Origin of the sequence: Glycomyces harbinensis (assembly GCF_900101745.1) — a bacterium.
Taxonomy (GTDB): domain Bacteria; phylum Actinomycetota; class Actinomycetes; order Mycobacteriales; family Micromonosporaceae; genus Glycomyces; species Glycomyces harbinensis.
Genome location: NZ_FNAD01000014.1, coordinates 112,277 through 168,488 on the forward strand (window position 1 = coordinate 112,277; position 56,212 = coordinate 168,488).

Sequence of the window (56,212 nt, forward strand, 5' to 3'; positions counted from 1 at the left end):
GGTCCACCACCTCGACCGGCACGTCACGGACCGCGGCGACGGCCTCGGTGAATTCCTGTCCGCCGTCCGGCGGGCCGCGCGCGGCGGCCTGGCGGTCGGCGCCGCCACCGCGCTCGTCGTGGGCCTGCTCGGGCTCAACGTCGCACTCGGCGTGCAGGGCCTGGTGCCCGGGGGCGCGCCGCTGGCGGTCGTCAGCGCGGCCTTCGCGGTGGTCATCGCAGTGGTCGCGGTGCGCGCGGCCTCGCTGTGGGAGCCGTCGGCCCGCTGGCGCGAGCTGCTGCGCGAGGCCGCCCACCTGACCACCGCCGACCCCGCCGGCACGGCGTACATCCTGATCGGACTCGGCGTCGCCGCCGTCGTCTCCTGGATGTTCCTGCCGCTCATCGTCATCGCTCCGGGAATGCTCGCCGTCGCCATGCTCGCCGCGCGGCGGCGCGTCCTCTCCGACCAATAGACCTCCAACGACAGCCGACCGATCCCCGAGCCCATCCCCGCATCGACAGCAAGCGCTTACTCAACGGGAGTCGACAATGACGTCACCACACGGACCCGGCCGGCCGCACCTCTCGCGCCGCGGACTGCTCCAGACGGGAGCCATGACGGCGGGCGCGATCGCGTTCGCCGCGGCCGCATCCCCATGGGCGGCAACGGGAACCGCGCAAGCCCAAGAGGGCGCGGCGGACGACGGGCAGCTGTGGCTGCGCTATCGGCAGGTCACCGATCCGGACCGCCTCGACCGCTACCGCGACGCCTTCCAACGCGTCGCCGTGTTCGGGAGCGACCGGCTCCTCGACAACGCCGAAGCCGAAGCGCGCCGGGCCGTCACCGGCCTCACGGGCGTCGAGCCGGCCGCCGGCTGGTCGGGCGAGACCGGCACGCTCGTGATCGGGACGATCGACGCGTCCCCGCACGTGCGGCAGGCGGTGAGCGCCGCCGACGCCGACGGCCTCGGCACCGAGGGCTTCGCGATCCGGGTGCAGCGCTCGGGCCGGGGCGTCAAGCGCGTCGTCGTGGCCGCGAACGCCCCGGCGGGGGTCCTCTACGGCGTGTTCCACCTGATCCGCCTGCTGCAGAACGGCACCGAACCGGAAGACCTCGACGCCACCGAGGTGCCGAGCACCGAGCTGCGGATGCTGAACCACTGGGACAACCTCGACGGGTCGATCGAGCGCGGCTACGCGGGCCGGTCGATCTTCGCGTGGGACGCGCTGCCCGAGGTCACCGAGCGCATGCGCGACTACGCGCGCACCACCGCCTCGATCGGCGTCAACGCCTCCGTGCTCAACAACGTCAACGCGGACGCGGCGTTCATCGACACCGCGATGCTCCCGAAGCTCGCCGGACTGTGCGACATGCTCGCGTCCTGGGGGATCAGTCCCTGGCTCTCGGTCAACTACGCCAGCCCGATCCTCCTCACCGAGGACTCGGACGACCCGATCACCACCGCCGACCCCGAGGACCCGCGGGTCCAGCAGTGGTGGCAGGGCAAGATCGCCGAGATCAAGGAAGCCCTCCCCGACCTCGGGGGCTTCCTGGTCAAGGCCAACTCCGAGGGCCGGCCCGGCCCGCTCGACTACGGCCGCACGCACGCGGACGGCGCCAACATGCTCGCGCGCGCGATCGCGCCGGACCTGATCGTCTGGCGCTCCTTCGTCCACGAGGACTTCGGCGACTGGGCGGAGTACCAGCACCGGGTCTTCGCGCCGCTCGACGGCGAGTTCGACGACAACGTCATCGTGCAGACCAAGTACGGCCCGATCGACTTCCAAGTGCGCGAACCGGTCCACCCGCTCTTCGGCGCGCTCCAGAACACGAACCAGATGGTCGAACTCCAGATCACCCAGGAGTACACGGGCCAGGCCGGGCACGCCGTGTTCCTCGCTCCCATGTGGCGCGAGGTTCTCGACTTCACCACCGGCGGACCGGGAACCGGGCCCACCGTCGCCGAGATCACGGCCGCCGAGCGCGCCGGCCTCGCCGGCGTCAGCAACTTCGGCGACGCCGACGACTGGACCGGCTACCTGCTCGGCGCCGCGAACAGCTACGCCTTCGGACGGCTCTGCTGGTCGACCGGCGCCGAGCCCGCCGACCTCGCCGCCGAGTGGATCCGGATGACCTTCGGCCTCGGCCCCGACGAGGTCGACACGGTCGCGGGCATCCTGCTGGACTCGTGGCGGACCTATGAGGACTACACCTCCCCGCTCGGCATGGGCTACTTGAGCAATCCCGGCGGATCGCACTTCGACCCCGACCCGGTCGGCACGATCACCCAGTCCCACCACAGCAACGGCTCGGGCACCGGCTTCGACCGCACCACGGCCACCGGCAGCGGCTTCACCGGCCTCTACCCCGAGGCCTGGACGGAGGTCTACGAGCACCTCGACACCGTCCCGGACGAGCTGCTGCTGTTCATGCACTGGGTCCCGTACGACCACCGCCTCACCTCGGGGTCCACCGTGATCCAGCACCTCTACGACACGCACTTCGCAGGCGTGGAACGGGTCCGCGAATTCGCGGAGGCCTGGCAGACCCTCGCGGGAGACGTCGACGAGGAGCGCCACGCCGAAGTCGCCGCGGCCTTCGCCGCTCAGATCGGCCACGCCACGACCTGGCGCGACGCGATCGTCTCGTTCTTCTTCGACCTCGGCCGCGTGCTCGACGACCACCGCTCGTGGACGCAGGTCGCGGTGCCGGGCGAACGGGTCCTCATCGGCGGCTGGGCCAACCGCGTCGCCGTCGACCTCACCAACGCGAGCGCCGAAGACAAGGAGATCACCGCCGGACTCGTTCCCGCCGAAGGCCACTGGGGCGCCGCAGCCACCGTCGCGGTCGCCGCGCGCGAGACCGCGACGGCGCTCATCCCGGTGGAACCGCCCCTGAACGGCTGGGAGGGCCCGGCCGACATCGAACTGGAACCGGACGGGACCGCCCTCGGGAACCGGGGCGTGCGCTTCCTCGTCGCCCCCGCCGGACAGCGCTGCCACCTGGCACTGGACGCCGGCACCGACGGTTCGCCGGTGCAGCCCGGATACCGCCCGCTCACCCCTGGCACGTCCTGGTCGCAGGAACGGGGCTACGGCTGGGTCTCGGGCCCGACCCCCAACGGGCGCGACCGCAACCTCCTCGAACCGCTCACCGCCGACCTGGTCGGCCACGCGAACGCCTGCACCCTGCGCATCGCCGTCCCCGCAGGACGGCACACCGCCCGGCTGCTCGTCGGCGACCGCGGCGCCCGATGCCGGCCGTTCACCATCGCGCTCAACGGCACCGAGGTCGCCCGCACGCCCGAACTCGCCTCCGGGTCCTTCGCCTGGGTCGACGTGGAACTCGACGGCGGCGACGCCTTCGCGGACCTGGAACTGGACGGCATCGACGACTGGTGGAAGCTGGCCGCGCTCGTCATCCCCGACCCGGACGCGCCGATGCCGCCCGTGCGGGTCCACGCGGCGAGCGCCGAACCGGTCTGGTGGACGGGCGGCACGCACGAGGTCGCCCTCACCGTCGCGAACGACGGCGACGCCGCCGACGTCACGGTCGCGGTGACCGTCCCCGAAGGCTGGGAGAGCGACCCGGTGACCGTCACCCTCGCCGCCGGGTCCGAACAGGACGTGGCGGTGCCGGTGACCGCAGGACCGTCGCCGAGCATCGAGCGCCTCGCGGTCGCCGTGCACGCGAACGGCGTCGAGATCGAGACCGGCAGGCTCGTGGAGGTCGTGACCGCGCCCGATCCGGCCCGTGCCGCGCTCGCCCTCGACGCCGGGCCCGACGCGGAGTCCGTGCTCCCCGGATACCGGGCGCTCACCCCGGAGAGCGAGTGGGACGCCGAAGCCGGCTACGGCTGGAGCGGGGAGCGGCCCGGCGCGCGGGACCGGCGCAACACCGACGTGCTGCGCCGCGACCTCGTCGTCGCGACGAGCGAACGCACTCTCGACGTCGCGATTCCGGCAGGCGCGCAACGCGTCTGGATCCTCACCGGCGACCCCCTCACCGACTCGGCGGTCACCGTCGTGTCGGAGGGCGGGACCGAGCTGGGCCGCTCGGGCCCGGCGACGCTGCCGGCGCGGGCGATGACCTGGTTCTCGTTCGCGGTCGACGGCGGCGCTAGCGGCCGCACCGCGTCCCTGTCGCTCACCGGGAGCGGCCTCAACAAGATGTGGCGGATCGCCGCGCTCGCCGTCGTCGATCCGCAGTGAGTTCAGCCGAAGAGAGGAACACCCCCATGCTGAGAAAGAAGCTGGCGGCCGTGACCGCGGCCGTCCTCGGTGTGCTCGCGATCGGACCCCCGGTCGCGGCCGACCCCGGCGACGAGCCGGGCACCTACGCGAACCACATCATGGACGACCTGGCGGACGCCTTCTCGGACCCGTCGATCATCCAGGGCAAGGACGGCTACTGGTACGCGTACGCGACCCAGACCAGCCTGCGCAAGGACAACCGCGGCGGGGAGTGGGACGACCAGTACTTCATGCCGATCATGCGGTCGGCGGACCTGGTCGACTGGGAGTACGTCGGCGAGGTCTTCAGCCGTGACAACCACCCGCATTGGCGCGACTTCGACAAGACCTACTACTGGGCGCCCGACGTGCGGTACATGAACGGCCGGTACTACCTCTACTACGCCGCCGCGGGCGGCGGCGGGCCGCGGAACCAGATCGGGCTCGCGACGGCGCCGACCCCGGCCGGCCCGTGGACCGACATCGGCCAGCCGGTGATCGCCGAGGACGACGGCGCCAACCAGATCGACCCGGCCGTGTTCGTGGACGACGACGGCTCGAAGTACCTGTACTACGGCTCGTTCAAGAACGCGGGCGTGCGCGCGGTCGAGCTGAACGCCGAGGGCACCGCGCCCGTCGGCGAATCCGTGCAGGTCGTCGGCGCCCGCCAGGGCGAGGCGCCCTACGTGGTCGAACGGGAGGGCTGGTACTACCTGTTCTACTCCGGGCTCGGCTGCTGCGAGCGCGAGAAGGGCGGCTACCCCGTCTTCGTCGGCCGCTCCGAGAGCCCGCTGGGCCCGTTCACCGACGCCGAGGGCGACTCACTGACCGGGCTCTACCCCGGCGGCACGATCGTCAACTCCCCGAACGGGAACCGGTGGGTGGCCTCCGGCCACTCCGCGAACGTCGTCGACCACTCGGGCCAGGACTGGATCCTCGTCAACGGCTTCGACCGCTTCGAGGAGGACCTGACCTGGGGCGGGCGGCCCACCCTGATGGACCGCCTCGACTGGGTCGACGGCTGGCCGACGGTCAACGCCGGGGCCTGGTCCAGCGACGGTCCGCAGACGGCGCCGGTCGGGACCTGGGACGCCGGCAGCCGGTTCGAGGACGGGCTGGCCGGGTTCGACACCGCCGGGCCCGGACGCTGGAAGACCGGCGAGGACGACCTGTCCGGAGGCTACGCGCGCAGTGCCGCGAACTCGCCGAACCCGTCGTTCCTGCTCCCCGAAGCGCCGCTTTCGGGCGACGTCCGGCTGGAGTCGGACGTGCGGGTGACCGACGACCGCGGCCGAGCGGGACTCGTACTGGCCTACCAGGACTCACGCAACAACGCGGTCGCCTGGATCGACGCCGACGGGCTGCTCAGCGTGGAGGTGAAACGCCACGGCCGGGTCACCGACCGCGTGCAGGCGCAGGTCCACGACGGCGCCGACCCGTCCACCTGGCACGCGCTGACCGCGGAGATCGCCTCCGGTACCGCGCACGTCGAACTCAGCGCCGCGCTGCTGGGGATGCCGCTCGCCGAGGTCGACGTCGCAGTGCCGGACGACTGGGCCCGCGGGGGCGCGGCGTCCACGCGCGGCGCCGCCGAGATCGACAACCTCGGCGCGACCGCGCTGTACGAGCCGGTCACCGAGCGCGTCGCCGACCCCGAGGTCGGCGACCTCATCGCCGATTACAGCGAGGAGTTCGACGACGCCGAACTCGCCGGCTGGGACTGGTTCGGCGCGGCCGACGGGCAGGTCGAGGACGGCTCCTACGTCTGGCCGACCCAGGACGCGGACCTCAGCGGCAAGGGCACCATGGCGTCGGCGCTCCTGCGCGACGCGCCCGAAGGGACCTACACCGTCGAGACCAAGCTCCACCTGCCGATCTCCGAGGACCCGGCGGTCGACGAATCCCAACGGCCGCAAGCGGGCCTCGTCGCGTTCCAGAGCCCGGAGGACTCGATCCACCTCGCGCCGGTGCGCAACGGCCCCTCCGGCCAGGTCCTGCTGTGGATCGGCCGCGACCGCATCCCGTGGCCCGAGATGCAGGTCGGCACGGCGGCCGACGAGATGTGGCTGCGGCTGCGGCACACCGTTGACCCGGACACCGGCGAGCACCTGTTCCAGGCCGCCACGAGCCGGGACGGCGAGCACTACGTCTGGGGCGGCGTCTGGCAGCTGCCCGAAGGGGTCGACCCGCAGATCGGGCTGGTCTCGATGGCGGGCGAGGGCCTGACGGCCACGTTCGAGTACGTGCGCTTCTACGAGTGAGACGACGTCGGGGGCGGGCGGAGCGCAGGCTCCTCCCGCCCCCGACGCGTCCCCTCCGAAAGTTTCGGCCTCACATTCGGCCTTGCCCGAATTGCGCGCAACCTCCCTGGTCACATCGCCCGCCGTGGGAATCGCATTCAGAGATTTATTGACATCCCCGTCTGGCGTAACTAAGCTCTGGAAATTATCGGTAATGATCCCGAAAGTTTCGACCGGCCGGTCGGTGTGATCGTGCGCCTCAACAACGCCCGATCCGGCCGAACCAGGCCATCTCAAGGAGGAGAACCCATGGCAAGTGTGTTCGAGCGGACGCCCATGCGAGCGACGCGTCGCGGAGTCATCGGCATGTCGATCGCGGCGTCCAGCGCCCTCGCGCTCGCGGCGTGCAGCGACGACGGCGGCGAGGAGGTGGACATCGACGCGCAGTCGAAGGGCGCGATGGAGGACTTCTCGGCCGACATGCAGTTCACCGCGAGCGAGGCGTTCACCCTGCCGGTGCTGTGGACGGAATGGCCCGACCTTCCGATCACCGACTCCTGGCAGTTCTTCACCGAGATCGAGAAGCGCACGAAGGTGAAGATGGAGGTCACCACGATTCCCTTCAGCGACGCGGTGGAGAAGCGCAGCCTCCTGCTCAGCGCGGGCGACGCCCCCACGGTCATCCCGCTGGTCTACACGGGCGAAGAGGACTCGTTCGTCTCCTCGGGCGCGATCCTCCCGATCAGCGACTACGTCGAGCACATGCCGCACTTCCAGAAGTACGTGGAGGAGTGGGACCTCTCGGGCATGATCGACCTCCTGAAGCAGGCCGACGGCAAGTACTACATGCTGCCCGGCCTCCAGGAGGTGTCGGTCCCCGTCTTCACGCTGGTCATCCGCAAGGACGTCTTCGAGACCGTCGGCGGCGGCATCCCCGAGACCTGGGACGAGATGCGCGAAGCCCTCGTCAAGATCAAGGCCGAGTACCCCGACTCCATGCCCCTCGCCGACGGCTTCGAGGCCTGGTCGCTGCTCAACTACGCCGCCCACGCCTTCGGCGCGCAGGCCGGCTGGGGCTTCGGCGACGGCATGATGGACGACGGCTCCGGCAAGCTCCAGTACACCGCGGTGTCCGAGGGCTACAAGCAGATGGTCGAGTACTTCCGCGGCCTCGTGGCCGACGGCCTCCTCGACACCGAGTCCCTCACCGCCGCGAACGACGGCAGCGGCGGCGGCAGCGTCGCGGAGAAGTTCGCCAACGAGCTGGTCTTCGCCGCGTCCGGCTCCAGCGGCACGGCGATCGAGTTCGCGCAGGCCCTGAACGAGACGGTCGGCGAGGGCAACTACGAGGTCCTCCAGATCGCCCCGCCCGGCGGCCCGGCCGGCCAGGTGTGCGAGCCGCGCAACTTCTGGAACGGCTTCATGCTCAACGCCGAGATCGCGGAGTCCGAGAACTTCCTCGCCACCCTCCAGTTCCTCGACTGGCTCTACTACAACCCCGAAGCGCGCGAACTGATCCGCTGGGGCATCCTCGACGAGACCTACACCAAGGACGCCGACGGCAAGATCACCCTCAAGCCGGAGTACTCCCTCAACGCCTACAACATCAACCCCGGCGCGGCGACGGACATCCAGGCGGACCTCGGCTGGTCGAACTCCGTGTTCGCCGACTCCACCGAGTCGCGCGCGCTCAAGGAGTCCTACAACACGCCGACGTTCGTCGAGTACGTCGACTCCGTGCTCGCCTCGCGCACCCCGCGCGACCCCAACCCGCCCGCCCCCCTCGAAGAGATGGAACTCGAGCAGGCCTCGCTCCTTGCCACGCCCATCAAGGACACCGTCGACACGAACACGCTGCGGTTCATCATGGGCGACCGCGACATCGCCGAATGGGACGACTACGTCGCCGAGCTCGAGGCGCAGGGCCTCCAGCAGTACGTCGACCTCATCAACACCGCCCGCGACCGATTCGAGGAGGAGAACTCCTGATCCGCCTGTCGGGGCGGCCGCCCCGACGCGGACGGGAGGAGCACACGATGCCCCTCACACGAAACGAGCGGTCGCCCCGGTCGGTGACCCGCGGAGCGACCGGGGTCGCCGCACCCGGCGGCCTCACCGTGAGCGTCGACGGCGCGACGCCGCCCCCTCGGGGCCGCAAGCGGAAGCAGAGCTGGGGTGAGGCCTTCCGGCGCGACTGGCAGCTGTACAGCCTCGCCCTGCTGCCCCTGATCTTCTTCACGATCTTCAAGTACGGGCCCATGATCGGGAACGTCATCGCGTTCCGGAAGTTCAGGCCCGGCGGGAGCATCTTCGGCGACGAATGGGTCGGCGTCCGCTACATCGAGATGTTCATCAACGACCCGTCGTTCTGGCACGTCTTCGGCAACACCGCGATCCTGGGCGGCCTGACCCTCGTGGTCTGCTTCCCCCTCCCGATCGTGCTCGCGCTGCTGCTGAACGAGGTGCGCAAGAAGCACTTCAAGAAGATCGTGCAGTCGATCTCCTACCTGCCGCACTTCCTCTCCATCGTCATCGTCGTCGGCATGCTCATGCAGCTGTTGTCGCTGCAGGGCACCGTCAACCAGGTCATCGGGGCGTTCGGCGGCGAGGGCATCCCGTTCCTCCAGCGGCCCGAGTGGTTCCGCGCCGTCTACGTCGGCTCCGAAGTGTGGCAGACGGTCGGCTGGGGGACCATCCTCTACCTGGCCGCGCTCACCACCGTCGACGACTCCCTCTACGAGGCGGCGCGGATCGACGGCGCCGGCCGGTGGCGCCAGACCTGGCACGTCACGCTCCCCGGCATCCGCCCGACGATGATGACGCTCCTGGTCCTCAACATCGGGACGTTCCTCAACGTCGGCTTCGAGAAGGTCCTCCTGCTCTACAACCCGCTGACGTACGAGACGGCCGACGTCATCTCGACGTACCTGTACCGGGTCGGCCTGGTGTCGAACAATCTCAGTTATGCGGCGGCGATCGGCCTGTTCCAGGCCGTGATCGGCCTCGTGATGGTGCTTTCCGCGAACCTGATCTCGCGGCGGATGGTGGGGACGAGCCTGTGGTGACCGACGTGATCTCGAAGAACCAGACGAAGCCCGCGAACGGGCGCCCGCCCGGGATGAAGGAGTCCACCGGGACGCGCGTCTTCGGCGCCGCCAACGCGGTCTTCCTCGTCGTCCTGTGCGTCGGGATGCTGTACCCGTTCATCACGGTCCTCGCCCAGTCGTTCAGCTCGCCGGGCGCGATCAACGCGGGCCAGGTCAGCTTCTGGCCCGTCGGCTTCAACGTCGACACCTACGGCGCCGTGATGTCGAACGAGATGTTCTGGCGCAACTACGGCAACTCCGTGCTGTACACCGCGGTCGGAACGACGATCGCCATGGTCCTCACCACGACCTACGCGTACGTGCTGTCCAAGAAGCACCTCAAGGGACGCAAGGCGCTCATCGGGATCGCCGTGTTCACGATGTTCTTCAACGGCGGCCTCGTGCCGAACTACGTGCTCATCTCCTCCCTCGGGATGAAGAACACCATGTGGGCGATCGTGCTCCCCGGCGCGATCTCGGTGTTCAACCTCCTGGTCATGAAGTCGTTCTTCGAGAGCCTGCCCAAGGACCTCGAAGAGGCCGCGCAGATCGACGGGCTCGGCTGGTACGGCATCTTCGGGAGGATCGTGCTGCCCCTGTCGAAGGCGGTCATCGCCACGATGGTCCTCTTCTACTCGGTCGCGTACTGGAACGACTGGTTCGCCGCGTTCCTCTACCTCGACAAGAGCGAGCTGTTCCCCGTCACGCTGTTCCTGCGGAACCTCATCGCCGGGGCCTCCACCACGGCGTCCGAAGGGGCGGCGGCCGCGGGGACGACGACCGCGCTGGTCTCCTCGAACATCCAGGCGGTGACGATGATCCTCACCGTCATCCCGATCCTCTGCGTCTACCCGTTCGTGCAGCGCTACTTCGTGTCGGGCGTGATGCTGGGATCGGTCAAGGGATGAAGCGCCGCAACGTCCAACGCACGGAAACATCCGAATACGAAGAGAGCCGTCCCATCATGAGCACTGACACCGACGCCGCTTCCGCAGGAACGGCGTCCGCCGAGGCGCCTCCGGTGCCCTGGCACGACCACCGGCTCGGCCGATCCGAGCGCGCGGCGGCGCTCGCGGCCGAGATGACGCTCGAGGAGAAGACGGGGCAGCTCGTCGGGCTCTGGGTCGGGGCGGACGCCTCCGGCGGGGACGTCGCCCCCCACCAGAGCGACATGAGCCGGGACGCGCCCTCGTTCGACGACGTGATCGTCGACGGCCTGGGGCAGCTGACGCGGCCCTTCGGCACGCGGCCGGTCCCCCCGGAGCTCGGCGCGCAGTCGCTCGCCCGCGCGCAGCACCGGATCGTCGCGGCCAACCGCTTCGGCATCCCGGCCCAGGTGCACGAGGAGTGCCTGGCCGGTTTCGCCGCATGGGGCGCCACCGCCTACCCGGTGCCGCTCTCGTGGGGCGCGAGCTTCGACCCCGAACTCGTGCAGGAGATGTCCTCGCGCATCGGCCGGTCGATGCGCGCGGTCGGCGTGCACCAGGGGCTCGCGCCAGTGCTCGACGTCGTGCGCGACTACCGCTGGGGACGCGTCGAGGAGTCGATCGGCGAGGACCCGTACCTCGTGGGCACGATCGGCGCCTCGTACGTGAGCGGCCTCGAGAGCGCGGGCATCGTCGCCACGCTCAAGCACTTCGCCGGGTACTCGGGCTCGCGGGCCGGGCGCAACCACGCCCCGGTCTCCGCCGGCCCGCGCGAGATGGCCGAGATCTTCCTGCCGCCGTTCGAGACCGCGCTTCGGCACGGGAAGGCCCGCTCGGTGATGAACTCGTACGCGGAGGTCGACGGGATGCCGGCGGCCGGCGACCGGCGCCTCCTCACCGACCTGCTGCGCGACACGTGGGGCTTCGACGGCGTGGTCGTGGCCGACTACTTCGCCATCGCGTTCCTCCGCACGCTCCAGCGGGTGGCGGAGACCGACGGGGACGCCGCCGCACGCGCCCTTTGGGCCGGCGTCGACGTCGAGCTCCCGTCGGTCGCGGCCTACGGCGCGCCGCTCATCGAAGCGGTCAAGGCCGGCGACGTGGACGAGGCGCTGGTCGACCGCGCCCTCCAGCGCGTGCTGGAGCAGAAGATCGACCTCGGTCTCATCGAAGCCGACTACGATCCGACCCCGTTGCACGACACGGCCTTCGACGACGCCGACTCCCGCGAGATCGCGCTCCGCCTCGCCCGCGAAGCGGTCGTCCTGGTCGACAACGACGGGACGCTGCCGCTCGCGGCGGAGACCCGCGTCGCCGTCGTCGGCCCGCTCGCCGACGACCCGTTCGCGATGCTCGGCTGCTACTCGTTCCCCGCCCACGTCGGCGTGCACCACCCTGAGACGGGCCTCGGGATCGACATCCCCACGGTCCTGGACGAACTGGGCGCCCGCCGCGACGTGGTCGGGGGCGCGCCCGGATGCGACGTTATGGAGCCGGGACGCGACGGCTTCGACGCCGCCCGGGACGCGGCGCGCGACGCCGACGTGGTGGTCGTCGCCCTCGGCGACCGCGCCGGGCTCTTCGGAAGGGGCACCTCGGGAGAGGGCTGCGACGCGGCCGACCTGCGCCTTCCGGGGGAGCAGCAGGCGCTCCTGGAGTCGCTCCTGGACACCGGCACGCCCGTGGTGCTCGTCCTGCTCACCGGCCGCCCCTACGCGCTCGGCGCCGTGGCCGACCGGTGCGCGGCGATCGTGCAGGCGTTCTTCCCGGGCCAGCAGGGCGCGCAGGCGCTCGCCGAGGTGCTCACCGGCGAGGTGAACCCGAGCGGGCACCTTCCCGTCGGGATCCCGCGCGACCCGGGCGGCCAGCCCGCGACGTACCTGGCGCCGCCGCTCGGCCGGGCGAACGACGTGTCGAACCTCGACCCGACCGCGCTCTACCCGTTCGGCCACGGGCTCTCGTACGGCGCCCTCACCTGGCATCCGACGGCGACCGATGAGGAAGACTGGGACGCCGAGGGGACCACCTCGGTCTCGGTGGCCCTCTCGAACGAGACCGCGGCGCGCGTCGACGACGTCGTCCAGGTCTACCTGCACGACCCGGTCGCGCAGGTGACGCGGCCGGTGCAGCGCCTCGTCGCCTACCGGCGCGTGTCGCTCGCGGCGGGGGAGTCCGTCGAGGTCGAGTTCCGGCTCCACGCCGACCTGACCTCGTTCATCGGGGCCCAGGGCGAGCGGATCGTGGAGCCGGGAGCGGTCGAGCTGCGCGTCGCGCGTTCGAGCGCCGACGTGCACGCCGCCGTTCGCCGGCGGATCACCGGACCCGAGCGCCGCCTCGGAGCCGACCGGGTGCTCGTCGCGGACATCGAGACACGCAGAGCCTGAACGGGAGCAGCATGAACACCGCACACGCCGGCGAGGTCGGCCCGGGGACGCTCTCCCGGCTGACCGCCGCGATCTACCGCTACCTCGTCCTCGGGGTGTTCCTCGCGGTCTCCGGCGTCCCGACCCTGCTGCTGTGGACCCTGCTGTCGCCGGACGCCTCGAACGCGGTGCTCTTCGTGGCCGCGCTCCTCCCGGTCGCGCCCGCGCTCTCGGCGGCGCTGTACGCGCAGCGGGCCTGGGCGCGGGAACCGGACCTGAGCCCGGCGCGGCCGCTGCTGCGGGGGCTGCGGCTGAACCTGCGGGACACGCTCTCCTGGTGGGTCCCGGTGCTCGCGTGCGCGACCGTCCTGACGGTGAACGTCCTGTTCACCGACCTGGTCCCCGGGGGTGCGTTCCTGCGGCCGGTGAGCGTCGTGCTCCTGGCGGTGCTCGTCGTGTGGTCGGGGCACCTGCTCGCGGTGACCTCGTTCTTCTCGTTCCGCTTCCGCGACGTGCTGCGCGTGGCGGCCGCGGAGTTCTTCCTCTCCTGGAAGTCCTCCCTCGGCCTCCTCGCGCTCCTCATCGTGGCGACCGCGACGGTGATGATGAGCTCCGAGGCGGTGCTGCTCCTGTTCGGGTGGGCGTTCGCGGCCTCGCTGTGGCTGGTCGTGCGGCCGGTCGTCGCGGACGTCACCGAACGGTTCACGGCCCGGGACTGACCGCCGGTCAGGCGGGATTCTCGGCGCCGGCGATCCAGACCGCACCGGGGAACCGCAGGACGCCGCCGACGAGGCGGCGGCGGAGCTCGGCGCGGACCTCGTCGACGAGGGACTCCCAGCCGTCGACGCCGATCCGGGGCACGAGCTGCTCCCTGGCGAGGCGGCCGAGGCCGCCGCTGAGGACGGTGGTGACCCGCTCCTCGACGCCGTCGGTGCCGTTGAAGCCGTAGTCGCACGTGAAGTCGAACGCGTCGATCCGCACCGAGTCCCAGCCGGCGCCGGTGAGCAGGGCGTCGAGCCGGCCGCGGTCCGCGAACGCGGTCGGGCCGGGCGCTCCGGGCGCGGGGGACTCGGGCTTCGGGTCGAGCCGGTCGGCGAGGACCGTCGAACCGAGGCTGAACATCGGGTTCTCCTCCAGGCTTCGCCAGCAGGCGAACACGAGCCGTGCGCCGGGCGCCGCGGCCCGGCGGAGGTTCGCGAACGCGGCCTGCGGGTCCTCGAAGAACATGACGCCGAACCGGGAGACGACCAGGTCGAACGGCGCCCCGGGCGCCTGGCCGAGCAGGTCGGCCGTCTGCGCGTCGGCGACGAGCACGGTCGCCTCGGGGACGCGTCCGCGCGCGGCGGCGGCCATGCCTTCGGAGATGTCCACGCCGACGACCTGGGCTCCCGCCGCCGCGCTCTTCGCGAGGAGCGTGCCGGTCCCGCAGCCGACGTCGAGCACGCGCCGCCCGGGCGCCGGGCGGGCCGCGTCGAGGAGCGCCGCCGTCACGGGCGCGAACACGGCGTCGAAGACCGCCTCGTTCGCGACCCATCCGGCCGCGCCGTCGGTCCAGTTCTGCCGCATCGATTCATTCGCCACAGCGCCACCCTACTGAAACGCCCCGACGTCCCGTGCGTGCCACGTGGGACCATGGCCGCGTGGAGGCATCGAACGGGTTGCGGGAGCGTCTGCGGCACGTCCGCTGGATCGCCGGGGGCAGCGGCGCGGGCAAGTCGACCGTCGCCGTCCGGCTCGCCGCCGAGCACGGCATGAGGCTGTACGCGACCGACGACGTGATGGCCGATCACGCCCGCCGCGCCACCGCCGACCAGGCGCCGTTCCTGCACCGGTTCATGGCCATGGACATGGACGAGCGCTGGGTCCTTCGCTCCCCGCAGGCGATGCTGGAGACGTTCCACTGGTTCCGCGGGGAGGGCTTCGGCCTGATCGTCGAGGACCTGCTGGCCTTGCCGGCCGACCGCGGCGTCATCGCCGAGGGATTCCGCCTGCTGCCCTCGCTCGTCAAGCCGCTCTTGGCCTCACGCGACCAGGCCGTGTGGCTGCTGCCGACACCGGACTTCCGTGACGCGGCGATCCACGGCCGGGAAGCCGGGGGACCGGGCTTCCTGCGGCGGACAAGCGATCCGGAGCGGGCCGCGCGCAACCTCGCCGAACGCGAACGCCGGTTCACCGAACGACTCCGCGAGGAGACCCGACGCCTCGGGCTGCACGCCATCGAGGTCGACGCGACCATGACCGAAGACGACACCGCCCGTCGCGTGAGCGGCATCGTCAGGTTCAGCACTCCTTGAGCGCCGAGCCTTGCCGATCCGACGCGCGTCGAGGCGAACCCTCGCGGGTCCGCCTCGACACGGTTCAGGCCCCCGGACGCGCTATCGCCCGCGCCCGGAGAGCATTGGCGCTACGGGGTGTGGATGTCGGGCCAGGGGTAACTGGTCACGTCCGAGCCGATGTAGAAGCTCGGGTGCGGCGGCTGGTTGTAGGCCGTGTTCTGCCACGCGATCGCGACCCGGTACTGGATGTCGTGCATGAGCGTCGCGATGCGCAGGTTCGTCTGGTGCGGCGTCGCGTAGATCCGCAGCGCGGAGCTGTTGCTGGTGCGCCAGACGACCTCTTCGCGCCAGTCCCCGAACAGGTCCGCCGACAGCGCCGGCGTCGACTTCGTGCCGTTGCCGGAGGACACCCCCGAACCGTTCAGCAGCGTGCCGGACGGGTAGTTGGTGATCTGGGTGCCGTTCAGGAGCTCGCGCTCGCCGTCGCCGTCCCACCAGGACAGGAAGTTCGCCGAGGCGGGTTGCGCCCCGATGTTGGAACCGGCGGCGTTGCGCAGGCCGCTGGGAGCCAGCGACCAGTACTCGGCGCCGGGGTTGCTCGCCAGAATGTTCGCGGCGACGCCGCGTCCGTTGTCACCGTTCGGACTGGTCTGGAACAGGATCGATCCGTTGGAGCCGTTCAGGTGCGAGGACGGCTGGCTGCCGCTTTCATGGACCATAAACACTTCCTGGCCCGCGCGGCCGGGCACGAAGTCGGAGACATGGAGCGCGTCGCCGTGCCCGAACCTGGTGTTGTACAGCGCCTGGCCGTTCGAGCCGACCGCCATCGCCCCGTACACGACATCCTGACGGCCGTCGCCGTCCATGTCCGCGATCGAGAGGCTGTGCGCGCCCTGCCCGGTGTACTGGCTGCCCGCACTGTTGGAGTCGAACGTCCACCGAGTCGTCAGGTCGGTGCCGTTCCAGTCGACGGCCCAGATTACCGAGCGCGTGTAGTAGCCGCGCGCGAAGATCATCGAAGGCGTCTCACCGTCCAGATAGGCTGTTCCGGCGAGGAACCGGTCGACCCGGTTGCCGTAGCTGTCGCCCCACGAGGCGACGTTGCCGCGCGGTGGGTTGTAGTTGACGGTGTCCATCGCCGCGCCGGTCTGTCCGTTGAAGACCGTCAAGAACTCCGGGCCTGACAGGACGTAACCGTCGCCGTTGCGGTGGTCGGCGCTGGAGGAGCCGATGACCGTGCCGGCGCCGTCGCGGGTGCCGTCGGCGGTCTTCATCGCGACTTCGGCCTTGCCGTCGCCGTCGTAGTCGAAGACCTGGAACTGCGTGTAGTGCGCGCCCGAGCGGATGTTGCGCCCCAGGTCGATGCGCCACAGGCGCGTGCCGTCGAGCCGGTAGGCGTCGATCAGCGTGTTGCCGGTGACCCCGGCCTGCGAATTGTCCTTGGCGTTGGTCGGGTACCACATGACGATGTACTCGTAGTCCCCGTCGCCGTCCAAGTCGCCGACACTGGTGTCGTTGGCGTCGTACGTGAAGCCGCTGCCTCCCGCGGGCCGCTGGAGCGGGATGTCGAGATAGCCGCTGGAGTTGAAGACCGCCTCGGCCCCGGACGCGGGTCCTTCGGTGCCCCCGGTGACCGCCCGGACGGTGTACTGCGAACTGGAGGATCCGCCGGTGTCGAGGTAGTTGGTGGCTCCGGTCAGCGGTGAAGCGGTGATCTTGGTGCCGTCGCGGTAGACGTTGAACGCCGCGTTCTCCGCATCCGTGCCCAGCAGCCGCCAGGACACGAGTCGACCGTTACCCGAAGGCACCACGGTGACCCCGCGGGTCAGGTCCTCCACTTCATAGCGGCCGTCCCCGCCCTGACCGGGGTCGTCGCCGTCAGTGAGTTCGATGTAGTCGATGTTCGCCAGACCGGCACTGCCGGTGGCGACCAGGCGGATGGTGTTGCTCCCGGCATTGACCGGGACCGTGACGGTCTTGGTCGACCAGGTGGTCCACGCACCGGTCGCGCCGAACGCGCTCGCCGACTGCACGGTCGCGCCGTTGACGACGATGTCCGCCGAACGGGTGTCGGTGCCGCCGTGGGCGTACCGGATCGCCAAGGTGGCGCTGCCGGCGCTGGCGGCGTTCACGGTGAACTGGCTCGACGCGCCAGTGGCGTTGTTGGAGTTGCAGAACCCGCTGCCGGAAAAACCGGAATGATTCGATTCAATCGCGCCGGCGCAGGTCGCAGGGGAGGACTCCGCCTCGTAGCGGACCGTGGCGGCTTGGGCGGTGAGGTTCACGGCCGTCGGGATGGCGACGGCCGCGAGACTGGCCACCGCGAGGATCGACAGGCCTCGCAGCCGTCGCTTACTGGATATACGCATGATTGCTCCGCGTGTGCTGATGTGAGGGTGGATCCGCCGGAGTCGGCGGAGGAGCGAGCGTCACCGTGGGCATGCCGGGGCTTCACGGTGCGCCGCATCGAAACTGAGAAATGAATCGATTCAATTATAGACCAAAGTATAGACACTCTTCAATTGCAATGCAAGGCCATGGGAGCGTTCGTCAATTGTTTCTCAACCTTGCATAATTGGGTTGACCGATAACTCCGCTGATGGGAATGAATTGAAGCACCCCAGATCAATTCTTCGCAACGGTGCGGTGGCGAGGGCGGTCATGGTCGCGAGTGGAGTGGGTCGAGGTGTGACGCGGTGCATGAGCGGTGATTCGTTGGGGGTCAGAGAGGGCGGCGAAGAAGGGGTGGGGTGCGGGTGCGGGGTGCGTTGCTGGTCCGGGCGGCGTTTCGCTGGGGCTTCGAGCGGGCGGCGACGGGGAGGTGGGGTGTGGGTTGGGGTCGGTGGCGGGTCAGGGGCGGCCGGGGCATGGCGTCCGGACCGGCGATGCCGGTGAGGTCGAGTCTGGTTGCGGTGCAAGGGGAGTGGCGGGTGAATGCGAGTGGTCTCTACCCGTGTGGGTGTTGCGGGTGGTACCTGTGTGGGGGAGAATTGAGGTACGCACAAGGGTAAGGGATTCATACAGGCGGCGGCCGGTGAATGCAGACTACGCCAAGCCTCTGGCCGAGAGCCGTTCCTCTGTAGGAGTCCCCGACACTGCTACTCCATTGAACTGGGGTTGGGGGGTGTCGCCCTCGGAGTGCTATCGGGACCCCGCAGCTATCCGGTCAAGGCGGCCGGACTGGGTGGGGGTGTCCTCTCCGGCCGGGATCACCTCGAGCGCCGGGAGGCTGGTGTTTTTAACGAGGCACATACCGTAGGCAAAGGCCTCCTGAAGCGCCACCTGCGATGATCACGACCGGTTGGCATCTGCGCCCGATCCACGCGCACCCCGACCAGTCCCGACTACCACCGCAAGCAGCACCACCCGGCACCACCATTCAGCACCACCACCACCACTCAGCGCTACCCGCACACCGGGTGCGGTTCCCGCACGTCTGAGCACGGGCGCCGGGCATCGCTGCCCCGGTACCGTGCCCGCGCCCTGGGGGGCTGGCGGCCTGGTGCGACCGCGCACACTGCCAGCATGAACCCCAAGGGGACCAGCGCCCCGTGCCCCGCACACCGGTACCCGCCCAACCTGCAAGCACCAGAGCAGGAGCGGGGAACCAGCACAGCAGAGCAGCAACGGGAGCAGGAGTGGGAACGGGCGCAGAGGAGCCGAAGCCGAGGCCGAGGCCAGTGCGGTGGTGCTCACCGCCAGGGGCCGACCGCAGGACGCCGACGACTGGAGCAGGAAGGAGGAGACCCGACATGACCACCACCGGTACACCCACCACCACCACCAACACGCCCACCGATACCGACACCGCTGTGCGCCTTGCGGGCGCGACCGTGCACCGCAACCACACCCACCACCACCACCAACACGCCCACCGATACCGACACCGCTGTGCGCCTTGCGGGCGCGACCGTGCACCGCAACCACACCCACCACCACACCACCATCGGGCGGGCCGCCGCCGCGCCACCATCGGGCAGGCACCGGCAACACCCGCCCCGCCCGCTACTAGCCTCATCGTCGCCGCTTGCTCGAACCGCATCCGAGACGGCGCCCAGGGGCGGCAACACACGCCCGCCCACCACCCACCCCTCAGTCGCTGCCCGCTCGAACCGCGACCGAGACGGCGCTCAGGGGCCGCAACACAGGCCCGGCCCACCACTCACCGCTTCGTCGTTGCCTGTTCGAACCGTGACCGAGACGGCGCCCAGGGTCGGCACGGCAGGCCCGGCCCGCCGGTCCGTTGGTACCCGCTCGAACCGTAAGCCGCAGCGTCGCTTCGGGATCAGCGAAGTACCCCGCCACTCAGCTCCGCATTGGCGCGCTCGAGCCGCAGCCGAGACGGCGCCCAAGGCCGCGACCCGCTCGGCCCACCACCCGCCGCTTCGTCGCTGCTCGTTCTGACCCCGCCCGAGACGGCACTCAAGGCCGCCACCCGCCCGGCTCCACCACCCGCCTCATCATCGCCGCCCGTCCGAACCGCACCCGAGACGGCGCCCAGAGCCGACAACCCACCCCGGCCCGCCGCTCCGTCCGTGCCCGCCCGAACTGCAATCCGAAGCGACGCTTCGGGATCCGCAAACTGCCCCGCCCCGCCACGCACCCCTTCGTTGCCGCTCGCTCGAAGCCGCAGCCGAGACGGCGCCCAGGGTCGGCAACGCAGGCCCGGCCCGCCGCTCACCGCTTCATCACTGCCTGCTCGAACCGCGAACAAGATGCGGCTCGGGCCTAGCGATGCACGCTCGAACCACCACCCACCTCATCATCGCCGCCCGCTCGAACCGCAGCCGAGACGGCGCCCAGAGCCGACAACCCACCCCGGCACGCCGCACACAACGCACCGTCGGTGCCCGCCCGAGCCGCAACCCGAAGCGTCGTTTCGGGATCAGCGAAGTGCCCCGCCCCGCCGCACACGCCTTCGTCGCTGCCTGTTTGAGCCGCTATTGCGACGGCGCTCTGGGTCGGCAACGCGCCCCGGAGCCTCCTGCGTCGATCGCATGCATCTCGCATGTGGACCTGGCCGAAGGGGCGCCACGCGCCATACCGACAAGGGCAGTGCACCGGCCGCACCGCTGGCTGCGTGAGGAGTCAGGAGAGAAAGGGATGAGAGGAGGTAACGACATGAGTGCCACGGTCCTGCCGCCAAGTGCCCTAGCCGACCACACCACACCACACCGGCCCGCTACACGGCGCGGCCCTATGCGGACCCGGCTGCAGGAGCCATCGGCACCATCACCAGCTCGGCGCCCGCCGTGCAGCGCAAGGGCATTCCCGCCGCACTCCCGGGTCGCCGCGACCACTCGGCAACGCCGACCCCAGCAACGCCGACCCCAGCAATGCACCCCTGCCCCACGCCCACCGTTCCTTCGCCGCTTACTCGAACCGGCACCGAATCACCGCCCGGAGTGGCAGTGCACCCGGCCGTAGGATCCACCCGCGCCAGCACCGGGCCAAGTCCCTTCCGATAGGGGCGAACGGGATTCGGGGCTGGAGTCCACTGTCCGCCGGGTCGGCGGTATGGTGTGGCGCATCGAGAAGTGGATCATTCGTCACCGTTGCGGCGGTATGCACTTCGCGCCTGGACGTCCCCCAAGCCGCCGGCCAGTTTCAAGGAGACCCCTCTTGCAGCGCACCACGCGAATGCTCGGCGTTCTGAACGCACTCATGGAAGGCCAGCGCCGTTCCGAGTCCGGCAGCGACCATAAGGTCGATGCGGTGTTCGATCGCATGAACGCCAAGGCCCGCAAGGAGACCGACACCCTCGGCATGGAGCTCACCGCCCCCGACGCCGAGATCATGGAGAGCCTGCGCTTCCTCCTGCACTGCTGGGCGGCGACGCCCGGCCTGTCCGGAGTCGGCTGGCGTTCGGCCAAGGACATGGTGGCCGCGCGGGTCGCGAACCTGCTGACCGTGCGCCGCCTCCAGGCGCAGCACCCGCAGGTGCGCAACGAGGCCATCGAGCGGCCGATCTTCGTGCTCGGCCTGCCGCGCACGGCGACCACTCTGACGCAGCACATCATCGCCGGCTCGAAGGCCGCCCGCGCGCCGCACCTGTGGGAGATGTACTACCTGGGCCTGGAGTCCACTCCGGAGGAGCGCGCGAACCACATCCGGAACACGCAGAAGCGTCTGGACATGACGCTGCTGCTGTCGAAGTCGTGGAAGACCATCCACCCCACGAACGCCGAGTGGCCCGAAGAGGACTACTGGCTGAAGTTCCACGCCACGTTCCACTGCACGGTGGCGCCGCTGCCCGGCTACCTCGACTGGTACCGCAACGAGTACGACCGGGACACCGACTTCCGGTTCGTTCGGGACGCGCTCCAGATCCTCCAGTCGGGCCGTCCGAAGCAGCGCTGGGTGCTCAAGCACCCCGGGAACATCTTCAACCTCGACTCGATCCTGCGGGTGTTCCCGGACGCGCAGATCGTGCTGACGCACCGCGACCCGAACACCGTGATGTCCTCGCTGTGCTCGATGGTCGAGAGCCTGTACAGCATCCACCTCAAGCGCAGCGCGGTCGACCCGAAGGAGATCGGGCGCGAGTGGCTGCACCAGCTCGCCGCCGGCATGGAGGACTGCCGGAAGGTCCGGGCCGCGGCGACGCGGCCGGGCCGGTTCATCGACGTGAAGTACCACAGCCTCACCAGTTCGCCGCACACGTACGTGCCCGAGCTGTTCCACCAGCTCGATCTGCCTTGGGGCCCTGAGGACGAGTCGCGGCTGGACGAGCAGCTGACGCGCACGGGCCAGGGCGGCGGCCGGGACGGGGTGCGCCGCCACGAGCACTCGCTGCTGGGCTACGGCATCGACCCCGCGGAGGTCGACCACGCGTTCGGCAGCGACTACATGCGCATCGCGGCGGGCTGACGCCCCGGGCGTTCCCCGTCTTGGTACGGTGCCTTGCGCCGCTTGGACAATGCGGCAGGAAGAAGGCCGGACCATGGACGCGCCAGAGGTCGCCCGCGCGACGACCGCCGCCGGGTCGATCGCCTCGTCGCTCGGCCTCGCGGCCGAGGACGCGGTGGTCGTGCACAACTCGAACAAGCTCACGCTGCGCCTGCTGCCCTGCGACGTCATCGCCCGGGTCGCCCCCGAGTCGGATCAGGTCGCGCACTTCGAGGTCGACCTCGCCGGGCGGCTCGCCGCGGCGGGGTGCCCGGTGGCGGCGCTCGATCCCCGCGCGGCGCCGCGCGTCCACGAGCGCGACGGCTTCAATGTGACACTGTGGACCCACTACGAGTCCGCGGCCGATGCGGTCCCGCCGTCCGACTACGCGGGCGCGCTCGCGCGCCTGCACGCCGGCATGAAGGGACTCGACGTCCCGACGCCGCATTTCACCGACCGCGTCGAGGAGGCGCAGCAGCTCATCCGCGACCGCGACCGCACCCCGGACCTCGTCGAAGAGGACCGGGAACTGCTGGGCGACACGCTGCGGAACCTGCGCCGGTCGATCACCGGCCGCGGCGCCGCCGAGCAGCTGCTGCACGGCGAGCCGCACCCGGGCAACCTGCTCGCCACCAAGGACGGACTGCTGTTCATCGATCTGGAGACGTGCTGCCGCGGGCCCGTGGAGTTCGACCTCGCCCATGCGCCCGACGAGGTCGCCGACCACTACCCGGGCGTCGACCACGACCTGCTGCGCGAGTGCCGGATCCTCATGCTGGCGATGGTCACCATGTGGCGCTGGGACCGGGGCGACCAGCTCCCGAACGGGCGTGCGCTCGCCGCCGAGTGGCTCGGCCAGATCCGGGCGGCGCTCGGACACGCCGCCTGAGGCACCGCCGCCGCGGCGGACCGGGTTCCGGTGCGCCGCGGCCGGGCGTTCGCCTCATTCGGCGACGATGACGCGCACCCCCTGCCCGAGGAACGGCTCGACCTGCTCGTCGGTCGCGCCGCCGTCGGTGATGAGGGTCCAGTCGCCGCCGAGGCGCGTCCAGGCGTGGAACGGGGCGACGCCGAGCTTGGAGCTGTCGGCGAGGACCACGACTTCGCCCGAGGAGCGGACCATGAGCTCCTTGAGGCGGGCCTGCTCGCGGTCGGCCTCGCAGATGCCGCGCTGAGCGTCCACGCCGTCGGCGCCGAGGAAGACCTTGTCGAAGGTCATGCGCTCCAGCGCGGCCTCGGTGATGGGCCCGACCATGCTGTCGCTCGTAGTGCGCAGGCGGCCGCCGAGGCATTCGACCACCACGTCGGGCGCGGAGGAGAGCGCCTGCATCGTGTGGAGCGCCGCGGTGACCACGGTGAGCGGGCCGCGGTCATGGACGGCGTGCGCGAGCTGGAGCACGGTGGACCCGCCGTCGAACAGCAGCACCTCGCCGTCGCCGATGAGCTCGGCCGCCTTCGCGCTGATCGCGCCCTTCTGGGCCGTCGACTCCTGGAGCCGTTCGCGCAGTGACGATTCCGGGTGCGCGACCGCGGGGATCGCGCCCCCGTAGGTGCGGGCGAGGCGGCCGTCCGCGTGGAGGCGCGCGAGGTCCCGGCGGATGGTCGAGGGGGAGATGTCGAACCGCTCAGCGAGGGCCTCCACGGACGCCAGGCCCGTCCGGGAGGCGAGTTCGACGATCAGCTCGCGGCGACCCGCGGCCGACAGTGGCTTTTCCATGCGTTCAGCGTACTCAACCGCCGACCACCAGAGTGCGCGAATCGCGCACCTGCTTGCGCGATTCGCGCAACATGGCGTAAGGTGTTGCGGACCGGGAGCATCCCGGCCCCTCACGCCGCGTCAAAGGAGACTGCCTTGGCATCCCGTACCGCCACACCGCCCCAACCCTTCGACCCCTACGCCCTCGACGCCGCGAACGTCCTGGAGCCCCCGCGCACCCTCCGCGGGCGCTTCCGCTACCTCGGCCCCGGACTCATCCTCTCGGCCGCCGTGGTCGGCTCCGGCGAGCTCATCACCACCACCGCCCTCGGCTCCCAGGCCGGCTTCGTCCTGTTCTGGCTCGTGATCGTCTCCACCGCCATCAAGGTCTGGGTCCAGGTCGAACTCGCCACGTGGTCGATCCTCACCGGCAAGACCGCCCTCCAGGGCTACGCCGAAGTGCGGCCGCGCACCTCCCGCGGCAGCTGGGTCACGGTGCTGTGGATCGTCATGGACTTCGCGAAGATCCTCCAGCGCGGCGGCATCATCGGCGGCGCCGCGGCCTGCCTGTCGATCATGTTCCCCGTGCTCGGCGAACCGCTGGGCCTGCCGTCCCTCGCGTTCTGGACCGGCGTCGTCCTCGTCGCGACCGTGACGCTCCTGGTCACCGGCAAGTACTCGATGATCGAGCGGCTGTCGGTCGTCTCGGTCGTGCTGTTCACGCTCATCACCGTCGCGCTGGCCCTCGGCCTGCCGCTCACGCCGTTCTCGTACTCCGCCGCCGACGTCCTCGACGGCCTGTCGTTCGCACTCCCGGTGGCCGCCATCGGCTTCGCGGTCGCGATGTTCGGCCTCACCGGCGTCGGCGCCGACGAGATGACCACCTACACCTACTGGGTCCTCGAGAAGGGCTACGGGCGCTGGACCGGACCCGACGACGGCTCCGAGGCGCGCGCCGAGCGGGCCGAGGGCTGGATCAGGGTCATGCGGCTCGACGCGCTCGTCTCCTGGCTCACCTGCACCGCCTGCACGCTGTCGTTCTACGTCATCGGCGCGGCCGTCCTGCACCCGCAGGGCCTGGTCCCGCAGGGCAACGAGATGATCTCCACCCTCTCGCGCATGTACACCGACCTGCTCGGCTCCTGGGCGCAGTGGCTGTTCCTCATCGGCGCGTTCTTCGTGCTGTGGTCGACCTTCGTCGCCTCCACCGCCTCGGTCCCGCGGCTGTGGACGAACACGCTGGGCATCCTGGGCTTCTTCGACTGGACGAACGTGCGCCTGCGCGAGCGCATCATCCGCGTGCTCACCGTCGGCTACCCCGTCATCTGGGCCGCGAGCTTCCTCATCGTGCAGTCGCCCGTCGTCATGGTCATGATCGGCGGCGTCGCCTCCGGCCTGTTCCTCATCGCCGTGGTCATCGCGGTCTGGGTCCTGCGCCGCGACGTGGACCGGCGCTACCGCCGCAGCCCCGTCTGGACCGTCATGCTGACGGTGTCGAGCATCGCGATCGCCCTCCTGGGGAGCTACACCGTCGCGACCATCTTCGGATTCACGGTCGGCTGAGAGGGAGCACATGCGAGTACTGGTCACCACACCGAGCTTCGGCGCGCAGTCGCCCGACCCGTGGACGGTCCTGGCCGACGCCGGGATCGAGGCGGTGCGCCCCGCCGCACCCCACCCGCTCGACGCCGCGACGCTCGCCCGCGAGGCCGAAGGCTGCGACGCGCTCATCGTCGGCCTGGACGACGTGCGCGGTGCCGTCCTCGCCTCGCCGACGCTCAAAGCGGTCGCCAAGCACGGCGTCGGCACCGACAACATCGACCTGGACGCCGCGGCGGCACAAGGGATCACGGTCCTCAACGCGCCCGGCGCCAACAGCGGCGGCGTCGCGGACCTGACCCTCGCGCTCATCCTCGCGGTCGCCCGGCGCCTGCCCGAAGCCGACGCCTCCTGCCGCGCCGGCGAATGGCGCCGATTCCCCGGCCTCGAACTCGCCGGCAAGACCCTCGCGATCCTCGGCTACGGCCGCATCGGCCGGGCCGTCGCCTCCCGCGCGAAGGCCTTCGGCCTCCAGGTCGTCGCCTACGACCCCTACCTGCCGCCCGAATCCTTCGGCGAGCACGTACGACGGGCCGACCTGGCCGAAGCCCTCGCCGCCGCCGACATCGTCTCGCTCCACCTGCCCGGCGGCGGGGCCCCGATCCTCGACCGCGCCGCCCTGGAGTCGCTGCGCGACGGCGCCATCGTCGTCAACGCCGCCCGCGGCGACCTCGTCGACGAGACCGCACTCGCCGCCATGCTCCACTCCGGACACATCGGCGGCGCGGCGCTCGACGCCACCGCCGTCGAACCGCTGCCCGCGGACAGCCCGCTGCTCACCGCCCCGAACCTCGTCCTGACCCCGCACATCGGCGCCCAGACCGACCTCGCCAACCGCGCCATGGGCACGGCCGTCGCCGAAGACGTGGTCCGCGTCCTGCGCGGTGAGAAGCCCCGAAACCCAGTGCCGCCCAAGGAAGGAACCACCGCATGACGACCGCACGGGCGATCGGCCCGGCCGTACTCGGCTCGATGACGTTCGCCGACACCGTGGACGAAGGCGCCGCGGCCGACATCCTCGACCTCGCCGCCGACGCGGGCGTCCGGATGATCGACACCGCCAACGCCTACGCCGGCGGCGAGACCGAACGGATGCTCGGCCGCCTCCTCGCCGCCGACCCCGACCGCTTCCTCATCGCCACCAAAGCCGGCATGCCGCACCCCGACGCCGACGACCGGCCCCTGCTCTCTCCCGGCGCACTCCGTTCGAGCCTGAAAGGCAGCCTCGAACGGCTCGGCCGCGACCGCGTCGACCTGTTCTACCTCCACCAGCCCGACCGCGACACCCCGCTCGAGCAGACCCTGACGACGATCGGCGAACTCCTCGCCGAGGGCGCCATCGGCGCCTACGGCGTCTCCAACTACGCCGCATGGCAGATCTCCCAGATCCAGGCGACCGCCGACCGCCTCGGCATCGCCCGCCCCGCCGTCGCTCAGCAGCTCTACAACCTCGTCGCCCGCGGCCTCGAATCCGAGTACGCCGAGTTCGCGCAGACCACCGGTCTGTCCACGATGGTCTACAACCCGCTCGGCGGCGGCCTGCTCGCCGGCCGCCACCGGTTCGAGCAGCGACCCGAGACGGGCCGCTTCGCCACCTCGCGGCTCGCCCCGATGTACACCGACCGGTACTGGAACGAGCAACTGTTCACCGCGATCGACGCCCTCGCGCGGATCGCCGCCGACGCCGACATGCCCCTGACCGAACTGTCGCTGCGCTGGCTGATCGGCAAGCCCGCCACCGCCGCAGTCCTGGTCGGCGGCTCCGCACCCGACCAGATCGCCGCCAACCTCGCCGCCCTCGCCAAGGGCCCGCTGCCCGCCGACGCGACCACCGCCTGCGACGAGGTGGGCCGGGCCCTGCGCGGCCCGATGCCCGCCTACAACCGATGAGGAGCAACCACATGCACCATTCGTCCTTTGTCGACACTCTCCGCGACGGCGGCACCGCCGTCGGCTACTGGACCGTGCTCGACGCACCCGTGGCGACCGAACGGGTCTCGATGACCGGCTACGACTACATCGGCATCGACGCGCAGCACGGCCTCATGGGCTACGACGGCGTCCTGCGCAACCTCATGGCCGTCGACGCCGGGCACCGCGCCGCGGGCGTCGTCCGCGTGGCGGCCAACGACCCCGTCGGCATCGGCCAGGCCCTCGACGCCGGCGCCCTCGGCGTGATCGTCCCGCTCGTCGACACCGCCGACGACGCGGCCGCGGCCGTCCGCGCCGCACGCTACTCCGGACGCCGCTCCTACGGCCCCATGCGATCCGGCCTGCGCGTCGGACCGCGCCCGGTCGAATCCGACCGCCAGGTCCTCGTCCTCGCCATGATCGAGACCGAGCAGGGCCTCGCCAACGTCGAGGACATCGCCCGGGTCGACGGCCTCGACGGCCTCTACATCGGACCCTCCGACCTCATGCTGGCCGTCGGCGGCGCCTACCCCGCCGACCCCGAGCACACCGACGCACTCGAAGCCGCCGTCGAACGCACCCGCGCCGCCGCCGAAGCGGCCGGAATCGTGCCCGCGATCCACACCCTCGACGGCGCGACCGCCCGCAAGCGCCTCCAGGCCGGGTTCCGCATGGTCACCATCGCCTCGGACCTGACCCACCTCGAAGCGGCGGCCCGGAGCCACCTCGCCGAAGCGAAGGCGTGAGGGCGATGCCGCACGTGGCGGTCGTCGCCGACGACATGACCGGGGCCGCCGACTGCGCGCTGGCCTTCGGCGAGGCCGGCTGGCGCGCGCACCTCGAACTCGGCGACGGCTGGACGCCGTTCCCCGGCGACGACGCCCATGCGGCGGCGGCGTTCTCGACCGACGCGCGAGCCTCCGCCGACGCGCGGGCCGCCACCGAACGCGCCGTGCGCGCCGCCCGCGCCGCCGGAGCGGACCGGATCTACCTCAAGGTCGACAGCACCGGCCGCGGCACGCTCGCGGACCAGATCGCCGGTGCGCGTGCGGCCCTTGACGATCCGCTCACCGTGATCTGCCCGGCCTTCCCGGCGGTCGGCAGGACGGTCGAGGCCGGACGCCTCCGCGTGGACGGCCGCGAGGCGACCGAAGGCGTGGCCGGGGCCGACCCGATCACGCCGCTGCGCTCGAGCGACCTCACGGTGCTGGTCCCCGGGGCACGGACCGCTCTTGCCGGCGCCACCGGAGCGCGGACCGCGGATCGGCTTCCCGCCGAACCGTCCGACTCGCCGATCGCGGACCGCCTTCTCGCGGATGACTCCGCCGCGCGAGAGGAGGACCGGTCGACCGACGGCGCCTCCGGGCCGCACGCCGACCGGCTCGTCGCCGGCGCCTCCGGGCCGCTGATTCTCGACGCGACGACCGAAGGGGACTTGGACCGGCTCGCCGTTCGGATCGCCGACCTCGAAGAGCGGCAACCGGTGCTGGCCGTCGGCTCGGCGGGACTGGCCCGCGCGCTCGCCCGCGTCTGGCACTCCGCGCCGCACGACGTGACCGTCCCGGCTCCCGGGACCGACCTGGTGGTCGTCTCCTCTCTCAACCCGGCGACCCGGGCCCAAGTGGCCCATGCCGAAGCCCATGGCGCCGTCCACGGCGAACTCGACGTCGAGCGCATGAGCGACGCCGAACTCGAAGCCGCCGTCGGCGACCTCCTACGGTCCGGCCGACCCGCCATCGCCTCGACCAGCGCCCCGGTCGCGGAGAAAACGAGCCTCGGCGGCAACGGCCCCGACCTCGCCACCGTCCCGCGAGGTAGCGCTGAACCCACCGAAGGCGTTGGGGCCCAACGGATCGCCCAGCGGCTCGGCGCCGCGGCCGCGCGGGCCGTCCTCGCCGAGCGTCCGGGCGTCGTCGGCTTCGTCGGCGGCGACGGCGCGAGCGCGGCGCTCACCGCGCTCGGCGAACCGCGCGCCCTCGTCGCCGGGCGGATCGCCCCGGGCGTCCCGCTTCTGCGCCTGCCCGTCACGGGCCTCGCCGCCTGGACGAAAGCGGGCGGATTCGGCCCGCCCACGCTGCTGACCGACCTCATCTTCCCCGTCCGCTGACCATCCACACAGGGAGACCAACACCATGGACCGCCTTCCCCGCCTTGCCATCACCCAGGGCGACGTCGCCGGCATCGGCCCCGAGATCATCGCCCGCACGCTCCTTGAGCACCCCGAGCTGCGCACGCGCTGCGTGCCGGTGGTCGTGGGCGACGCCGACGCCATGCGCCGTGGCGCGCGCCTGGCCGGACTCGACCCCGCCGCGGTGGCCGTGATCGACGACCCGGCCGACGCGGCGAACGACCCCGGTCTCATCGAGATCGTGCAGACCGGCCCGTCCCTCGGCGACATCCCCCTCGGCGAGCTGTCCCCGGCGGCCGGCGACGGCGCGTACCGCTTCGTCGTGCGCGCCTGCGACCTCGCGAAGCAGGACAAGGTCGACGGCATCGTCACGCCCCCGCTCAACAAGGCGGCCATGCACCTCGGCGGCCACCCGTACCCCGGCCACACCGAACTGCTCGCCCACGAGTTCGGGGTCGAGAACTTCTCCCTGGTCCTCGGCGCGGGCGACCTCTACCTGTTCCACCTCACCACGCACGTCTCGCTGCGCCGGGCCATCGACGACGTCACGGCCGAGCGCACCGACGACGTCATCGGCCTCGCCGCGGCCTTCGGCCGCGCCCTCGGCCGCGAGCACCCCCGGATCGGCCTCGCCGGACTCAACCCGCACGCGGGGGAGAACCGCCTCTTCGGCGACGAGGACGCCGACGTCCTCGCGCCCGCCGTGGCCCGCGCGCAGGCCCGCGGGATCGACGCCCACGGCCCGATCGCCGCCGACGCGCTGATCCCGCAGGCCGTGCGCGGCAAGTGGAACCTCGTCATCGCCTGCTACCACGACCAGGGCCACGCCCCGTTCAAGGCGGTCTACGGCGACGACGGCGTGAACATCACCGTCGGCCTGCCGGTCGTGCGGGTCTCCGTCGACCACGGGACGGCCTTCGACATCGCCGGCCAGGGCATCGCCCGCGAAGGCTCCCTCGTGCTCGCGATCGAGCGCGCCGCCGAACTCGCCCCGGGCTGGCACCACGTCTGGGCCGAGGCCCGGCGCGAGCAGGGCCGCACCCCCGCATAGCGGCCGGCATCCGGGACGGGACCGAACCCCGTGAGCCCCACCCGTTCGGCCCGTTCCGGAGCTGATGTGGCCGTTGGATACTTGACCGGTGACCGCACCCTCCCCGCCGCAGACCTCCAAAGCCGGCCTCGGCATGCTGCTGCTCGCCCTGCCCTGCGGCCTCGCCGCGTGGTACCTCCTCAAGCAGGGCAACGCCGAAGCCCACCTCATCGCCTGGGAGTGCTGGGGCGGCGAGTGCAGCACCGACGACCCCCGCGTCTTCCTGTTCATCGGCGGCATCGCGGCGAACATCGCCTGCTCGGTGCTCGCGATGCCGGTGCTGCGGATGATCGCCTTCGGCGGTGCCGTGGCCCTCGGCCCGCTCGCCGCGATCCGGGGCTGGCGGGAGGCCGTCGCCGGCGGCCTGCCCGCCGCGGAGGTCGCCGCCGAGATCAGGATCTGGAGCGTCGTGGCCGGCGTCGGCATCGTCATCGCCCTGCTCGGGCTGGTGCACGAACTGCGCGTGACCGCGGCCTTCTCCGCGCTGCTCGGCCGCGAGCGCGTCGAGGCCGCGCTGGAGGACTACCGGGACGCCGAGCCCGGCGGCGGCCTCGGCTCCGGGACCCTCGTCTTCCGCGACCGGACCGGCCACCGGCACCGCGTCGAGATCCGCGCCCGGCGGAGCTGGATGCGGACGCCGCTCACGGCGGTCTACCCTCCGCGCGATCCCGCCCGCGCCAGGGTCGCCCTGCCGTGGCTGCGCAAGATGCTCTCGGCGGAGTCCGCCGAGACGACGGCCGAGACCCGGACGCCCGCGGCCGCGTCATCGCTCGTGGTGGAACTCGAGCGCCTCACCGCCCTCCGCCGAGAAGGCCACCTCACCGAGGAGGAGTTCCGCCTCGCCAAGCGCCGCCTGCTCGAACCCTGAGGGACACCGCCCGTGGCGTCGCTCGCTTACCATGCAGGAGCGCACTGTTCGTTTCGGCTGATGTGGACCCCCGATGACCGGCGAAGGCCAGAGCTCGACTCCTCCCCGTCGAGGGAGCCGTCTGCCGCTCATCTTCGCCGTGACGATGGGACTGCTCCTGACAGTGCCGGTGGGCATCTGGATCTTCAGCGCGGTCGGCCCCGGAGTCGACACGACCGTCACCGAGTCGCCGTCCGGTGAGCCGGTGCCGCTGCGGGCGACGCTGCTGGACATCGATGCGAACTCGGAGTGCCCGGCCGTCATCTTCGCGGCCGAGTCGGCCGCGGTCGCGGACGCTCTGATCGAGGAGCACCCCTACGCCGCCGACCCGAGCGGCCTCTGGACCGAGGCGGTCGGGGCCGGAGCCTACGCCGCATGGGGCCTCATCGCCGAGTTCAGCCTCCAGAGCGACCTGCCGCAGCAGGTCACGGTCTTCGACGTTCGCGCCGAGGTGGCCGCCGAGAGCCCGCCGGTCGAAGGCGGCACGCTGATGACGCTGAGCGACTGCGCCGGTGAGGGCCACGAGCAGATGGGCCTCGTCCTCAACGCCCCCGAGCAGGGGCCGTTCCTGTACGAGGACGAACCCGGCAAGGTCTTGTCCGATGCGGAGTTCTTCGACCGGGAGTCGATCCCCGTCGCGGCGGGGGACAAGGCCACCGTCCGGCTCGAGGTGCTGCTCGACGGCGCCTACCCGGCGGGGGCGTACGAGTTCGACCTGGTGGTCGACTACGAAGTCGACGGCGAGGCCGCCTCCGTCGTGGTGGACGCCGGCGGCGAGCCGTTCCGGATCGCGACCGCGGGATGCTCCGCGCAGGTCGTCGAGCCGGTCGAGACCGTCGATCGGCCGCTGCCCTATCAAGTCCTCGACGGCGCCTGCTGAACGCCGCGCCGTGCCCCGCCGCCGAAGGATCGAGAAGCCATGATGTGGTTCGGCCGTAGCAGACAGGTCAGCGACCTCCGACGTGAAGTGCTGGTGCTCGTGAAGGAGCAGCAGCGGACCAACGACCTCCTGGCCGAGATCCTCGAGCACCAGCGCGAGTCCGAGGCCGACCGGGACATCGAGCCCTCCCTGCTGCGATCCAACTTCCACCTGGCGCACGGCGCCGTCATGCTCGCCGGAGCGAGCGTGGCGGTGGCGATCGTCGCCCTGGTCGCCGGGTTGCCCTTCTCGTGGCTGAAACTCGTCGCCGTCCTCTGTGCGGGCATCGCCACGCTGGTGCTGCTCGTGGGCGCGGCGTCCCAGTACCTTCAGGGCGGGGCGGCGCTGCGACGCGGCCGCGGTGCGGAAGGCAAGCGGCGCTGAGAAATCCGCCTATTCCTCCCACACGACTTCGGCGAGTTGGAGATGGAACTCCGTCTTGGACAGGTCCGCCTCCGCCGGAATGTTCCGCCCCAGCATCACGGCCGTGCGATCCGATTCGCCCGGCGGCAGCACCTCGGTCTCCAGCGTTACGAAGTCCTCGGCGCCCACCACGGCGCCGTCCGCGTCGCGGAGCACGGCGATGAGGACGGCGTCGATCGCGAAGTCGGCCGGCGAGTCGAAGCGGATCATCGCCGTGATGTCCTCCAGGTCGACGCCCGGCCGCCGGTCGATCGCGATGACCTCGATCTCGGTGAGCCCCGGGTCCCCGCCCTCGGCGTATGCGGCGCGCCGATGATCGGATTCGGGCGTGTACCAGCGGACCTCGGTCACGACGAACTCCACGCCGGGGTCGGTCTCGCAACCGTCGCAGGCGTCGGCGAGCCACCACTGGGCGAAGGCGCTCGATCCGGGGCTGACGAACGCGCCCCTCGTGAGCATGGCGGGCTCGACGCCGGACGGCCCGTCGACTCGAGCCTCAGCGGTGACCAGGGCGAAATGGTCGGGGTTCGCATTGACGAACTCCGCCGCCGCCCTCACCACCCTCGCCGGGCCGTCGAATCCGTCCTCCAGAACGGTGTTGAAACCGTGGTCGCCGAGCGACACCGACTCGGCACCGGGCATCGAGCCGTCGAAGCCGTCCCATCGGTCCAGGGGGATGAAGCCCTCCGGAGGGAGCATGTTGAGCCCGGGTTCGAGCTCGGCGGCCTCCGCCGAGTCCGCGGCGGGACCGGGAATCGCGTCGACCCCGTCGGTGAAGAGCCGTGAATCGATCGGCGCGACCGAGACGAGGACGGCGGCGCCGACGGCGATGACCGTGCCCGCCAGATACACCAGTGGCCAATGGGGTCTGATCGTCACCGCTCACCTCGCGCGCTGGAGAACTCTCTCGACGACCAGCATATTCGCGGCACCCCGATGCGCTGTCACCAAGCGGTAACATGGCATGGCGGCCGCATCGACCTCCCCCGAACGAAGGTGGCGCTTGAACACCATTGTGACGCAAGGTGAAAGAATGGTGCGCGGGTCGCTTGAGGCCTTGCGCCGCCCGCGAGTCGGCCGCCTGCTGGCCATCGCCTTCGTCCTCGCGACCGCGGCCGCCACCACCGTCACGGCCGTTCGCACGGCCGACGCCTGGTCGCAGGCCGAAGCGCCGCAACGCGCCGTCCGCGACTTCCTGCAAGCCTCGCTCGACGGCGACGTCGAGGCCGCCCTCGCGCTCGTCACCGACCCGGACCAGAACCGGAGCCTGCTCGTTCCCGAGGCGCTGGACGCCGACTGGGAGATCGACGGCCTCAGCCTGATCGAACCCGTTCGCAGCCTCGGCCCGGGCTCGAACGCCGAGTCGGCGACGGTCCGGGCGACCGTTCGCGGGCCGGAGGACACCGTGCTCTCCGCCGACTTCGCGCTGGTGGGCGGGGGCGGAGACTGGAAGGTCCTCGATCCGTTCGGCCGGGTCCGCGCCAGCCGCGCGCTCGTGCCGTACTTCGAGGTGAACGGGCACCGCCTCGAACTCTCCGAGTTCGATGACGAGGCCCTCGTGCTGCCGGTGCTGCCCGGCCTGTACACGTTCTTCTCCGAGGAGATCAGCGTCCTCGAACCGGCGCACGGCCCGCTGCTGCTCCTGGGGGACCAGGCCGTGGAGATCGGCTCGCAGACCCAGGGGGCCTACGGCGGCACCGCCCCGTTCGAACCGGCCTTCAAGCTGCGCGACGACATCGAAGAGCCGGTGCAGGAACACGTGGAGGCGTACCTCGAGGACTGCGCGGCGCGCGCGGGCGTCGAATGGCCGCCCGAGTGCCCGTTCGGCCTCGCCGCCTCCAGCCTCGACGAGAGGGTCGCCTACAGCGTCCTCGGCACCGTCACCTACGCCGATGCGGCCTGGACCGTCGCGGAGCACCCCGAAGCCGTGCTCACCGCCCCCGCGCCGCGTTTCGATCAGGGGCCGCTGCGGCTCACGTTCCGCAGCGAGGGAAGCCTGGAGACCGTCGTCCACGTCGTCTCCACCCACGGGTGGGACTACTACGGAATGCCCGAGACCGTCGAGTACGACCCGCCCGCCGAGTACGTCTTCAGCTGTCCGCTGTGGATTCTCGATCTCCAGGTCCAGATCACCGGGGACGGCGGCTTCGCGATCGCGCCCGTCCCCGAACCTCCGGAGGACGAGTGGTCGATCCACACCGCCGATCCCGGTACTAAGTGCTGGTGACCTCGTCGACCGCCTCGGCCGCGCGCATGAACCGCGAGCGGCGCACGATCGAGGTGAGGATCGCGCCGACGGCCATGGCGACCATGATCGAGCCGATCATCACCTCGAAGTTCGGGCCCGCGATCCACGCCGCGAGCATGCCCAGCCCTACCGCGTACACCGACCACAGGACCGCCCCGAGGGCTGCCATCCGCACGTACGGGACCCCGGTCGAGCCGGCCGCCAGCCAGGCCAGGCCCGTGCGGCCGGCGGGCAGGAACCGCGCCACCACCGTCGCGCGGTAGGGATGCGCGACCATCGCCTGCTGTGCCGCGCCTTCGACCCGGACCGCCGTCCGGGCGATCAGGCTCTTGAGCACGCGCGGCCCGCGCCTGCGCCGCCCGGTGCGCAGGGCCTTGAACGCCTGGTACCCCAGGAACTCGCTGAGCCACGACGCGCCCGCCGCTCCGGCCAGCACCAGCGCGATCAGCACCGGATCGCCGAAGACGAGGCCCACGGCGGTGGTCACGAAGGCCGAACTCGGCATCATCGGTATGAAGAAGTCCGCGAGCACCACGCCGATGATGGCGAGCATCGCCCAGAAGAAGACCATGACGTCCCTAGTTCTCGGAGGTTCTCCGGGAGCGCAGACCGGCTCCCGTTCAGGTGTGGCATCACTGGACGTCTCAGTGGATCCGCACCCGCATCGGGCGCGTCCCCGACGCACCCCTGGAGCCTCTCATCCCCGCCGCCGCGCGCGGCGGCGGGCTAGGCGTCACCCGTTGCCGAAGCGCTCCGCGCTGCGCGCCTTCGCCTTGGCCGCCTCGACCTCCCGGTCGCGCGGCGGCGCCGCGGTCACCAGGGAGTCCAGGAGCTCCTGGGTGGCGGCGGCGACCGCCGCGACCGCCTTGTCGAAGGCCGCCTGGTTCGCCTGGGAGGGCTTCGTTGAGCCGCCGACCTTGCGGACGTACTGGAGCGCCGCCGCGGCGACCTCCTCGCTGGTGGCGGGCGGTTCGAGGTTGTTCAGGTTCTGAATGCTTCGGCACATGCCTCCAGGGTCGCACAGCGGTGCGACAACCGGGACATTCCCCGATCCCGGCGGACCGCTCAGACGTCCGGCAGGTGCCTGGCGACGATCGCGGCGGCGGCCGGGGTCGGCACCGCGCCGAAGCCCAGGCCTCGGTCGGGGCCGAGCCGCGAGGCGCAGAACGCGTCGGCGACGTCGGCGGGCGCGTGCCGGACGAGCAGCGACGCCTGCAGCGCGAGGCCGAGGTCCTCGGTGAGGCGCCGCGCCCCCGCGGGTTCGACGCCCGCGGCGAGGGTCCGCTCGATCCGCCCCAGGTGCGCGGCGAGACGGGCGTCCGCGGCGGCCGCCGGTGCGATCTCGGCCAGGAACGCCTCGGCCGCTTCGGGGGCGGTAGCGAGCGCGCGCAGCACGTCGAGGCAGATGACGTTCCCCGAACCCTCCCAAATGGACAACAGCGGCTGCTCGCGGTAGCGCCGCGCCAGCGGCGCCTCCTCGATGTAGCCGTTGCCGCCCAGGCACTCCAGGGCTTCGGCGGCGTGCGCGGGACCCCGCTTGCACACCCAGTACTTGGCGACGGCGGTCGCCAGGCGCCGGAACGGGGCGTCGGCGGGCGTGTCGTAGGCCGCGGCCAGGCGCATCATGGTCGCGCTGGCCGCCTCGGACTCCACGCACAGGTCGGCGAGTACCTGCGTCATGAGCGGCTGGTCGACCAGGCGCGCGCCGAACGCGCTGCGGTGCGCGGCGTGCCAGGCGGCCTCGGCGCTGCTCTGGCGCATCCCGCCCGCGGTGGCGATGACGCAGTCGAGCCGGGTGTGGTTGACCATCTCGATGATGGTGGCGACGCCGCGGCCCTCGTCGCCCACGCGGTGCGCGAGGGCGTCGTGCAGTTCGATCTCGGCCGAGGCGTTCGAGCGGTTCCCGAGCTTGTCCTTCAAGCGCTGCAACCGGATCGCGTTGCGCGTGCCGTCGGGGAGGACCCGCGGCAGCAGGAAGCAGGTGAGGCCGCCGGGCGCCTGTGCGAGCACCAGGAACGCGTCGTTCATCGGCGCCGAGCAGAACCACTTGTGGCCGCGCAGCGCGTACATGCCGTCGGCCGTGGGCGTCGCGGCGGTGGTGTTGGCGCGCACGTCCGACCCGCCCTGCTTCTCGGTCATCGCCATGCCGACGAGCACGCCCGCCTTCGTCTGCGGCGGCCGCAGCCCCGGGTCGTACTCGGCGGCGGTGATGCGCGGCTCCCACTCGGCCGCCAGCTCGGGCGCCTTGCGCAGCGCGGGGACGGCGGCGTAGGTCATCGAGATCGGGCAGCAGTGCCCCGGCTCGATCTGGGCGAGCATCGACATCAGCACCGCCCTCGCCGCGTGGGCCCCCGGTCTCGGCTCGGCCCAAGGCGTCGCGTGGGCGCCGTACTCGACGGCCAGGCCCATGAAGCGGTGCCACGACGGGTGGAAGTCGACCTCGTCAACGCGGTTCCCGTACCGGTCGTGGGTGCGCAGCACCGGCGGGTACCGGTGGGCCTCCTCGGCCGCGCGCGCCGACTCCGCGGTCGCGAGGACGCCCCCGAGCCGCCGGGCCCGGTCGCCGATCCATCCGGCGCCCGACCGCTCGGCGGCCTCCCGCAGCGGCGCGTTCGCGTCGAACAGGTTCCGGTCCACCAGCGGCGGCTGGTTGAGGACGGCGTGGGTGTCGGCGGCTGCGGTCATCGCGCACTCCCTGGATCGGCGGATCCCACATCGTAGTGCCGCAGGGGCCCGAAAGGCCAACGCCCGCCCGAACCGCCGTGCGCCGCAATCGGTCTAGCGCCGCCGGGCCCGCAGGACCGTGTCGTGGGTGTGGTGCGTGCCCTCGGGCGGCGGCGTGACGCGCGGGCGGGTCTCGTTGACGACGATCGCCCATTCGCGGCCGAGGAACCGGGCGATGTCGGCGGGGTGGAGGTAGTCGTCGAAGTCGAAGCCGTGGTTCTCGCCGGAGTCCGGCGGCGCGGCGTGCCCGACGACCAGCAGGGTGCCTCCGGGCGCTACGGCGTCGAGCAGGCCGCGGACGGTGCACGAGCCGCCCGAGCGCAGGATCGGGTAGTACTGGGCCGAGACCAGGTCGAACGAGCCGACCGGGGGAGGAGCGGCCGCGAGGTCGCCCTGCGACCAGCTGACGCGGTCGGCGAGGTGCGCTCCGGCCGCGGCGGCCCGGTCGAGGGCGACGCGGGACAGGTCCACCGCGGTGACGTTCCAGCCCTGTTCGGCGAGCCAGATCGCGTCGCCGCCCTCACCGCAGCCGATGTCGAGCGCCTGCCCCGGCGTCAGGCCGCTCACCTCGGCCACGAGCACGCCGTTGGGCCTGCCGCTGAACAGTTGATCGCGGCTCTCGTACCGCTCGTCCCAGAATCGCGCGTCCATGGCGTCCCGCCTTCCCTCGTCGACTCGACAATGCCGCAAACCGAGGCGATCTGGCAAGTTTTCTTGCCGGAACGGCAATTCGACACTCGTTCGGGCCGCGCGAAGGCCGTCGAGCCGAGAGCGGTCGCTAACGTGCTTCGAACGGGGCTTCCGTGGATCGGTAGAGCAGGTGCTGCTCGATCACGCCGTAGACCACGAGTGCGGCGAGCGCGATGCCGGTCACCACCATCGCGCCCGGGACGGTGATGGCGGGGGCGAGGATCGCCGCGCCGACGGCGATCGCGGCGGTGACGAACTTGGCCGCCACATGGCCGGCGGCGATCCCGCGTTCGCTCACCGACTCGATCAGCAACGTCGTGACGAGGAAGACCGCGACGGCGACCGCGGGAACGAGGGCGACCGTGCGGTCGCTGAGGTGGACGTGCGCGGGATCGGTGATCCGCGCGACCGCCAGTGCGATGCCGGCCCCGAGCGCGGCGACCGACGCGAACACCGCGTAGTGCGCGTACGCCCACACAAAGACGGTGACCGGTCCGCGGTCGAAGGCGTGGCCGCCGCTGAAGTCGAAGTAGATCCACCACATCGAGAACACGACGACGAGCCCGGCGGCGGCGAGGGTGAGCAGCGGCGCGGTGTCGAAGTCGAGCCCGGAGTCGACGGCGCCGGAGACCGCGATCGTCGCCGCGGCGACGGCCTCGCCGAGGACGATGATCGTGAACAGGCCGTAGCGCTCCTTGAGGTGGCCCCAGTGCCCGCCCAGCCGCGGGTTCCAGCGGGCGATGAGCGGAATCGCGAGATCGACGGCGAACCAGGCGATCCACGCCTCGACGCGCCATTCCATGGGGACGAGGAGGAACGCGACCCAGCCCACCTGGACGAGCGTGGTGAGCACGATGATCCGGCCCGCGAGCGGGCGCATCACCGGATCGCCGGCGCGGTAGACCCTGGCCCACTGGACGACGTACGCCAACCGCATGACCACATAGGAGACGACGAAGATGCGGAAGTCAAGGTGCGCGGCCTGCGGGACGCCGGCCGCGAGGCCGAGCGACCCGGCGATCATGACCATCATGAGCAGGCGGTAGGGCACGTCGTCGGTGTCGAAGAAGTTCGCGAACCACGTGAACGAGACCCAGATCCACCAGATCGCGGCGAACGCGAAGACGTAACCGAGGAGGCCTTCTCCCAAGTGGCCCTCGGCGGCCGCGTGCTCGAACTGGGAGGCGGTCTGCGCGACGGCGACGACGAATGAGAGGTCGAAGAACAGCTCGAGCCAGGTGGCCTGCCGATGGCCCTCGGTGTGGTCGCGGGTCGCGATCGGCACCCGCCAGCGTTTCGCCTCCACCATGACGCTTCCTCCCTTGAGGCCACGAGGTCAGCGCACAGTATCGCCCTCGCCGACCGGGCCCGCCGCCGGATCGGCTCACCAGGCGGCGTTCGCGTCGTTCTGGGCCTCGCCGATCGCCTCGCGGATCTCGGCTTCGAGGCCGCGTCGCCCTTCGTCGCCGAACAGGGAGGTGCGCATGAACGTGAGGGTCCGCAACCGCCCGTACCGGTCCACCGTGGCGCGGCACAGGCCGCTGTCGGAGTAGGCCTCGCACCGGTACGAACCGCCCGCGTTCGCGCCCGTGCCGATCTGGGGGAACGAGTCGTGCAGGCCCAGTTCCTTCGCGCGGGCCCACCGCTGTTTCTCGGCGGCCACCCAGGCGCGCACGACGGCGGTCCCGATCGACTTGCCGCCCATGCGCTCCACGCCGCGCATCAGTTCGAGCGCGCGCAGCGTGCCGTCGAGCCGGAGCGTCACCGCCGCCGCCGACTCCGCGTCGCGGGCGGTGAACTCGGGCTGCGGCGCCGGGCGCTCCTGCTCGGCCGCACCGGCGCCGACCAGCGTCCTGGACGCCTTCTCGACGGTCCGCTCGGCTCGCGCGCGAAAGCCCGGGTGCATCTTGGCGATCTCGCGGATGACGAGGTGCTGCGCGGTGAGGATCTGCCGCGGTTTGATCCCGCCGGGCGGCCCCCCTTGCGCGGACGAGCGGAGCACCCGGCTCACCCCTCCCGCGTACTGCGGGTGCCGGGCGGCGACCTGCTCGATGAGGTCCTCCAGCTCGTCGTCGGAGGGGTGCCTGCCGAGATGGTGGGCCAGCGCGAGGTCGTACACGCGGTTCACGGTGTCGCGGTAGGCGAGGCGTTCGTCGTCGGGCAGTCTCCGGTACGCGACGCGGGCATCGCGGTCGCCGGTCTGGATGTACGAGGCGAGCGCCGCCGGGCCGGGCACGGGTCGGGGCATCGGCGTCCTTGTTCTGGGCGGGTCACCGCTGGGGCGACGGTCGAACGGTCGGGCGAGTGTGGTCGCTCGGAATCCCGATGAGTGTACGAGACGGCGGCCAGCCGGCCGGGGGACCGAATCACGGGTCCCCTTGCCGGACAGGGCCTCAGCGAGGAGTGCCGATGCGAACGGCGGCGGTCCAGTCGTGCAGCCACTGCGGGATCACGAGCGAGTCGGGGAAGCCGCCGGCGAGCCGTTCGAGCTCGTCGTGGTCGACCGATCCGCCGCCGCGCTTGAGGAACCGGGTCCGCACATGGGCCTGGGCGTACACGGTCTCGCCGGACCGGAACGTCTGCTCGATGAAGCCCCAGCGGTCGTCGAAGCCGATGACCCGCGTGTGGACCTCGAACCGCTGCCACGGCTGGAGCGACTTGCGGTAGGTGATCGTCTGCCCGGCCACGACCGGGTACCAGCCCTGGCTGCGGATCTTCGCCCAGAACCCCGAGCGGAGCAGCAGGTCCAGGCGGCCGACGTCCATGATCGTCAGGTACTTGCCGTTGGTCATGTGCCCCAGCGGATCGAGGTCGGTGGGGACCACCCGGAACGGGGTCACGGCCGTGTCCCAGATTTCGATCGGGTCCCGGCGCCGCGACCTGAGCCAGAGCCCCAGCAGGCGGAAGTAGAGGTTCATCGGCGCACCACCGAACATCGGAGACAACAAGTTACTTGAGAGTAGCAAACGGTCCCGGCCGCGGACCGCCCGGCGGCCGGACCGGGACGCCCGATCAGGCCTCCTCGGCCAGGTGGGCGCGGATGCCCTCGACGACGAGGGCGTGGTCGTCCATCGACGACAGGCCGGAGGCGGTCGCCGCCGCGACCACGCCGACGCCGCGCACGCGGATCGGGAAGGAGCCGCCGGTGACCGCGTACTCGGGACCGAGCCAGCCGGTGGCCATGGGATCGACGCCCTTGGCGGTCATCCGCTCCTTCGCCAGCGCGCTGCTGGACTCCAGGCGCAGGACGACCGCGGACTTGCGGGCGATCCACGACTCCTGGTCGGGCGCGCTCCCCGGCAGGGCCGCGCGGAACAGGATCAGGCCGGGGCGGCGGATGTCGATGCCGACCTCGTGCCCGGCCTCCTTGGCGATCGCGGTGATGCGCGAGCCCAGCCGCCACGCGGCGTCGTGGTCGAACGAGGGGAAGACCAGCTCCGCCTCCTGGCGTTCGAGCTCGGTGATCAGGTCGGTCATCGGTGCACGTCCTTCGCGTCGGGGCGGCCGGCGCGCTCGACGCGTCGGCCGCCTCAAAGATACGGAGTCGCGCCGCGGCGGGCACCGCGAACGCGTGGGCGACCCTACACCGGGACCTGCTCGCGGGTCTCGGCCTCGTCGACCGTGGCGCGGTAGCGCGCGCTGAGCCGGCGGTACTGCGGGGAGAGCATCGCGACGACGCCGAGCGCGATGCATCCGAGCCCCGCCAGGAGCAGCAGCAGCGCGATGCCGCGCGCGTCGCCGGTGCCCAGCAGCCACTCCCATTGCCGCTGACCGGCATCGGTCCGCATGTACGGGATGACCACCAGCTCGGCGAGCGGCGCGATCATCAGTGCGGTGATCGGCGCGGCGGCGGCCTCGAACGTCATCGCGAAGCCGAACACGCGGCCCTGCTTCTCGTAGGGCACGACGCGCTGGATGACCGTCTGCTCGGCGGCCTCGGCCGCGGGCATCAGCGCCATGAACAGCCAGACGCCGACGATGTACAGCCAGCCCAGTTCGCGGATCGTCGAGATCGCGCCCGCGAAGCCGAGGGCGACGACCACGATCAGGATGGTGCGGATCGGGTTCTTCCCGACCCCCTTCTTGGCGACGACGGCGCCGCCGACGATGAAGCCCGTCGAGGCCAGCGCGAACACGAAGCCCCAGCCCTCCACGCCGTACATGTCGATGCCGTACGGGTCCATGACCGCCATGGCGACGCCGCTGAACAGGTTGTTGAGCATCGTGAACAGGACCAGCGCGAGCAGGCCCGGTACCGCCCGCACCGCGAGCCACCCGCCGCGGACGTCCACCAGGGCGGTCGTCGTCTCCGACCCGGCGGCCCGCTCTTCGGGGATGCGCAGCGGCACGAGGTGCACGAGGGTCAGCGCGAGCGCGACGATGCCGATCAGGAGCGTCCACCCCATGCCCAGGAAGCCGACCGACAGGCCGCTGAAGACGCTCGTCACCAGCATCGCGACCCCTTGGACGGCGCCGACCATGCCGTTCGCGTTCCCGTGCCGCTCTTCGGGCACCAGCAGCGTGACGGTGGTCGACAGGGCGATGCCCCGCAGCTGCTCCACCACCGACCCGGCGAGCAGGACCACGGCGAAGATCCAGAACCAGGGCAGTCCGAGGTCCGCGATCCGTTCCTCGCCGACGGCGATGAAGAACAGCGCGTCGAGGACGAAGACCGCGAGGGCGGCGAGGGTCGCCCACACCATGACGGCCTTCTTGCGGAACCGGTCGACCAGCGTCCCGAAGAGCATGCTGAACAGCGAAATGAAGATCATGTACGACGCGCCGATGACGCCGGTGGCGATCACGTTGCGCGTCTCGACGTAGATCCAGAACGTCAGCGCGAACCACAGGAAGCTCGTCGTGACGTTGGCGACCGCGGTGTTCACCAGCACGTGGAGGAAGGTCCGGAAGCCGTCCCGGGGGACCGTCCTGCTGGGTCCGGCGGCACCGTCCGGGGGCGTCTGGGTCATCACGGTCGTCCTTTCAAGGGGTTCGGCTCCCGGTCCCGCCGCGGGCCCGGTTCCTCAAGATCGTCTTTCCCGATATGACCGCGCGGGGGCGCGGAACTCATCGGTCGCGGCGCCGGTAACCCCGGCTGGCCGCGGCGCCGCGTCAGATAGGCGGTCTCGGCGGTGTTGCCCGCCAGTTCGATCGCCCGGTCGTAGGCCGCGCGCGAGAGCGCGCTGCGGCCCAGTCGGCGCAGCAGGTCGGCGCGGGTCGCGTGGTAGGCGTGGTAGCCGTCGAGCGGCAGGCGGTCCACGATCGCGAGCGCCGCCTCCGGGCCGTCGACCTCGGCGACCGCGACGGCCCGGTTGAGGGCGACGATCGGGGAGGGGTCGAGGCGCACGAGCAGGTCGTAGAGGGCCAGGATCTGCGACCAGTCGGTGTCGCGCATGTCGAGCGCGGAGGTGTGGACGGCGTTGACCGCCGCGAGGATCTGGTACCGGCCCGGGGCTGCTCCGGAGGCCAGGCGCTCGCGAACCAGCCGGTGCCCTTCGGCGATGAGCGCCGCGTCCCAGGCCCCGCGGTCCTGCTCGCCGAGGGGGACCAGTTCGCCGCTCGCCGAGACGCGGGCGGTGCGGCGGGCCTCGGTGAGGAGCATCAGCGCGAGCAGCCCGGCCGCCTCGCCGTCCGCCGGCATGAGGTCGCGGATCAGGCGGGCGAGCCGGATCGCCTCGGCGGTCAGATCGCGGCGCACCGGATCGGCGTCGGGCCCGGTCGCCAGGTAGCCCTCGTTGAAGACGAGGAAGAGGACGGCGAGCACGCCGGAGACGCGGGCGGGGAGGTCCGTCGCGGACGGCACCCGGTACGGGATGCGGGCCGCTTTGATCTTGGCCTTCGCGCGGGTGATCCGCTGCCCCATGGCGCTCTCCTGCACCAGGAACGCACGGGCGATCTCGGGCACGGTCAGTCCGCCGACCATGCGCAGCGTCAGCGCCACGCGGGTCTCCGTCGCGAGCGCGGGGTGGCAGCAGGTGAAGATCAGCCGGAGCCGCTCGTCCTCGATGGCGCCGTGCGGTTCGGGCGTGTCGCCGTACATCGCCTGCGCCTCCTCCTGCTTGCCGCCGCGTTTGCGCTCGCGCCGGATCCGGTCGACGGCCTTGCGGTTGGCGGTGGTCGTGAGCCAGGCGCCGGGGGCGGGCGGCACGCCGTCGCCCGGCCACCGCTCGACGGCGGTCGCGAACGCCTCGGCGGCCGCCTCTTCGGCGATGTCGAGGTCGCCGAACCGCTTGGTGAGGGAGGCGACGATCCGGGCCCACTCCTCGCGGTGGACCCGGGCGATCGCCTCTCGGATGTCGGCCGCGTTCACAGGAAGGGCCGCACTTCGACCCTCCGGTTGCACGCCTTCGACCCCTCGGCGGCGAGTTCGAGCGCGACGTCGAGGTCGGGGGCCTCGATGACCCAGAACCCCGCGAGGAACTCCTTCGACTCCAGGAAGGGCCCGTCGGTGAACACGGCGTCGGCGCCCCGGCCGTCGATGACGGTGGCCGAGTCCGGCGACGCGAGGCCGCCGGCGAAGACCCAGTGGCCCTCGGCCTTGAGGACGTCGTTGTACGCGTTGATGTCGGCCATCTCGGCCTCGGTGGCGGAGTTGGTCCTGTGGTCGATCACGGAGACCAGGTACTGCATCGCTGCTCCTGCGGTGTGAAGGCGCCCTTGGCGTCGGCGCGGCGGATCGGCGGTCATGCTCCGGCGTATTCGGGGCGCCCGCCGGGCCGGTAGACCCCGATCGCGATCCCCTCCGGTGTGGACCGCGACGCGACGAGGTCGAGCGCGGCGTCCGGGCCGGCGTCGGGGAACAGCCGCACGCCCTGGCCGACGACCACAGGATAGGTGAACAGGGTGATCTCGTCGACCAGGCCTTGGGCGAGGAGCCAGCGGACCAGGACGCCGCTGCCGTGCACCTGGAGCTCGCCCTCCGACCCGGCTTTCAGCGCGCGGACGGCGTCGGCGGTGTCGCCGGTGAGGACCGTCGTGTTCGCCCAGGGCGGTTCGGTGAGCGTGGTCGAGGCGACGTACTTGGGCCGCCGGTGCAGCGGGCCGGCGATGGGGTTGTCCTCGAAATCGGGCATGGCGCCCCACGAGCCGGCGAAGATCTCGTAGGTCCGCCGTCCGAACAGGAACGCGTCGGCGCGCCCGAAGACCTCGCCGAGGTACGACTCGGCCTCGCCGCCGAACAGCGGCAGGGCCCATCCGCCGCGTTCGAACCCGCCCCTGCGGTCCTCCTCGGACCCGCCGAGGCCCTGCATCACGCCGTCGACGGAGACGTGGGTAATGGTCGTGAGTTTCATGGTCGCGGTTCCCTTCTGGGGGAGGGCGCCCGTTGACGCCCTCTCACCACTACCACGAACCGCTCGGCCCGGATCCGACAGATTCCGGGACCGGATTTCAGATTTCTTTTCGCGCCCGCTCGACGGCGGCCGGCCGCAGCTGCGCCTCGCGGACCCGCGCGACGTCCAGTTTCACGGACCGGTCGAAGGAGTAGACGCCGTTCTGCTCCTGGAAGACGTCGGTCAGCTGCGTGTAGCAGTAGCCGAACATCAGCGGGTCGTCCAGCAGCACGCCGGTGAGTCCCGCGAACCGCCGGTGGAACTCCTCCTCGGACTCGGGGGCCTTGCCGTAGCCCCACGAGCTGTCGCCGCCGCGGTCGTCGAAGGACTCGTTGGCCGTGGCGTCGGGGCGCCACCAGATGCCGCCGAACTCGCTGCAGAACCACGGCTGCCCGGAGTAGCGCACCGAGATCGGGGCGTCGCCGTCGTGCTGCACGTTGGTGTGCGGCCGGTCCTCTGCGAGCCCGGCCATCTCGGCGGCGAACTCGCCGGGGTCCTGCGTGTAGTTGTGCGAGTCCCAGACGTCCGACTCGAGGACGCGGTGCGAGTAGCCCGAGGCGTCCAGTACGGGCCTGGACGTGTCCATCGCCTTGGCGGCCAGGAACATCGCCCGCGTGACGTCGTCGAGGACCTGCGTCCGGTCGGTGAGCGGCTGGTGGGTCTCGTTGAGCCCGCACCAGCCGATGATCGACGGGTGGGAGTAGTCGCGTTCGAGCGCTTCGAGCCACTGGCCGATGAAGCCGGGCGTCGGACGCTGGTACTCGCCGCGCACGGCGCCCTGCTCGACGGCGCCCCAGTCGCCGAACTCGCCCCAGCACAGGTAGCCGAGGCGGTCGGCGTGGAAGAGGAAGCGCTCCTCGAACACCTTCTGGTGCAGGCGGGCCCCGTTGAACCCGGCCGCGATCGACAGTTCGATGTCGCGCGCCAGGGCCTCGTCGCTCGGCGCGGTCATGAGGCCGTCGGGGTAGTAGCCCTGGTCGAGGACGAGCCGCTGGAAGACCGGGCGGCCGTTGACGAGGACGGCCTTGCCGTCGATGCTCACCGAGCGCAGCCCGGCGTACGTCTCGACCGCGTCGACGACCTCGCCTGAGCCGTCGCGCAGCACGACGGCGACGTCGTACAGGTGCGGGTCCCCGGTGTCCCACAGCCGCACGCGGTCCGCGGGCAGCGTCAGGGTGAGCCGGGGCGACAGGTCGAGGTCGGCGCGGATGCTCGCCTCCACGACCACCCCCGCGCCGTCCCGCACGGTCGCGGCGAGCGTCCATCCGGCCCGGTCGCCGACCCGGCCGGTGTTCGCGCGCCGCAGCGGCTGCTCCAGGTGGAACGCCGAGCCGGCCACGTCGGGCGTGAGGCGCGGTCGGGCGAGCGACACGTCGGCGACCGGCTCGGCCCAGACGGTCTGCCAGATCCCGGTGGTCCGGGTGTAGAGGCACTCGTAGTTGTCGTAGCGCGTGGACTGCTTGCCCCTGGCCTGGGGCTCGTCGCGGCTGTCGCGCGCCCGCACCACGACCGCGGCGGTGCCGCTCAGGTGCCCGAGGTCGACGGTGAACGGGGTGAACCCGCCGCTGTGGCGCCCGACCTCCCGGCCGTCGACCCAGACGGTGGCGTCGTGGTCGACGGCGCCGAAGTGCAGCAGGGTGCGCCGCCCCGCCCACGACTCGGGGACGGTGAACTCGCGCCGGTACCACACGGCGTGCAGGAAGTCGGTGTCCTCCACACCGGACAGTGCCGACTCGGGGCAGAAGGGGACGGTGATCGTCCCCTCCAGCCGCCGTTCGCGCAGGCCGCGTTCGAGGCCGGTGTCCGCCCGGTCGATCTCGAACTCCCACGGGCCGTTCAGGTTCAGCCAGTCGGGGCGGACCATCGAGGGGCGCGGGTATTCGGGGCGCGGGACCTCGCCCGGCGCGGTGGTGCCTCGCTGCGTCACTGGGCGGTCTCCTCTGTCGCTCGATCGCGTCGCGGTCCGCGGCCTCGGCTCGGCAAGGGCTTTCTCCGCGGTCCGACGGTCAACATAGTGAACGTTCATCCCTGTGTCAAGATGGACGTCAGTCGAGAAGGGAGGCGAGCCGATGACGGAGCGTCCGAGCGGCCCGCGGCGGCCGACGATCCGAGAGGTCGCGCGCCTCGCGGGCGTGTCGCACCAGACCGTCTCGCGCTACCTCCGGTCCAGGGAGGGGCTCAAGCCCGCCACCCTCGAACGCATCGACGCGGCCGTCCTCGAACTCGACTACCGCCCGAACCTGCTCGCGAGGTCCATGCGCACCAAGCGGACCGGGCGTATCGCGGTGCTCATGCCGAACATGGTGAACAATCCCGCGCGCATGATCCACGGCGCGGCCGGCGCGGCCCACGAGGCCGGGTTCACCGTCGAGGTCGTCGCCCCCGAGGGCGGCGCCGAGGAGCGCACGGCGCGCCTGCTCGAACTCGCCGACTCCGGGCAGGTCGAGGGCATCCTGGCACTGGCCCCGATCCTGCCCTCGGTCGAGGCGCGGCTGCCCGCGGACGCCGCGGTCGTCGTCTCCGCCGACTTCGACGACAAGATGCGCGGCCTGGGCGAGCTGTCCCAGGCCGAGCCGGTGTACGAGCTGGTGGCGGGCCTGGCCGAACTCGGCCACCGGCGCCTGTTCCACGTCTCGGGGAACCTCGAGTTCGCCTCGGCCCGGGCCCGCAAGGCCGCCTACCTCGACGCCGTCGAGCGCCTCGGCCTCGAATCGGCCGGCGTCCACGACGGCGACTACAGCGGCGAGGCCGGCGTCGAGGCCATGCGCGCGCTCCCGGCCGGGCGCCTGCCGACCGCCGTGGTCGCCGCCAGCGACGGCATCGCCGCCGGGGTCGTCCGCGGCGCGAGGGACCGCGGCCTGGAGGTGCCGCGCGACCTCAGCGTCACCGGCTGGGACGACCTCGAGATCGGCCGGTACATGCCGCCCTCGCTCACCACGGTCCACGTCGACCTCCAGGGCCTGGGCCGCCGCGCGATGGCGCGCCTGGTCAAGGAGCTCTCCGGCGTCGAGCTCGCGCCGCCGACGCGGCCGCTCAACCAGGTGATCTGGCGCGAGTCGACCAGCGTGGCGCGCCGGACCTGACGCCCGTTCCGGATTTCGGACGACGTATTGACATATGGGTGGATGTTCACTAGCTTCGACGGCACGCAATAGTGAACGATCACTAAATGTCGATCCGAAGGAGTGTCGATGTCTGATCGCCCTCGTACCCGTACCCTCCGGCGAAGGCCGTCGCCATGACCGCGACCGACGAACTGCGCGGCCTCCGCGATTCCCGCGCCAAGTCCAAGCCGCAGAACAAGGCCGCGTTCTGGTTCCTGCTCCCGTGGTTCCTCGGCCTGTTCGCCGTCACCCTCGGGCCCATGGCCGCCTCGCTCTACCTGAGCTTCACGAAGTACAACCTGCTGCAACCGCCCGAGTTCATCGGCTTCGCCAACTTCGAGCGGATGCTCACCGACGAGCGCCTGCACAGCTCGCTCGCCGTCACCTTCACCTACGTGCTGGTCTCCGTCCCGATCCAGCTCGCCCTCGCCCTGGGACTGGCGATCCTGCTCGACCGCGGCATCCGCGGACTCGCCTTCTACCGCTCGGTGTTCTACCTGCCCTCGCTCCTCGGCGCGAGCGTCGCCATCGCGGTCCTGTGGCGCACCGTCTTCGGCACCGACGGCCTGTTCAACGAGGGCCTGGGGTTCCTCGGCATCGAAGGGCGCGGCTGGATCTCCGATCCCGAGACCGCGCTGTCGACCCTCATCACCCTCAACGTGTGGACCTTCGGCTCACCTATGGTCATCTTCCTCGCCGGGCTGCGGCAGATCCCCGCGATGTACTACGAGGCCGCCGCCGTCGACGGCGCGAGCCCCCTGCGCCGCTTCACGAGCGTGACGCTGCCCCTGCTCACCCCGATCATCTTCTTCAACCTCGTCCTCCAGATCATCCACGCCTTCCAGTCGTTCACCCAGGCGTTCATCGTCTCGAGCGGCACCGGCGGACCCGTCGACTCCACCCTGTTCATCTCGCTGTACCTCTACCAGCGCGGGTTCGGGAACTTCGACATGGGATACGCCTCGGCGCTGGCCTGGCTGCTGCTGGTCATCATCGCCGCCTTCACCGCGATCAACTTCTGGGCCTCGAAGTATTGGGTTTACTACGATGACTGACACGCTCACCAGGACCGCCGCGCCGCAGCGCGCGGCCGCCGACCGCCGCACCCGCCGCAGCCCCGGCCGCGTCCGCGCGTTCTTCAAGCACCTCTTGCTGATCGCCTGCGTCGTCGTCATGCTCTACCCCGCACTGTGGATGGTCGTCAGCTCGCTGCGGCCCAACGACGAGATCTTCCGCAGCCCCGGCCTCGTCCTGACCGACTTGGAGACCGGCAACTACGAGGCGGGCTGGAACGCCTTCGAGCACCCCTTCGGCTTCTTCATGGTGAACTCCGCGATCGTGGTGCTGGGGGCGATCGTCGGCAACCTCATCGCCTGCTCCATGGCCGCCTACGGCTTCGCCCGCCTGGAGTTCACCGGCCGCCGCTGGTGGTTCGCGATCATGCTCCTGACGCTCATGCTGCCGGTCCACGTCATCATCGTGCCGCAGTACGTGCTGTTCTCCGAGTTCGGCTGGGTGAACACGTTCCTGCCGCTCATCGTCCCCAAGTTCCTCGCCACGGACGCGTTCTTCGTGTTCTTGATGGTGCAGTTCATCCGGGGCATCCCCAAGGAGCTCGACGAGGCCGCCCGCATCGACGGCGCCGGCCACCCGCGCATCTACTTCCGGATCGTGCTGCCGCTCATGGTCCCCGCCCTGGCGACCACCGCGATCTTCACGTTCATCTGGACGTGGAACGACTTCTTCTCCCAGCTCATCTACCTCATCGACCCCGACATGCACACCGTGCCGCTGGCGTTGCGCGCCTTCGTGGACCAGCAGGCGGGCACCAACTGGGGCGCGACCTTCGCGATGAGCGTGGTCTCCCTCCTGCCGGTGTTCCTGGTCTTCCTGTTCGGCCAGCGCTACCTCCTGCGCGGCATCGCCACCACCGGAGGCAAATGATGCGACCGAGACGAGAAAGGACCCGATCGATGCGACCGAGCGACCGCCTCTCGCGCCGCGCCCTCGCCAAGGCCGGACTGCTCGGCGCCGCCGGGGCCCCGCTCCTGACCTCCTGCGGCATCGGGGGCGGCGGCGAGATGGTGCTCAGCGACGAACCCGTGGAGCTGCGGCTCTCGTGGTGGGGCTCGGACCTGCGCGCGCAGCAGACGAACGAGGCCATCGCGGCCTTCCAGGCCGAGCACCCGAACATCACCGTCCGCGGCGAGTACAAGGAGTTCGGCGCCTACTGGGACGGCCTGGCGACCACGTTCGCCGCCAACGACTCCCCGGACGTGGTGCAGATGGACGAGCAGTACTTCAAGTCCTACAGCGACCGCGGCGCCCTGGTGGACCTCAACGAGGCCGCCGAGTTCCTCGACCTCTCCAAGATCGACGCCAACCTCCTGCCGACCGGGCAGGTCGACGGCGCGCAGTTCGCGCTGCCGATCGGCTCGGGCGTGCTGGCGTTCGCCGTCAACGCGGACCTGTTCGCGCAGTACGAACTCGACCTCCCCGACGACACGACCTGGACCTGGGACGACTACGCCGCGATCTCGCTGGAGCTGACCGAGCGCAGCGGCGGCGAGATCACCGGTTCGGGCATCACCGGCGGCGTCGACGTCGGCTCCATCCGCTACTGGACCCGGCAGCGCGGCAACGAGCTGTTCGCCGAGAACGGCGACGTCACGGTCGAACCGGAGCTGCTGGTGGAGCTGTGGGAGTACTACCTGGGCCTGATCGACTCCGGCGCGTGCGTCACCGCCGAGCAGATGGTCGAGGACACCGGCGCCGGCGTCGAGGGCGGGATGCTCGCCACCGGCAGGACCGCCTTCGGCCAGGTCCACAACACCCAGATCACCGCCCTGCGCAAGGGCAGCGGCGCCGACATGCGCCTGTTGCAGCTGCCGCAGCACGACGGGACGCCGGCGAACTTCGTCAAGCCCGGCATGTACTGGGCGGTCTCGGCGGGCAGCGAGCACCCGGCGGAGGCCTCGCTGCTCGTGGACTTCCTGGTCAACACCAAGGCCGCCGCGGACATCATCGGCACCGAGCGCGGCGTCCCGGCCAACACCGAGATCCTCGAATACCTCATTCCCCAACTGGACGAGAGCGACCGGATGGCCGTCGACTACCTCGAGGCCACCGTCCCCGGAGACCCGCTGGTCGTCGTCCCCAACGGCGCCAGCAACGTCAACCCGCTCATGACGCGCCTGGGCCAGGAGGTCTATTTCGAGGAGACGTCCCCCGAGGACGCCGCCGAGGCCTTCATCACCGAACTCCAAGGCGAGGTAGACGCCGCGAAATGACACAGCGAACAGGAGCGCACCACCGCATGGAACGACCGAAGCACCGCGCCGCCATCATCGGGACCGGCGGGATCGCCCACCGGCACGCGCAGGCGCTCGCCGACCTCGGCGACCGGGCCGAACTGGTCGCCGTGGCCGAAATCGACCCGGACCGGGCCGCCGCGTTCGCCGAGGAGCACTCGGTGGCGAACGTCTACGGCAGCGCCGAGGAGCTGCTCGCGAACGAGCGGCTCGACCTGGTCCACGTGTGCACGCCGCCCAAGACCCATGCGCCGCTGGCGATCGCGGCCATGAAGGCGGGCGTGCCGGTCCTGGTCGAGAAGCCCACGGCCCTCAGCCTGTCCGAAATGGACGCGATGGCCGCGGTACAGGAGGAGACCGGCGTCCCGACCCTCACCGTCTTCCAGCACCGCTACGGGTCCGCCGCCGTCCGACTGCGCCGCCTCATCCAGGCGGGCGTGCTCGGCCGCCCGCTCGTGGCGGTCTGCGAGACGCTCTGGTACCGCGACGACGCCTACTTCGCCGTCCCCTGGCGCGGCAGCTGGGAGGCCGAGGGCGGCGGCCCCACGATGGGCCACGGCATCCACCAGTTCGACCTGCTGCTCTCGGTCCTCGGACCCTGGGCCGAGATCCGGGCCGCCGCCGGGCGGCTCTCGCGGCCCACCGACACCGAGGACGTCTCGATGGCCTTGGCCCGCTTCGCGGACGGCACGCTCGCCACCGTCGTCAACTCGGTGGTCTCGCCCCGCGAGACCTCCCGGCTCCGCTTCGACTTCGAGCACGCCACCGTGGAGGTCGAGCACCTCTACGGCTACAGCGACGAGCACTGGCGCTTCACCCCGGCGCCCGGCCACGAGCGCCTGGCCGACCTGTGGGTGAACGACGCCGACGCGCCGCCCAGCGGCCACCGCCTCCAGATCGAGGCGATCCTCGACGCGTTCGACGCCGGGACCGAACCGGGCGTCTCGCTCGCCGACGCCCGCCGCACCCTCGAATTCGCCGCCGCCACGTATGCCTCGGCGTTCCGCGGCCGCCCCGTCCTGGCCGGCGAGATCGCCGGCCAGGACCCGTTCACCCGCGGCATGGACGGCGGCGCCGTCCCGTGGGCCCCTTCACTGAAGACCCTGCTTGAGAAAGACGTGAACGCATGACGCTCCAAGCCCGACACGACATCGGCTCCTCCCTGACCGTCCTCGACGGCGAGACGCCGCTGCTGCGCTACGTCTACCGCCCCGACACTCCGCAACTGGAGTCCCCGAAGCCGTACCTGAGCCCGCTCCACGCCCGCTCCGGGCGCCAGGTGAGCCTGTTCCGGCCCTGGGACCACGTGTGGCACAAGGGCATCGCCTGGTCCCTGCCGGTGGTGGAGGACGAGAACTTCTGGGGCGGACCCACCTACGTCCACGGGAAGCACTACGTGCAGCTCGACAACAACGGCACCCAGCTGCACCAGGGGATCGCCGAACTCGAGGCCGACGGCGACCGGGTGGCCTTCGCGCACGACCTCGAATGGATCACCCAGGGCGGCGAGCGCTGGTTCACCGAGCGCCGCGCCATCGGCGCGAGCCTGATCTCGCCCGAGGCCTGGGCCCTGACCTTCGACACCGCGATGACCAACGTGTCCGGGCACGACATCGCGATCGGCTCGCCGACCACGAGGGGCCGCGAGAACGCCGGCTACGGCGGCCTGTTCTGGCGCGGCCCGCGCTCGTTCACCGACGGCACCCTGGTCACCGCCGACGGCTCCGGCCCCGGCAGCGAAATGCGCGGGCAGCACCACGAGTGGATGGCCTTCGCCGGACGCTTCGACGAGGACGACGCGAACGCCCTGGTGCTCATGGTCGACCACCACGAGAACCCGCAGCACCCGCCGCAGTGGTTCGCCCGCAGCGAGGAGTTCGCCGCCCTCAACCCCGCGCCGTTCTTCAGCGAGGAGGTCACCGTGCCCGCCGGGGCCACGGTCCGCTTCCGCTATGGCGTGGGCGTCGCCGACGCGGACGCCGGGGCCGCGCCCGACCTCGCCAAGGCGGTGCGCGGCGCCCTCAACGCCTGACAGTCCAAGACCGGAACCCGCACGCCCCCAAGGCTTGCGGGTTCCGGCCGCTTCGAACTACGCCGATCCGCCGCGCCTGGTCAGCACCGCGAACCCGACCGCCGACACCGCCGCGAGCACCGCGCAGATCCACAGCGCGTCGTCCGTGCCGACCGTGTCCACCAGGCTTGCCACGATCGGGATGCCCGCGGCAGTCCCGATGTAGCGCATGGTGTTGTTCACGCCCGAGCCCATCCCGCCCCGGTCGGGCGGGACGCTGTCGATGCTGAGCCGCGTCAGCGCCGGATTGGCCGCGCCGTAACCCGCGCCCGCGACGATGAGCGCCGGCACCGCGTGCCACCAGGACCAGCCGCCGGCCAGCCCGACCAGCATCACCGACCCGGCCCCGGCGACGACCAGCGCCACCGCCAGCAGCGCACCCGAGGAGATCGCGAACCGCTTGACCTGCAACGAGACCGCGAACGCCGCGGTCGACCAGATCGCGACCACCGCGGCCGTCGTCACCGGCCCCAGCCCCGTCTCGGCCTGGAGCACCGTCGGCAGGTAGCTCATCATGCTGATGACCGCGATGCCCGTGACCAGGGCCCCGAGCGAGGCGACGAGGAAGGCCGGGCGGGCGAACAGGCCGGGGTCGAGCATCGGCTCGCGGCCGCGCAGCTCGACGGCGACGAACGCGGCCGTGAACACCGCCGCGGCGACGAGCAGGACCACGACCACCGGGTCCGACCAGCCCTGGCGCCCGAGCGTCAGCCCCGACATGAGCGCGGCCACGCCGAGCCCGAGGGTCACCGTCCCGGCGATGTCGGCCCGGCGCGGATGCTCGGCCCGCGACTCGGGCAGGACGGCGCGTCCGACCAGGGCCAGGGCCGCCGCGGCCGCCGCGTACAGCCAGTAGGGGCCGTTCCAACCCAGCGCCGCGTCCATCAGAGCGGCGAGGATCGCCCCGGCGCCGACGCCCAGACCCATCATCGCCCCGTAGGCGGCGGTGGCCCGCCGCCGGTCCTCGGCCTCGGTGAAGACCGCGCCCATGATGCCCAGGCTCGAGGTCAGCAGCGCGGCGCTGGCGGCGCCCTGGGCGACGCGGGCGGCGGCGAAGACGACCGTGTTCGGGGCGAGGGCCGCGAGCAGGACCGCGGCGGCGAGGGACCACGCGCCGACTACGAGGACCTTGCGTCGGCCGTGGTTGTCGGCGAGGCTGCCGGAGGTGAGCAGCGGGACGGCCAGCCCGAGGGAGATGGCGTTGATGATCCAGGTCTGGCCGGTGGAGCCGGCGTCGAGGTGGGCCGCGGTCTGCGGGGCGAGGATCAGCGGGGTCGAGTAGTTGAGGATGACCAGCAGCGGGGCCGCGCACAGGACGGCCAGGACGAGGCCGGTCCTGGTGGGCGCCTCGGCCGCGGCGGGTGTCGTCAAGGTGGGACTCGTCAACGGGAACTCCTAGGTTCGTTCAATGAACTCAAAAGAGCCTAGCAGTGTTGGTTCATTCAATGAACTCGACTAGGATGTGGTCATGGCACTCGGCAAGGACTACCTGGGGCAGGACTGCTCGCTGTCCCGCGCGCTCGAACTGCTCGGCGAGCGCTGGACCCTGCTGGTGGTGCAGAACGCGCTCTACGGCGTGCGGCGCTTCAGCGACTTCCAGGTCCGCCTCGACATCCCCAGGGCGGTCCTGTCGGACCGCCTGAGCCGCCTGACCGGGGCCGGGGTCCTGGAGAAGCGGCTGTACCAGCCCTCGCCGCCGCGCCACGAGTACCTGCTCACCGACTCGGGGGTGGAGCTGTGGCCGGTGATCTTCTCCCTCGGGATGTGGGGCAGGCGCCACATCGGCGGCGAGTCCGCGCGGCTGTTCCGCCACGCCGACTGCGGCGCCAAGCTGCTGCCCTCCACCGACTGCTCCGAATGCGGTCCGATCGCGCCGGGCGACGTCGAGATGTACCCCGGCCCCGGCCCCAAGCGCGACGACCCGGTCAGCCGCGCCATGAACCGCCCGCGCCGACTCCTCGAACCGGTCGTCCCCGAACCCTCCTAGCTTGATTTTTAACCTTTGGTGCTGGTCAGGTGCTGTTCTCGCTCTCTCATGGTTTTTTCGCGTTTGGCTTTCTTGCCCGG

General features: G+C 71.3%; 46 protein-coding genes (1 of these 46 only partly in view). 28 read left to right on the forward strand and 18 right to left on the reverse strand.

Annotated features, from left to right (window positions below; all coding sequences use genetic code 11):
• From BLQ63_RS20435 to BLQ63_RS20470, 8 genes are all read left to right on the forward strand, one after another.
• Positions 1-454, forward strand: partial view of a hypothetical protein gene (locus tag BLQ63_RS20435; RefSeq protein WP_091039378.1) — the 3' portion only. It extends 182 nt beyond the left edge of the window; 454 of the gene's 636 nt are visible here — the last part of the coding sequence; the start codon falls outside the window, past its left edge; its stop codon occupies positions 452-454.
• A gap of 76 nt (positions 455-530) precedes the next feature.
• Positions 531-4,193, forward strand: a complete 3,663-nt coding sequence (locus BLQ63_RS20440) for an alpha-glucuronidase family glycosyl hydrolase (protein WP_091039379.1) — start codon at positions 531-533, stop codon at positions 4,191-4,193.
• A gap of 26 nt (positions 4,194-4,219) precedes the next feature.
• Complete coding sequence (locus BLQ63_RS20445) at positions 4,220-6,475, forward strand: glycoside hydrolase family 43 protein (RefSeq protein ID WP_091039380.1); 2,256 nt, start codon at positions 4,220-4,222, stop codon at positions 6,473-6,475.
• A gap of 288 nt (positions 6,476-6,763) precedes the next feature.
• Positions 6,764-8,443, forward strand: coding sequence for an ABC transporter substrate-binding protein (locus BLQ63_RS20450; protein ID WP_218125380.1), 1,680 nt, complete (start codon positions 6,764-6,766; stop codon positions 8,441-8,443).
• Between the two features lie 47 nt (positions 8,444-8,490).
• Entirely contained in the window at positions 8,491-9,519 is a 1,029-nt protein-coding gene (locus BLQ63_RS20455) for an ABC transporter permease (protein WP_091039381.1), read from the forward strand.
• Between the two features lie 53 nt (positions 9,520-9,572).
• A complete protein-coding gene (locus BLQ63_RS20460; RefSeq protein ID WP_091039430.1) occupies positions 9,573-10,448 on the forward strand; it encodes an ABC transporter permease subunit in 876 nt (291 codons plus the stop codon).
• 56 nt (positions 10,449-10,504) lie between these two features.
• Positions 10,505-12,850 carry a beta-xylosidase/alpha-l-arabinosidase gene (locus tag BLQ63_RS20465; RefSeq protein ID WP_091039382.1) on the forward strand — a complete coding sequence of 782 codons (2,346 nt, stop codon included), beginning with the start codon at positions 10,505-10,507 and terminating at the stop codon, positions 12,848-12,850.
• An 11-nt stretch (positions 12,851-12,861) separates the two neighbouring features.
• Positions 12,862-13,548: a DUF624 domain-containing protein gene (locus BLQ63_RS20470; RefSeq protein ID WP_091039383.1), complete on the forward strand. Its 687-nt coding sequence runs from the start codon at positions 12,862-12,864 to the stop codon at positions 13,546-13,548.
• Between the two features lie 7 nt (positions 13,549-13,555).
• On the opposite strand, the gene BLQ63_RS20475 is transcribed toward BLQ63_RS20470, so the two are convergent.
• Positions 13,556-14,410, reverse strand: a complete 855-nt coding sequence (locus BLQ63_RS20475; RefSeq protein ID WP_218125382.1) for a class I SAM-dependent methyltransferase — start codon at positions 14,408-14,410, stop codon at positions 13,556-13,558.
• A gap of 59 nt (positions 14,411-14,469) precedes the next feature.
• Here BLQ63_RS20475 and BLQ63_RS20480 point away from each other — a divergent pair, with 59 nt between their 5' ends.
• Entirely contained in the window at positions 14,470-15,123 is a 654-nt protein-coding gene (locus BLQ63_RS20480) for a hypothetical protein (protein WP_091039385.1), read from the forward strand.
• A 110-nt stretch (positions 15,124-15,233) separates the two neighbouring features.
• Here BLQ63_RS20480 and BLQ63_RS20485 read toward each other — a convergent pair whose 3' ends face one another.
• Positions 15,234-17,474 (reverse strand): rhamnogalacturonan lyase family protein, encoded by a 2,241-nt coding sequence (locus BLQ63_RS20485; RefSeq protein WP_091039386.1) that lies wholly within the window; start codon positions 17,472-17,474, stop codon positions 15,234-15,236.
• 3,253 nt (positions 17,475-20,727) lie between these two features.
• On the opposite strand from BLQ63_RS20485, the gene BLQ63_RS20490 reads away from it, so the two are divergent.
• Both BLQ63_RS20490 and BLQ63_RS20495 read left to right on the forward strand, forming a co-directional pair.
• Positions 20,728-21,975 carry a sulfotransferase family protein gene (locus BLQ63_RS20490; RefSeq protein ID WP_177155030.1) on the forward strand — a complete coding sequence of 416 codons (1,248 nt, stop codon included), beginning with the start codon at positions 20,728-20,730 and terminating at the stop codon, positions 21,973-21,975.
• Positions 21,976-22,048: 73 nt separating this feature from the next.
• Positions 22,049-22,882, forward strand: a complete 834-nt coding sequence (locus BLQ63_RS20495) for a phosphotransferase (protein WP_091039388.1) — start codon at positions 22,049-22,051, stop codon at positions 22,880-22,882.
• Positions 22,883-22,936: 54 nt separating this feature from the next.
• Here BLQ63_RS20495 and BLQ63_RS20500 read toward each other — a convergent pair whose 3' ends face one another.
• Entirely contained in the window at positions 22,937-23,710 is a 774-nt protein-coding gene (locus BLQ63_RS20500; RefSeq protein ID WP_091039389.1) for a DeoR/GlpR family DNA-binding transcription regulator, read from the reverse strand.
• A 135-nt stretch (positions 23,711-23,845) separates the two neighbouring features.
• Between BLQ63_RS20500 and BLQ63_RS20505 the strand changes: the two genes are divergently transcribed.
• From BLQ63_RS20505 to BLQ63_RS20545, 9 genes are all read left to right on the forward strand, one after another.
• Entirely contained in the window at positions 23,846-25,252 is a 1,407-nt protein-coding gene (locus BLQ63_RS20505; protein ID WP_091039390.1) for an Nramp family divalent metal transporter, read from the forward strand.
• 10 nt (positions 25,253-25,262) lie between these two features.
• Entirely contained in the window at positions 25,263-26,222 is a 960-nt protein-coding gene (locus BLQ63_RS20510; protein WP_091039391.1) for a phosphoglycerate dehydrogenase, read from the forward strand.
• Positions 26,219-27,178 carry an aldo/keto reductase gene (locus BLQ63_RS20515; protein ID WP_091039392.1) on the forward strand — a complete coding sequence of 320 codons (960 nt, stop codon included), beginning with the start codon at positions 26,219-26,221 and terminating at the stop codon, positions 27,176-27,178. Before BLQ63_RS20510 ends, BLQ63_RS20515 begins: the two co-directional genes overlap by 4 nt.
• A gap of 11 nt (positions 27,179-27,189) precedes the next feature.
• Positions 27,190-27,945, forward strand: a complete 756-nt coding sequence (locus BLQ63_RS20520; protein WP_091039393.1) for an HpcH/HpaI aldolase family protein — start codon at positions 27,190-27,192, stop codon at positions 27,943-27,945.
• A gap of 5 nt (positions 27,946-27,950) precedes the next feature.
• Entirely contained in the window at positions 27,951-29,306 is a 1,356-nt protein-coding gene (locus BLQ63_RS20525) for a four-carbon acid sugar kinase family protein (protein ID WP_091039394.1), read from the forward strand.
• A gap of 25 nt (positions 29,307-29,331) precedes the next feature.
• Positions 29,332-30,378 (forward strand): 4-hydroxythreonine-4-phosphate dehydrogenase PdxA, encoded by a 1,047-nt coding sequence (gene pdxA / locus BLQ63_RS20530; RefSeq protein ID WP_091039395.1) that lies wholly within the window; start codon positions 29,332-29,334, stop codon positions 30,376-30,378.
• 88 nt (positions 30,379-30,466) lie between these two features.
• Complete coding sequence (locus tag BLQ63_RS20535) at positions 30,467-31,285, forward strand: SHOCT domain-containing protein (RefSeq protein ID WP_091039396.1); 819 nt, start codon at positions 30,467-30,469, stop codon at positions 31,283-31,285.
• Between the two features lie 139 nt (positions 31,286-31,424).
• Positions 31,425-32,204, forward strand: a complete 780-nt coding sequence (locus BLQ63_RS20540; RefSeq protein WP_143015010.1) for a hypothetical protein — start codon at positions 31,425-31,427, stop codon at positions 32,202-32,204.
• 39 nt (positions 32,205-32,243) lie between these two features.
• Positions 32,244-32,627 (forward strand): hypothetical protein, encoded by a 384-nt coding sequence (locus BLQ63_RS20545; protein WP_091039398.1) that lies wholly within the window; start codon positions 32,244-32,246, stop codon positions 32,625-32,627.
• A gap of 9 nt (positions 32,628-32,636) precedes the next feature.
• On the opposite strand, the gene BLQ63_RS20550 is transcribed toward BLQ63_RS20545, so the two are convergent.
• Positions 32,637-33,545 carry a hypothetical protein gene (locus tag BLQ63_RS20550; RefSeq protein ID WP_143015011.1) on the reverse strand — a complete coding sequence of 303 codons (909 nt, stop codon included), beginning with the start codon at positions 33,543-33,545 and terminating at the stop codon, positions 32,637-32,639.
• A 178-nt stretch (positions 33,546-33,723) separates the two neighbouring features.
• On the opposite strand from BLQ63_RS20550, the gene BLQ63_RS20555 reads away from it, so the two are divergent.
• Complete coding sequence (locus BLQ63_RS20555; RefSeq protein ID WP_143015012.1) at positions 33,724-34,893, forward strand: hypothetical protein; 1,170 nt, start codon at positions 33,724-33,726, stop codon at positions 34,891-34,893.
• Here BLQ63_RS20555 and BLQ63_RS20560 read toward each other — a convergent pair.
• The 13 genes from BLQ63_RS20560 to BLQ63_RS20620 form a co-directional block, all read right to left on the reverse strand.
• Entirely contained in the window at positions 34,880-35,485 is a 606-nt protein-coding gene (locus BLQ63_RS20560; RefSeq protein ID WP_091039401.1) for a hypothetical protein, read from the reverse strand. The two genes, BLQ63_RS20555 and BLQ63_RS20560, sit on opposite strands and share 14 nt — an antisense overlap.
• 162 nt (positions 35,486-35,647) lie before the next feature.
• Positions 35,648-35,920 (reverse strand): DUF2277 domain-containing protein, encoded by a 273-nt coding sequence (locus BLQ63_RS20565; protein WP_091039402.1) that lies wholly within the window; start codon positions 35,918-35,920, stop codon positions 35,648-35,650.
• A 59-nt stretch (positions 35,921-35,979) separates the two neighbouring features.
• Positions 35,980-37,599, reverse strand: coding sequence for an acyl-CoA dehydrogenase family protein (locus tag BLQ63_RS20570; RefSeq protein ID WP_091039403.1), 1,620 nt, complete (start codon positions 37,597-37,599; stop codon positions 35,980-35,982).
• Positions 37,600-37,692: 93 nt separating this feature from the next.
• Complete coding sequence (locus tag BLQ63_RS20575) at positions 37,693-38,289, reverse strand: class I SAM-dependent methyltransferase (protein ID WP_091039404.1); 597 nt, start codon at positions 38,287-38,289, stop codon at positions 37,693-37,695.
• Between the two features lie 127 nt (positions 38,290-38,416).
• The gene (locus BLQ63_RS20580) at positions 38,417-39,637 is read right to left on the reverse strand and encodes a low temperature requirement protein A (protein ID WP_091039405.1); all 1,221 of its coding nucleotides are present in this window, start codon (positions 39,635-39,637) and stop codon (positions 38,417-38,419) included.
• Positions 39,638-39,712: 75 nt separating this feature from the next.
• Positions 39,713-40,576 carry a hypothetical protein gene (locus tag BLQ63_RS20585; RefSeq protein WP_091039406.1) on the reverse strand — a complete coding sequence of 288 codons (864 nt, stop codon included), beginning with the start codon at positions 40,574-40,576 and terminating at the stop codon, positions 39,713-39,715.
• A gap of 145 nt (positions 40,577-40,721) precedes the next feature.
• Positions 40,722-41,246 (reverse strand): acyl-CoA thioesterase, encoded by a 525-nt coding sequence (locus BLQ63_RS20590; RefSeq protein ID WP_091039407.1) that lies wholly within the window; start codon positions 41,244-41,246, stop codon positions 40,722-40,724.
• Positions 41,247-41,340: 94 nt separating this feature from the next.
• Positions 41,341-41,805 carry a heme-degrading domain-containing protein gene (locus tag BLQ63_RS20595; RefSeq protein ID WP_091039408.1) on the reverse strand — a complete coding sequence of 155 codons (465 nt, stop codon included), beginning with the start codon at positions 41,803-41,805 and terminating at the stop codon, positions 41,341-41,343.
• Between the two features lie 104 nt (positions 41,806-41,909).
• Entirely contained in the window at positions 41,910-43,298 is a 1,389-nt protein-coding gene (locus tag BLQ63_RS20600) for an MFS transporter (RefSeq protein ID WP_091039409.1), read from the reverse strand.
• Entirely contained in the window at positions 43,298-44,638 is a 1,341-nt protein-coding gene (locus BLQ63_RS20605) for an RNA polymerase sigma factor (RefSeq protein ID WP_091039410.1), read from the reverse strand. The genes BLQ63_RS20600 and BLQ63_RS20605 overlap by 1 nt, the downstream gene beginning before the upstream one ends.
• Positions 44,635-44,958 (reverse strand): YciI family protein, encoded by a 324-nt coding sequence (locus tag BLQ63_RS20610; RefSeq protein ID WP_091039411.1) that lies wholly within the window; start codon positions 44,956-44,958, stop codon positions 44,635-44,637. The genes BLQ63_RS20605 and BLQ63_RS20610 overlap by 4 nt, the downstream gene beginning before the upstream one ends.
• A 53-nt stretch (positions 44,959-45,011) precedes the next feature.
• Positions 45,012-45,620 carry a dihydrofolate reductase family protein gene (locus BLQ63_RS20615; protein WP_091039412.1) on the reverse strand — a complete coding sequence of 203 codons (609 nt, stop codon included), beginning with the start codon at positions 45,618-45,620 and terminating at the stop codon, positions 45,012-45,014.
• A 97-nt stretch (positions 45,621-45,717) separates the two neighbouring features.
• Positions 45,718-47,523 carry a glycoside hydrolase family 2 protein gene (locus tag BLQ63_RS20620; RefSeq protein ID WP_290427993.1) on the reverse strand — a complete coding sequence of 602 codons (1,806 nt, stop codon included), beginning with the start codon at positions 47,521-47,523 and terminating at the stop codon, positions 45,718-45,720.
• Between the two features lie 205 nt (positions 47,524-47,728).
• Here BLQ63_RS20620 and BLQ63_RS20625 point away from each other — a divergent pair, with 205 nt between their 5' ends.
• From BLQ63_RS20625 to BLQ63_RS20650, 6 genes are all read left to right on the forward strand, one after another.
• The gene (locus BLQ63_RS20625; RefSeq protein ID WP_091039414.1) at positions 47,729-48,742 is read left to right on the forward strand and encodes a LacI family DNA-binding transcriptional regulator; all 1,014 of its coding nucleotides are present in this window, start codon (positions 47,729-47,731) and stop codon (positions 48,740-48,742) included.
• A 155-nt stretch (positions 48,743-48,897) separates the two neighbouring features.
• Positions 48,898-49,818 (forward strand): carbohydrate ABC transporter permease, encoded by a 921-nt coding sequence (locus BLQ63_RS20630; protein WP_091039415.1) that lies wholly within the window; start codon positions 48,898-48,900, stop codon positions 49,816-49,818.
• On the forward strand, positions 49,811-50,707 hold the full coding sequence (locus BLQ63_RS20635) for a carbohydrate ABC transporter permease (protein WP_091039416.1): 897 nt from the start codon (positions 49,811-49,813) through the stop codon (positions 50,705-50,707). Before BLQ63_RS20630 ends, BLQ63_RS20635 begins: the two co-directional genes overlap by 8 nt.
• Positions 50,708-50,736: 29 nt before the next feature.
• Complete coding sequence (locus tag BLQ63_RS20640) at positions 50,737-52,053, forward strand: ABC transporter substrate-binding protein (protein ID WP_177155031.1); 1,317 nt, start codon at positions 50,737-50,739, stop codon at positions 52,051-52,053.
• Between the two features lie 26 nt (positions 52,054-52,079).
• Entirely contained in the window at positions 52,080-53,204 is a 1,125-nt protein-coding gene (locus tag BLQ63_RS20645) for a Gfo/Idh/MocA family protein (RefSeq protein ID WP_091039418.1), read from the forward strand.
• On the forward strand, positions 53,201-54,106 hold the full coding sequence (locus BLQ63_RS20650; protein WP_091039419.1) for a DUF6807 domain-containing protein: 906 nt from the start codon (positions 53,201-53,203) through the stop codon (positions 54,104-54,106). The genes BLQ63_RS20645 and BLQ63_RS20650 overlap by 4 nt, the downstream gene beginning before the upstream one ends.
• A 57-nt stretch (positions 54,107-54,163) precedes the next feature.
• Here the strand turns inward: BLQ63_RS20650 and BLQ63_RS20655 are convergent, their stop codons facing one another.
• Complete coding sequence (locus BLQ63_RS20655) at positions 54,164-55,531, reverse strand: MFS transporter (protein WP_091039420.1); 1,368 nt, start codon at positions 55,529-55,531, stop codon at positions 54,164-54,166.
• Between the two features lie 82 nt (positions 55,532-55,613).
• On the opposite strand from BLQ63_RS20655, the gene BLQ63_RS20660 reads away from it, so the two are divergent.
• Complete coding sequence (locus BLQ63_RS20660) at positions 55,614-56,132, forward strand: winged helix-turn-helix transcriptional regulator (protein WP_091039421.1); 519 nt, start codon at positions 55,614-55,616, stop codon at positions 56,130-56,132.
• The last annotated feature ends 80 nt before the right edge of the window (positions 56,133-56,212 follow it).

Excerpts from the sequence above, each read along its gene's own strand:
- BLQ63_RS20545 (WP_091039398.1), top strand. The coding sequence starts at position 32,244 with ATGATGTGGTTCGGCCGTAGCAGACAGGTCAGCGACCTCCGACGTGAA.
- BLQ63_RS20640 (WP_177155031.1), top strand. The coding sequence starts at position 50,737 with ATGCGACCGAGCGACCGCCTCTCGCGCCGCGCCCTCGCCAAGGCCGGA.
- BLQ63_RS20520 (WP_091039393.1), top strand. The coding sequence starts at position 27,190 with ATGCACCATTCGTCCTTTGTCGACACTCTCCGCGACGGCGGCACCGCC.
- BLQ63_RS20495 (WP_091039388.1), top strand. The coding sequence starts at position 22,049 with ATGGACGCGCCAGAGGTCGCCCGCGCGACGACCGCCGCCGGGTCGATC.
- BLQ63_RS20625 (WP_091039414.1), top strand. The coding sequence starts at position 47,729 with ATGACGGAGCGTCCGAGCGGCCCGCGGCGGCCGACGATCCGAGAGGTC.
- BLQ63_RS20620 (WP_290427993.1), bottom strand. The coding sequence starts at position 47,523 with ATGGTCCGCCCCGACTGGCTGAACCTGAACGGCCCGTGGGAGTTCGAG.
- BLQ63_RS20440 (WP_091039379.1), top strand. The coding sequence starts at position 531 with ATGACGTCACCACACGGACCCGGCCGGCCGCACCTCTCGCGCCGCGGA.
- BLQ63_RS20575 (WP_091039404.1), bottom strand. The coding sequence starts at position 38,289 with ATGGACGCGCGATTCTGGGACGAGCGGTACGAGAGCCGCGATCAACTG.
- BLQ63_RS20585 (WP_091039406.1), bottom strand. The coding sequence starts at position 40,576 with ATGCCCCGACCCGTGCCCGGCCCGGCGGCGCTCGCCTCGTACATCCAG.
- BLQ63_RS20445 (WP_091039380.1), top strand. The coding sequence starts at position 4,220 with ATGCTGAGAAAGAAGCTGGCGGCCGTGACCGCGGCCGTCCTCGGTGTG.
- BLQ63_RS20455 (WP_091039381.1), top strand. The coding sequence starts at position 8,491 with ATGCCCCTCACACGAAACGAGCGGTCGCCCCGGTCGGTGACCCGCGGA.
- BLQ63_RS20635 (WP_091039416.1), top strand. The coding sequence starts at position 49,811 with ATGACTGACACGCTCACCAGGACCGCCGCGCCGCAGCGCGCGGCCGCC.
- BLQ63_RS20500 (WP_091039389.1), bottom strand. The coding sequence starts at position 23,710 with ATGGAAAAGCCACTGTCGGCCGCGGGTCGCCGCGAGCTGATCGTCGAA.
- BLQ63_RS20470 (WP_091039383.1), top strand. The coding sequence starts at position 12,862 with ATGAACACCGCACACGCCGGCGAGGTCGGCCCGGGGACGCTCTCCCGG.
- BLQ63_RS20450 (WP_218125380.1), top strand. The coding sequence starts at position 6,764 with ATGGCAAGTGTGTTCGAGCGGACGCCCATGCGAGCGACGCGTCGCGGA.
- BLQ63_RS20595 (WP_091039408.1), bottom strand. The coding sequence starts at position 41,805 with ATGACCGACCTGATCACCGAGCTCGAACGCCAGGAGGCGGAGCTGGTC.
- BLQ63_RS20565 (WP_091039402.1), bottom strand. The coding sequence starts at position 35,920 with ATGTGCCGAAGCATTCAGAACCTGAACAACCTCGAACCGCCCGCCACC.
- BLQ63_RS20515 (WP_091039392.1), top strand. The coding sequence starts at position 26,219 with ATGACGACCGCACGGGCGATCGGCCCGGCCGTACTCGGCTCGATGACG.
- BLQ63_RS20610 (WP_091039411.1), bottom strand. The coding sequence starts at position 44,958 with ATGCAGTACCTGGTCTCCGTGATCGACCACAGGACCAACTCCGCCACC.
- BLQ63_RS20570 (WP_091039403.1), bottom strand. The coding sequence starts at position 37,599 with ATGACCGCAGCCGCCGACACCCACGCCGTCCTCAACCAGCCGCCGCTG.
- BLQ63_RS20485 (WP_091039386.1), bottom strand. The coding sequence starts at position 17,474 with ATGCGTATATCCAGTAAGCGACGGCTGCGAGGCCTGTCGATCCTCGCG.
- BLQ63_RS20650 (WP_091039419.1), top strand. The coding sequence starts at position 53,201 with ATGACGCTCCAAGCCCGACACGACATCGGCTCCTCCCTGACCGTCCTC.
- BLQ63_RS20645 (WP_091039418.1), top strand. The coding sequence starts at position 52,080 with ATGGAACGACCGAAGCACCGCGCCGCCATCATCGGGACCGGCGGGATC.
- BLQ63_RS20660 (WP_091039421.1), top strand. The coding sequence starts at position 55,614 with ATGGCACTCGGCAAGGACTACCTGGGGCAGGACTGCTCGCTGTCCCGC.
- BLQ63_RS20525 (WP_091039394.1), top strand. The coding sequence starts at position 27,951 with ATGCCGCACGTGGCGGTCGTCGCCGACGACATGACCGGGGCCGCCGAC.
- BLQ63_RS20510 (WP_091039391.1), top strand. The coding sequence starts at position 25,263 with ATGCGAGTACTGGTCACCACACCGAGCTTCGGCGCGCAGTCGCCCGAC.
- BLQ63_RS20615 (WP_091039412.1), bottom strand. The coding sequence starts at position 45,620 with ATGAAACTCACGACCATTACCCACGTCTCCGTCGACGGCGTGATGCAG.
- BLQ63_RS20600 (WP_091039409.1), bottom strand. The coding sequence starts at position 43,298 with ATGACCCAGACGCCCCCGGACGGTGCCGCCGGACCCAGCAGGACGGTC.
- pdxA (WP_091039395.1), top strand. The coding sequence starts at position 29,332 with ATGGACCGCCTTCCCCGCCTTGCCATCACCCAGGGCGACGTCGCCGGC.
- BLQ63_RS20460 (WP_091039430.1), top strand. The coding sequence starts at position 9,573 with ATGAAGGAGTCCACCGGGACGCGCGTCTTCGGCGCCGCCAACGCGGTC.
- BLQ63_RS20465 (WP_091039382.1), top strand. The coding sequence starts at position 10,505 with ATGAGCACTGACACCGACGCCGCTTCCGCAGGAACGGCGTCCGCCGAG.
- BLQ63_RS20590 (WP_091039407.1), bottom strand. The coding sequence starts at position 41,246 with ATGAACCTCTACTTCCGCCTGCTGGGGCTCTGGCTCAGGTCGCGGCGC.
- BLQ63_RS20560 (WP_091039401.1), bottom strand. The coding sequence starts at position 35,485 with ATGGTCTTCTTCTGGGCGATGCTCGCCATCATCGGCGTGGTGCTCGCG.
- BLQ63_RS20580 (WP_091039405.1), bottom strand. The coding sequence starts at position 39,637 with ATGGTGGAGGCGAAACGCTGGCGGGTGCCGATCGCGACCCGCGACCAC.
- BLQ63_RS20630 (WP_091039415.1), top strand. The coding sequence starts at position 48,898 with ATGACCGCGACCGACGAACTGCGCGGCCTCCGCGATTCCCGCGCCAAG.